Origin of the sequence: uncultured Sneathiella sp., assembly GCF_963976355.1 — a bacterium.
Classification (GTDB): Bacteria; Pseudomonadota; Alphaproteobacteria; order Sneathiellales; family Sneathiellaceae; genus Sneathiella.
Map to the genome: position 1 here is coordinate 1 of NZ_CAXBKA010000004.1, position 56,979 is coordinate 56,979.

At 52.0% G+C, this 56,979-nt stretch carries 56 protein-coding genes and 3 tRNA genes (1 of these 59 only partly in view); 31 read left to right on the plus strand and 28 right to left on the minus strand.

Annotated features, from left to right (window positions below; translation table 11 throughout):
• Positions 1–157 precede the first annotated feature (157 nt).
• Together AAC599_RS10240 and AAC599_RS10245 are read right to left on the minus strand one after the other, a co-directional pair.
• A tRNA-Gly gene (locus AAC599_RS10240) sits at positions 158–231 on the minus strand.
• 58 nt (positions 232–289) lie between these two features.
• Positions 290–374, minus strand: a tRNA-Tyr gene (locus AAC599_RS10245).
• 168 nt (positions 375–542) lie between these two features.
• On the opposite strand from AAC599_RS10245, the gene rlmB reads away from it, so the two are divergent.
• The 4 genes from rlmB (at position 543) to AAC599_RS10265 (ending at position 5,401) form a co-directional block, all read left to right on the plus strand.
• Positions 543–1,391, plus strand: a complete 849-nt coding sequence (gene rlmB / locus AAC599_RS10250; protein WP_340150301.1) for a 23S rRNA (guanosine(2251)-2'-O)-methyltransferase RlmB — start codon at positions 543–545, stop codon at positions 1,389–1,391.
• Between the two features lie 98 nt (positions 1,392–1,489).
• A tRNA-Thr gene (locus AAC599_RS10255) sits at positions 1,490–1,565 on the plus strand.
• A 292-nt stretch (positions 1,566–1,857) separates the two neighbouring features.
• On the plus strand, positions 1,858–2,358 hold the full coding sequence (locus AAC599_RS10260) for a hypothetical protein (protein WP_340150302.1): 501 nt from the start codon (positions 1,858–1,860) through the stop codon (positions 2,356–2,358).
• Positions 2,342–5,401 (plus strand): hypothetical protein, encoded by a 3,060-nt coding sequence (locus AAC599_RS10265; RefSeq protein WP_340150303.1) that lies wholly within the window; start codon positions 2,342–2,344, stop codon positions 5,399–5,401. The genes AAC599_RS10260 and AAC599_RS10265 overlap by 17 nt, the downstream gene beginning before the upstream one ends.
• Positions 5,402–5,480: 79 nt before the next feature.
• On the opposite strand, the gene AAC599_RS10270 is transcribed toward AAC599_RS10265, so the two are convergent.
• Complete coding sequence (locus AAC599_RS10270) at positions 5,481–5,762, minus strand: hypothetical protein (protein ID WP_340150304.1); 282 nt, start codon at positions 5,760–5,762, stop codon at positions 5,481–5,483.
• A gap of 574 nt (positions 5,763–6,336) precedes the next feature.
• Here AAC599_RS10270 and AAC599_RS10275 point away from each other — a divergent pair.
• Genes AAC599_RS10275 through AAC599_RS10295 form a run of 5 tightly spaced genes read left to right on the plus strand, consistent with a single transcriptional unit; the run spans position 6,337 to position 9,147 of the window.
• Positions 6,337–6,774 carry a hypothetical protein gene (locus AAC599_RS10275; RefSeq protein ID WP_340150305.1) on the plus strand — a complete coding sequence of 146 codons (438 nt, stop codon included), beginning with the start codon at positions 6,337–6,339 and terminating at the stop codon, positions 6,772–6,774.
• Positions 6,775–6,804: 30 nt separating this feature from the next.
• Positions 6,805–7,479, plus strand: a complete 675-nt coding sequence (locus tag AAC599_RS10280) for a MotA/TolQ/ExbB proton channel family protein (protein WP_340150306.1) — start codon at positions 6,805–6,807, stop codon at positions 7,477–7,479.
• A gap of 10 nt (positions 7,480–7,489) precedes the next feature.
• Positions 7,490–7,876: a biopolymer transporter ExbD gene (locus AAC599_RS10285; RefSeq protein ID WP_340150307.1), complete on the plus strand. Its 387-nt coding sequence runs from the start codon at positions 7,490–7,492 to the stop codon at positions 7,874–7,876.
• 3 nt (positions 7,877–7,879) lie between these two features.
• The gene (locus tag AAC599_RS10290; protein WP_340150308.1) at positions 7,880–8,281 is read left to right on the plus strand and encodes a biopolymer transporter ExbD; all 402 of its coding nucleotides are present in this window, start codon (positions 7,880–7,882) and stop codon (positions 8,279–8,281) included.
• Positions 8,278–9,147 (plus strand): TonB family protein, encoded by an 870-nt coding sequence (locus tag AAC599_RS10295; protein WP_340150309.1) that lies wholly within the window; start codon positions 8,278–8,280, stop codon positions 9,145–9,147. Before AAC599_RS10290 ends, AAC599_RS10295 begins: the two co-directional genes overlap by 4 nt.
• Before the next feature lie 21 nt (positions 9,148–9,168).
• On the opposite strand, the gene AAC599_RS10300 is transcribed toward AAC599_RS10295, so the two are convergent.
• Entirely contained in the window at positions 9,169–10,065 is an 897-nt protein-coding gene (locus AAC599_RS10300; protein WP_340150310.1) for a DMT family transporter, read from the minus strand.
• Entirely contained in the window at positions 10,058–11,506 is a 1,449-nt protein-coding gene (locus AAC599_RS10305) for an NAD(P)/FAD-dependent oxidoreductase (protein WP_340150311.1), read from the minus strand. Before AAC599_RS10305 ends, AAC599_RS10300 begins: the two co-directional genes overlap by 8 nt.
• Before the next feature lie 176 nt (positions 11,507–11,682).
• On the opposite strand from AAC599_RS10305, the gene rfbF reads away from it, so the two are divergent.
• Genes rfbF through AAC599_RS10330 form a run of 5 tightly spaced genes read left to right on the plus strand, consistent with a single transcriptional unit; the run spans position 11,683 to position 16,204 of the window.
• Positions 11,683–12,456: a glucose-1-phosphate cytidylyltransferase gene (rfbF, locus tag AAC599_RS10310; protein WP_340150312.1), complete on the plus strand. Its 774-nt coding sequence runs from the start codon at positions 11,683–11,685 to the stop codon at positions 12,454–12,456.
• Positions 12,425–13,546, plus strand: a complete 1,122-nt coding sequence (rfbG, locus tag AAC599_RS10315) for a CDP-glucose 4,6-dehydratase (protein ID WP_340150313.1) — start codon at positions 12,425–12,427, stop codon at positions 13,544–13,546. The genes rfbF and rfbG overlap by 32 nt, the downstream gene beginning before the upstream one ends.
• Positions 13,543–14,781, plus strand: coding sequence for a class I SAM-dependent methyltransferase (locus AAC599_RS10320; RefSeq protein WP_340150314.1), 1,239 nt, complete (start codon positions 13,543–13,545; stop codon positions 14,779–14,781). Before rfbG ends, AAC599_RS10320 begins: the two co-directional genes overlap by 4 nt.
• Positions 14,778–15,317: a dTDP-4-dehydrorhamnose 3,5-epimerase gene (gene rfbC / locus AAC599_RS10325; RefSeq protein ID WP_340150315.1), complete on the plus strand. Its 540-nt coding sequence runs from the start codon at positions 14,778–14,780 to the stop codon at positions 15,315–15,317. The genes AAC599_RS10320 and rfbC overlap by 4 nt, the downstream gene beginning before the upstream one ends.
• The gene (locus tag AAC599_RS10330) at positions 15,314–16,204 is read left to right on the plus strand and encodes an NAD(P)-dependent oxidoreductase (protein ID WP_340150316.1); all 891 of its coding nucleotides are present in this window, start codon (positions 15,314–15,316) and stop codon (positions 16,202–16,204) included. Before rfbC ends, AAC599_RS10330 begins: the two co-directional genes overlap by 4 nt.
• A gap of 6 nt (positions 16,205–16,210) precedes the next feature.
• Here AAC599_RS10330 and AAC599_RS10335 read toward each other — a convergent pair whose 3' ends face one another.
• The 5 genes from AAC599_RS10335 to AAC599_RS10355 form a co-directional block, all read right to left on the minus strand.
• Positions 16,211–17,011, minus strand: coding sequence for a hypothetical protein (locus AAC599_RS10335; RefSeq protein ID WP_340150317.1), 801 nt, complete (start codon positions 17,009–17,011; stop codon positions 16,211–16,213).
• A gap of 22 nt (positions 17,012–17,033) precedes the next feature.
• Positions 17,034–18,281: a glycosyltransferase gene (locus AAC599_RS10340; RefSeq protein ID WP_340150318.1), complete on the minus strand. Its 1,248-nt coding sequence runs from the start codon at positions 18,279–18,281 to the stop codon at positions 17,034–17,036.
• Positions 18,282–18,312: 31 nt separating this feature from the next.
• Entirely contained in the window at positions 18,313–19,140 is an 828-nt protein-coding gene (locus AAC599_RS10345; RefSeq protein ID WP_340150319.1) for a cephalosporin hydroxylase family protein, read from the minus strand.
• A 126-nt stretch (positions 19,141–19,266) separates the two neighbouring features.
• A complete protein-coding gene (locus tag AAC599_RS10350; RefSeq protein WP_340150320.1) occupies positions 19,267–20,232 on the minus strand; it encodes a GlxA family transcriptional regulator in 966 nt (321 codons plus the stop codon).
• Positions 20,233–20,379: 147 nt separating this feature from the next.
• The gene (locus tag AAC599_RS10355; RefSeq protein WP_340150321.1) at positions 20,380–21,075 is read right to left on the minus strand and encodes a 2OG-Fe(II) oxygenase; all 696 of its coding nucleotides are present in this window, start codon (positions 21,073–21,075) and stop codon (positions 20,380–20,382) included.
• A 141-nt stretch (positions 21,076–21,216) separates the two neighbouring features.
• Between AAC599_RS10355 and AAC599_RS10360 the strand changes: the two genes are divergently transcribed.
• Together AAC599_RS10360 and AAC599_RS10365 are read left to right on the plus strand one after the other, a co-directional pair.
• A complete protein-coding gene (locus AAC599_RS10360; protein WP_340150322.1) occupies positions 21,217–22,239 on the plus strand; it encodes an aldehyde reductase in 1,023 nt (340 codons plus the stop codon).
• 21 nt (positions 22,240–22,260) lie between these two features.
• Positions 22,261–23,142, plus strand: a complete 882-nt coding sequence (locus tag AAC599_RS10365; protein ID WP_340150323.1) for a DMT family transporter — start codon at positions 22,261–22,263, stop codon at positions 23,140–23,142.
• On the opposite strand, the gene AAC599_RS10370 is transcribed toward AAC599_RS10365, so the two are convergent.
• Positions 23,139–23,858 carry a cell wall hydrolase gene (locus AAC599_RS10370; RefSeq protein WP_340150324.1) on the minus strand — a complete coding sequence of 240 codons (720 nt, stop codon included), beginning with the start codon at positions 23,856–23,858 and terminating at the stop codon, positions 23,139–23,141. The genes AAC599_RS10365 and AAC599_RS10370 overlap by 4 nt on opposite strands.
• A 654-nt stretch (positions 23,859–24,512) precedes the next feature.
• Here AAC599_RS10370 and AAC599_RS10375 point away from each other — a divergent pair.
• Positions 24,513–24,833 (plus strand): metalloregulator ArsR/SmtB family transcription factor, encoded by a 321-nt coding sequence (locus AAC599_RS10375; protein ID WP_340150325.1) that lies wholly within the window; start codon positions 24,513–24,515, stop codon positions 24,831–24,833.
• Between the two features lie 72 nt (positions 24,834–24,905).
• Here the strand turns inward: AAC599_RS10375 and AAC599_RS10380 are convergent, their stop codons facing one another.
• Positions 24,906–25,901, minus strand: coding sequence for an NADPH:quinone oxidoreductase family protein (locus AAC599_RS10380; protein ID WP_340150326.1), 996 nt, complete (start codon positions 25,899–25,901; stop codon positions 24,906–24,908).
• A gap of 120 nt (positions 25,902–26,021) precedes the next feature.
• On the opposite strand from AAC599_RS10380, the gene AAC599_RS10385 reads away from it, so the two are divergent.
• Positions 26,022–26,771, plus strand: coding sequence for a cytochrome c biogenesis protein CcdA (locus AAC599_RS10385; protein ID WP_340150327.1), 750 nt, complete (start codon positions 26,022–26,024; stop codon positions 26,769–26,771).
• A gap of 301 nt (positions 26,772–27,072) precedes the next feature.
• Entirely contained in the window at positions 27,073–27,765 is a 693-nt protein-coding gene (locus AAC599_RS10390) for an SOS response-associated peptidase (protein ID WP_340150328.1), read from the plus strand.
• On the opposite strand, the gene AAC599_RS10395 is transcribed toward AAC599_RS10390, so the two are convergent.
• Both AAC599_RS10395 and AAC599_RS10400 read right to left on the minus strand, forming a co-directional pair.
• On the minus strand, positions 27,762–28,667 hold the full coding sequence (locus tag AAC599_RS10395) for an RNA polymerase factor sigma-32 (protein WP_340150329.1): 906 nt from the start codon (positions 28,665–28,667) through the stop codon (positions 27,762–27,764). The genes AAC599_RS10390 and AAC599_RS10395 overlap by 4 nt on opposite strands.
• A 193-nt stretch (positions 28,668–28,860) precedes the next feature.
• A complete protein-coding gene (locus AAC599_RS10400) occupies positions 28,861–30,105 on the minus strand; it encodes an MFS transporter (protein ID WP_340150330.1) in 1,245 nt (414 codons plus the stop codon).
• 195 nt (positions 30,106–30,300) lie between these two features.
• Here AAC599_RS10400 and can point away from each other — a divergent pair, with 195 nt between their 5' ends.
• The 3 genes from can (at position 30,301) to AAC599_RS10415 (ending at position 33,106) form a co-directional block, all read left to right on the plus strand.
• The gene (gene can, locus AAC599_RS10405) at positions 30,301–30,939 is read left to right on the plus strand and encodes a carbonate dehydratase (protein ID WP_340150331.1); all 639 of its coding nucleotides are present in this window, start codon (positions 30,301–30,303) and stop codon (positions 30,937–30,939) included.
• A 130-nt stretch (positions 30,940–31,069) separates the two neighbouring features.
• The gene (locus AAC599_RS10410; RefSeq protein ID WP_340150332.1) at positions 31,070–31,915 is read left to right on the plus strand and encodes a MoxR family ATPase; all 846 of its coding nucleotides are present in this window, start codon (positions 31,070–31,072) and stop codon (positions 31,913–31,915) included.
• A 12-nt stretch (positions 31,916–31,927) separates the two neighbouring features.
• Entirely contained in the window at positions 31,928–33,106 is a 1,179-nt protein-coding gene (locus tag AAC599_RS10415) for a VWA domain-containing protein (protein WP_340150333.1), read from the plus strand.
• A gap of 8 nt (positions 33,107–33,114) precedes the next feature.
• Here the strand turns inward: AAC599_RS10415 and AAC599_RS10420 are convergent, their stop codons facing one another.
• The 5 genes from AAC599_RS10420 to AAC599_RS10440 form a co-directional block, all read right to left on the minus strand.
• Positions 33,115–33,921, minus strand: coding sequence for a class I SAM-dependent methyltransferase (locus AAC599_RS10420; protein ID WP_340150334.1), 807 nt, complete (start codon positions 33,919–33,921; stop codon positions 33,115–33,117).
• A 98-nt stretch (positions 33,922–34,019) separates the two neighbouring features.
• On the minus strand, positions 34,020–34,580 hold the full coding sequence (locus tag AAC599_RS10425; RefSeq protein ID WP_340150335.1) for a paraquat-inducible protein A: 561 nt from the start codon (positions 34,578–34,580) through the stop codon (positions 34,020–34,022).
• Positions 34,581–34,683: 103 nt separating this feature from the next.
• Positions 34,684–35,121: an EamA family transporter gene (locus AAC599_RS10430; RefSeq protein ID WP_340150336.1), complete on the minus strand. Its 438-nt coding sequence runs from the start codon at positions 35,119–35,121 to the stop codon at positions 34,684–34,686.
• A gap of 55 nt (positions 35,122–35,176) precedes the next feature.
• Positions 35,177–35,659, minus strand: coding sequence for a MarR family transcriptional regulator (locus tag AAC599_RS10435; RefSeq protein WP_340150337.1), 483 nt, complete (start codon positions 35,657–35,659; stop codon positions 35,177–35,179).
• A 45-nt stretch (positions 35,660–35,704) separates the two neighbouring features.
• Complete coding sequence (locus AAC599_RS10440) at positions 35,705–36,295, minus strand: histidine phosphatase family protein (protein WP_340150338.1); 591 nt, start codon at positions 36,293–36,295, stop codon at positions 35,705–35,707.
• Positions 36,296–36,527: 232 nt separating this feature from the next.
• Here AAC599_RS10440 and AAC599_RS10445 point away from each other — a divergent pair, with 232 nt between their 5' ends.
• Entirely contained in the window at positions 36,528–37,400 is an 873-nt protein-coding gene (locus AAC599_RS10445) for a LysR substrate-binding domain-containing protein (RefSeq protein ID WP_340150339.1), read from the plus strand.
• A 6-nt stretch (positions 37,401–37,406) separates the two neighbouring features.
• Here the strand turns inward: AAC599_RS10445 and AAC599_RS10450 are convergent, their stop codons facing one another.
• Complete coding sequence (locus tag AAC599_RS10450) at positions 37,407–38,267, minus strand: MBL fold metallo-hydrolase (RefSeq protein ID WP_340150340.1); 861 nt, start codon at positions 38,265–38,267, stop codon at positions 37,407–37,409.
• 150 nt (positions 38,268–38,417) lie between these two features.
• Positions 38,418–39,593, minus strand: a complete 1,176-nt coding sequence (locus AAC599_RS10455; protein WP_340150341.1) for a M20 aminoacylase family protein — start codon at positions 39,591–39,593, stop codon at positions 38,418–38,420.
• A 200-nt stretch (positions 39,594–39,793) separates the two neighbouring features.
• Here AAC599_RS10455 and AAC599_RS10460 point away from each other — a divergent pair, with 200 nt between their 5' ends.
• Positions 39,794–41,284 (plus strand): inorganic phosphate transporter, encoded by a 1,491-nt coding sequence (locus AAC599_RS10460; protein WP_340150342.1) that lies wholly within the window; start codon positions 39,794–39,796, stop codon positions 41,282–41,284.
• A gap of 6 nt (positions 41,285–41,290) precedes the next feature.
• On the opposite strand, the gene AAC599_RS10465 is transcribed toward AAC599_RS10460, so the two are convergent.
• A complete protein-coding gene (locus AAC599_RS10465; protein WP_340150343.1) occupies positions 41,291–42,184 on the minus strand; it encodes a LysR family transcriptional regulator in 894 nt (297 codons plus the stop codon).
• A gap of 105 nt (positions 42,185–42,289) precedes the next feature.
• Here AAC599_RS10465 and AAC599_RS10470 point away from each other — a divergent pair, with 105 nt between their 5' ends.
• Complete coding sequence (locus tag AAC599_RS10470) at positions 42,290–42,751, plus strand: PaaI family thioesterase (protein ID WP_340150344.1); 462 nt, start codon at positions 42,290–42,292, stop codon at positions 42,749–42,751.
• A 17-nt stretch (positions 42,752–42,768) separates the two neighbouring features.
• Here the strand turns inward: AAC599_RS10470 and AAC599_RS10475 are convergent, their stop codons facing one another.
• Together AAC599_RS10475 and AAC599_RS10480 are read right to left on the minus strand one after the other, a co-directional pair.
• Positions 42,769–43,461: an NnrU family protein gene (locus tag AAC599_RS10475; protein ID WP_340150345.1), complete on the minus strand. Its 693-nt coding sequence runs from the start codon at positions 43,459–43,461 to the stop codon at positions 42,769–42,771.
• A 123-nt stretch (positions 43,462–43,584) separates the two neighbouring features.
• On the minus strand, positions 43,585–43,809 hold the full coding sequence (locus AAC599_RS10480) for a hypothetical protein (protein ID WP_340150346.1): 225 nt from the start codon (positions 43,807–43,809) through the stop codon (positions 43,585–43,587).
• A gap of 142 nt (positions 43,810–43,951) precedes the next feature.
• Here AAC599_RS10480 and gpt point away from each other — a divergent pair, with 142 nt between their 5' ends.
• The 5 genes from gpt (at position 43,952) to AAC599_RS10505 (ending at position 50,322) form a co-directional block, all read left to right on the plus strand.
• Positions 43,952–44,452 (plus strand): xanthine phosphoribosyltransferase, encoded by a 501-nt coding sequence (gpt, locus tag AAC599_RS10485; protein WP_293959350.1) that lies wholly within the window; start codon positions 43,952–43,954, stop codon positions 44,450–44,452.
• Positions 44,453–44,456: 4 nt separating this feature from the next.
• Positions 44,457–45,242, plus strand: a complete 786-nt coding sequence (otnI, locus tag AAC599_RS10490) for a 2-oxo-tetronate isomerase (protein WP_340150347.1) — start codon at positions 44,457–44,459, stop codon at positions 45,240–45,242.
• A 110-nt stretch (positions 45,243–45,352) separates the two neighbouring features.
• Positions 45,353–47,146 (plus strand): chloride channel protein, encoded by a 1,794-nt coding sequence (locus AAC599_RS10495; RefSeq protein ID WP_340150348.1) that lies wholly within the window; start codon positions 45,353–45,355, stop codon positions 47,144–47,146.
• A gap of 52 nt (positions 47,147–47,198) precedes the next feature.
• On the plus strand, positions 47,199–49,478 hold the full coding sequence (locus AAC599_RS10500; RefSeq protein ID WP_340150349.1) for a UvrD-helicase domain-containing protein: 2,280 nt from the start codon (positions 47,199–47,201) through the stop codon (positions 49,476–49,478).
• Positions 49,462–50,322, plus strand: a complete 861-nt coding sequence (locus AAC599_RS10505; RefSeq protein WP_340150350.1) for a 50S ribosomal protein L11 methyltransferase — start codon at positions 49,462–49,464, stop codon at positions 50,320–50,322. The genes AAC599_RS10500 and AAC599_RS10505 overlap by 17 nt, the downstream gene beginning before the upstream one ends.
• A 77-nt stretch (positions 50,323–50,399) precedes the next feature.
• Here the strand turns inward: AAC599_RS10505 and AAC599_RS10510 are convergent, their stop codons facing one another.
• Together AAC599_RS10510 and AAC599_RS10515 are read right to left on the minus strand one after the other, a co-directional pair.
• Complete coding sequence (locus tag AAC599_RS10510; RefSeq protein ID WP_340150351.1) at positions 50,400–50,924, minus strand: DUF1127 domain-containing protein; 525 nt, start codon at positions 50,922–50,924, stop codon at positions 50,400–50,402.
• 44 nt (positions 50,925–50,968) lie between these two features.
• Entirely contained in the window at positions 50,969–51,250 is a 282-nt protein-coding gene (locus tag AAC599_RS10515; RefSeq protein ID WP_340150352.1) for a hypothetical protein, read from the minus strand.
• A 209-nt stretch (positions 51,251–51,459) separates the two neighbouring features.
• On the opposite strand from AAC599_RS10515, the gene AAC599_RS10520 reads away from it, so the two are divergent.
• Positions 51,460–53,463, plus strand: coding sequence for an aminopeptidase P family protein (locus tag AAC599_RS10520; RefSeq protein WP_340150353.1), 2,004 nt, complete (start codon positions 51,460–51,462; stop codon positions 53,461–53,463).
• Positions 53,464–53,475: 12 nt separating this feature from the next.
• On the opposite strand, the gene ligA is transcribed toward AAC599_RS10520, so the two are convergent.
• Entirely contained in the window at positions 53,476–55,584 is a 2,109-nt protein-coding gene (ligA, locus tag AAC599_RS10525) for an NAD-dependent DNA ligase LigA (protein ID WP_340150354.1), read from the minus strand.
• Positions 55,585–55,587: 3 nt separating this feature from the next.
• Positions 55,588–56,979 carry the 3' portion of a DNA repair protein RecN gene (gene recN, locus AAC599_RS10530; RefSeq protein WP_340150355.1) on the minus strand. It continues 270 nt past the right edge of the window, so the window shows 1,392 of its 1,662 coding nt (coding positions 271–1,662); the start codon falls outside the window, past its right edge; it ends in the stop codon at positions 55,588–55,590.

Here is a 56,979-nt window from a genome sequence, read left to right on the forward strand (position 1 = left end):
TCGTCCCAATATTAACATGCGGCTTACTACGATCAAATTTCTCTTTGGCCATTTTCCGTCGTCCCGAAGCAATAAATTACACAGCCCGAAAACACCGAAAAACTACTTTCCGGCATTCACAATTTCCTGGCCTATTTATAACGCGCTGACCAGCGCATGGAGCGGGTGAAGGGAATCGAACCCTCGTATTCAGCTTGGAAGGCTGCTGCTCTACCATTGAGCTACACCCGCCTTGTCACGCATCAGTCGATGTCAGCTCCGTGACATCTTATATATTTCAGCATGCAGATGGTGGAGGGAGTTGGATTTGAACCAACGTAGGCATAGCCAACGGATTTACAGTCCGTCCCTTTTAACCACTCAGGCACCCCTCCGCACATGCATCAAGCCCCCGGCGCGTGCCGAAGGTGACCGGCACTATCGAAAATTCCCAAATAAAGTCAACCGAAAAAGAGCAAATCTGACCGATTTGTCCAATTTTTTTCGGCTGCATTGGAAATGGTGACTTGTTGCAAGATACGAAGGGCAATATAAGCAACGCCATGTCAAGAAGCAAGCCAGCAAACAGGCGGAACAGCAAACCGCAGAAGGATCCGGCAACATCCGGCCGCAAGAACCCGCGTTCAAACCGCCAGGGGAAAGCCGCAAGTTCACAGGACAACTGGCTTTATGGCGATCATGCCGTCATGGCGGCGCTTGCCAATCCCGCCCGCAAGCTTCGCCGACTTGTCATCACAAAGGCCAAGCTCGAGGCGCTGGATATCGACACGCGGGGAGGAATTGAAGAGAGGATCGCTCCAGAAGTCATTGACAAGGACGTGATCAGCGATTTGCTCCCCGAAAACGCCATTCATCAGGGAATTGCCCTCCTGCCCGCTCCTTTGCCCGAGCTATCGCTTGCGGACTTGCCGGATGCCGCTTCTTCCGAGTCGATTGTCGTTGCCGTTCTCGATCAGGTGACAGACCCACAGAATGTCGGCGCCATTCTGCGGTCTGCCGCTGCCTTTAATATCAGCGCCCTGATCGTGCCTAACCGTCACTCTCCGCCGGTCACAGGCGTTTTGGCAAAGGCAGCCTCCGGCGCCCTCGAAATGGTACCGATCATCCGTGTCGGAAATTTATCCCGCGCGCTCGATCAGCTGGCGGAGGACGGGTTTTGGCGAATCGGCCTGGACGGTCATGCAACACAGAAACTTGAGGATGCCGCAAAGAGCTTTCAAAAGATTGCCATCGTCCTCGGCGCGGAAGGAAAGGGCCTGCGCCCGCTGACCGCCCAGAAATGCGATCTTCTTGCAAAATTGCCGATCAGCTCCCGCATCGAGAGCCTCAACGTGTCGAATGCCGCCGCGATCACTTTTTACGAGCTGGCACGCCGAACGCCAGGCGCCTGATCATCCACCGGAATCCACCCAGGATCCCCCGCCGGAAAAAAACTTATTTTTTTACTTGTCGAAGCCCGGCAAGCTGACTATTTTGCGCGGCACCGTAGGCCGCTATAGCTCAGCTGGTAGAGCAGTTGATTTGTAATCATCAGGTCCCGGGTTCGACTCCTGGTGGCGGCACCACATAAGCCCTTGGAAACATATCGTTTCCGAGGGCTTATCTAGTATGCAATGTATGGCATGCCTTTTCCAGCACCCACCGGCCCTCTAAAAGCCGTTTGCACCCCCTCTCCAATATAAATCCGCCCGAATTAGTTTCTGAAAGTCTGCGCGAGATATTTTGCGCCGGACATCGAAAGTATCACTCGTAGTTAGAAATAAAAATAAATAAATACAAATATTAAAAAAATATTTAAAATTAAAAAAATACAATTAAATATTATATTACATAAAATTATATATTATGGAGATAATAATGAAAATAACTATTATTTTATTTGTATCGTTTTTTTTATTTACCTTGAATGCATTCGCAAAAACAGGTCAGCTGGATTATAACGCAGCAATAAGCGACATACAGGACATTCAAGATTATCAGAATGAAATCGGCCAACTTCAAAATAAAATAATGGCCGAGTATTCCGGGCTTGATGACATCAGAAATCAGGTTGTGAGCTCCGATCTATCCGAATCCTACCGCCAAGAATTATCGGAACAAATCACCCAAACCGAGATTGAGCTGACCAGCCAATGGATTCGGGGAAAGGCAACTATAGATCGCGCCTATAAGAATCGAATTCTGGCATTGGACGCAGCCATACAGAAAAGCCTGAATGACATCATGACTGAGGAGAACCTGGATTCTATTGAAGAAGGTTCTGAGAATATATCCGCGGACGAGGATGTCATTGATATTACCGATTTGCTGCGGCAGAAAATTAAAAAATGGGAGGCGGAAAATGAAACTTCTAAGTAAAATCACCGCCTCGGCCATAGTGATATGTCTTTCTTTTTTTCTCGCAGGGACAAGTCTGGCAAAAATCGAATTTTCCAGAATAAAATCCCTCGATATGAATCTTGATGGGAAAACATTCACCAATATGGCAAATGAAACAGTTAACCTCAGCGTCCTAAATGCCATACTTGGCATCCCATTTTCCGATCGTCTCAAAACATATATGGAATTCAGCATTGAAGGAGATCAGGGGTCTTCGCTTCAAAGCGGTCTGAAAGCCCTATTTCGAAGATATGATCCCCTCAATCCTGAGCCCGTGCAGATCAGCACCTTGCCCAACAAGCTTTCGGCCTATCTCTCCCCACAAATGCTCGGCACCCTGCTCGCCGAATATCTGATTGCGGATAAAAAAAACAGCCTGCGCAAAGAAGATCGCGGAAACATATCTCTGGACAACAAGAAAAAGGCTCTCGCAATCAAATTTGTTCTGCGGGATGAGGAGTTTAGAAGAAAACTAGGTGAACATCAGCGGCGATACATCCTGGCAAAAGAAGCCCTGGAGAAAAACAAAGATCTTGGTATCGCAGAGGTCAGAGAAAATGCGGATATCGTGAATTATGCATTCAATCCAAAGAAAGCGGATGACGTTGCCAAAATTCAGGACTGGGCGACTGTTGATCCTGAAATGCTTTGGGCGTTGCTGGGAAATGACCTCAGAAGAAGTATCAACAGCACGCTGAATATTTTCGAAGGACCACCCAATCTCATCAGAATTCGGGTATTGCTTGCATATCTGTGGCTGTCATCAACAAACGAGGAGGATTTCTGGAATTTCTATGCTGCCGTAGAGACCCGTCTGCAAAAGTATGATCCGAAGATCGAAATGCTTCCTCAGAACAAACTGGGCTGGTTGGATGACAGTTGGAATCGTCAGGATCTAGTTGCCGCAAAATTCAGCCTGGACAACAACCGATATTCCGAAATGGTTGCAAAAAGCCTTATGGCAACTCCCGCCTCTCAAGCGCCAATATCTTATGGGACAACTTCCTCGAACTGGCCAGATTGCTGCGGCGCGTCCTTAAGAACCTTCATCGCCTTCAACTTTGTTGACGTTGAAAAAAGCAAGTTTGTTGTCCATTACGATACCGAGGCCTTAAGAAAACTGGGGGCTAGCAATCCGGTCGTCGCGTTTTTTACAAAATACAACACCCGGCCCAGCCAGGACTCACAGGAAGCGCGAGATGAATGGGGAAGTCTTCAGGCGCGATTATGGGGCGTCCGTTACAAATGGCCCGGGTATGGCGAAATGCGGACGGGGGCACCAAATATGTTCAAGGCTGTCCAGCGGCTATTATTCCAAAAGGCACTCAAAAAACCCAAATCCTGGGATGACGTTGCCAAAGCAATTGATCCGCTTGCTTCCGCTAAAGAAGAGTTGGGGCCCAGCGGCAAATACGGCCGTGTCACCTTTGATATGCCCACGATCACTCTCGAATGGGGATTTCATGACGGCCATTTTTTTGTGAACACAGTCGCTCAGCCTCATCTCGCCCGGGATTTGTTTATCGATATGGGGAAAGATCCGAAAATACTTAATTCTGCCTATTACGAAGAAAAACTATCGGAAAGCGATAACTTGCGATGGGTGGAGCTTCTCTATTCCGTTAACATCAGAGATGTATCCGATCACGTCCTGCGGATGATGAAAAAGAATTCTTCTCAAAACTTACCGTCGAACTCACTCTATTACATAAATCTCGATCAATCATATGCATTGCAAACAGCAGTGCAAAATATTGGACCTCAAAATCCCGATCTTTTTGCAGGACTGATAAAAGTTATCGCTGATAAACATCCCCTCATCCTTGATCAGGTTGTCTTCAATGTAGGACGAACCAACAATGAGGCCTATCTGAAGATTTCAATTAAGTATATGAACAAGTTTTCCTGGGGTGATTGGCTGACATGGAATAGAAATCAGTATTCTCCAAATTCTGAAAAATTGTCAAATGCGTTTCTGGCGGAACTTACAAAGCAGATTGCAACGCATAAAAATATGAAAATCTTTGATCTCAGAAATATTAACACATCGGATATTGGCGGGCAGTCGGAAGAAATTTCAAAGGCCTTTCTGGAGCTTCTGAAAAACACTCAGAAGAACAAATCTATAACGGATCTAACAATAGACTTCGACGCAATCAAGAACTCAACGTCACAGGAAGCTATTGCTGATAACATGACGGCCCTTACATCCATTTCCACTTTAAAGGATTTAAAAGTCCACAATAAAATTCCAGACAATAAATTGTTTGATACAATCGCCAAACTCCCCTTGAGGAAACTGTCCTTCAATGGCGCGCAACTGAGCGATGAACAGGTAGAGCTGCTTGCCAAGGCCCTCGGAAATAAGTATCCGGCTCTGTATTTATCTTTGGCTGGGAATAATTTTTCCCTGGATGCGCTAAAGCAGTTGGACAAATTCTTTCTGGAAGGAAACGACAACCTGAAAATATTAAATATTTCCGACAATAAAGTACTTGGCACCGCTGGCTATCCATTGATGCAAAAAAGATTTAATCTCAACAAATCGCTGGAAAGAATATACATTCCTATTCCGCAAAATGTTGCAGGCACCTTTTGGTACAGCATGTTGCCAAATATGCCGCAAGTTACCCAGCTAAACGAACTAGTTTTTTCAGAAGCCCTCACACGGAGAACGATCTTCTCTCCATTTCAAAGAGGGTTCAGATATCTATATACCTATATTCCCACAAGGCAATACAGCACTGTGCCGTTTGACGGGACAGTACAATATACGCAACCCAACTACCGGGCAAATTCGGAAGAACCCAACGTCATCTATAACAGTCCGCTTTTCGTGTATTCGAAAGACGGTCAGAAACTGACGATAATGCCCGGTACCGCGCCCAGAATGCAGTTAAATCAACCATATGCCTTTTCCAGCGGAGGACTTATTCCCTGGAACAGCAATTCTTTTGCGAGAACCTGGGATCTGCATAATTGGCGCAAATTTACAACGACACTGCGTCGTATTCCGATTTAGGACAAATTCCTTGGCTTAGGCGCTCGGCATACGAACAGATTTCAATGTTTTATTCTGGCTGATATGGAGTGTTTCCATATCAGCCTTTTTGTACTTCTGGCTTCCGTTTTTGAAAACAGGGAATATCCACGATGTCATTTACGGCCTTCAGCAGCAGATCCCATAACCCACATACTAGTCCATTGTCGGAATTGCCTGTAAGCATATGACTAAACACCAAATAATCAGGTGAATCCTTCCACCGTAATCCTACGCAGGCAATCCGGAAACCGCTATTGGGAACACGTCGGCAATCCCGTTGCGGACGACCATGTTTTGACCCGGCTTTCAATGATAAAAGACGTAAAATCTGCTCATTCACCCCCCGTAACTCCTTATTTTAATAGTCAGAAATTTAGCTATCGGTACAGACGTATTGAAAGTGCATGGGATGGATCGGATCAAACACGAATTCCCGGATGATATCGTGTTTAACAAGCGTGATTCAGTCTTTTTTGCAAGTTGGTCCTCCCGACCTCTTGCTTTGGCAACTAGCCAGATTTTCTCATTTCTGTATGGTTGATTGCCGCATTTGAGCGGAAGGGGATATAAAGCCTCTTCCATTTTTCTCTTTTGACAGTTTCCGCCTACCACACTTCAATCACGTCATACCGTTCAAGATTTTTGATCCAGGCAAGCTTCCACCGCGGAACCCTTTCAAGGCATCCCACTATCAAGATCATTGATTAGCGACAGAATTCCAGTTCAAACATATCGAGTGCTTTCATGGTGAGTGTGCAAGCCGAAGCCTTGACAGCAGCGTTATCCCTCGTGTTTATGGAGTTGAAGCCCGAGTTAGGAATTGTTCGAGTTGGGGATCCGGTAGGCTCGCTGAATACGGCGAGGGCCAAAGTATCCCCCATTTACGGACATCTATAAATTGCTCTGGAGAAATAATGTTAAACTTAACGAGAAAATTACGCCACTTGTTCCCTGTTTTAGGGCTTGTCGCATTCTGCCAAAGTGCCGAGGCACAAGAGGCAAAACAGGAACTGATGCTGGAGTTGAACAATGCGCAGCAGGTGGAAAGCGGATGTCGCGTAAGCTTCCTGTTTCACAACACCCTTGCCGGAACCATATCGGACGTCGCCATGGAAGTGGCAATTATGGATAAAGCCCAGATGACGCAGGATTTCCTGCTTATCAGCACGGGGCGTCTGACACAGGGGAAACGGCGGATATTGCAGTATGATCTTCCCGACATTACCTGCGCAGATATCGGCACCATTCTGATCAATGACGTGTCCGACTGCCAGATAAATGATATGACGGCGGCGCAATGTCTCGATGCCATTCGTCCGTCCAGTCGCATTGACATTAAACTTGGCCTATAATCGACTGTCATAACGAAGATGGACCATCCCATGTTTGACCAGATTCTCTCATTACTTGAAAAAGGTGGACCGGTTGTCGCCATCCTGCTGCTGCTGTCAGTCATTTCCCTTGCGACGGCCTTTTTCAAGGGATGGTCTTTTCTCAGTCTTGGTATCGGGCGGCACGACGTCGCCCAACAGGCTCTTAAACTCTGGCAAGGCAAGCAGGAAGTGGAAGCCATCGGCCTGATATCGACGCAGCGTGGCCCGCTCGCCAGGGCGCTCACTCATGCCATGCGCGGAATGCTCTATCATCCGGACAAGGACGACTTGATCCGGGAGGATATCGATCGCGTTGCGTCCCGCGAAGTCGCGCGGGCGCGCTTCGGCATTCGCATCATGGAAACCGTGGGACAGGTGGCGCCCCTCCTTGGCCTTTTCGGGACCGTTCTCGGGATGATCGACGCCTTTCAGGCGTTACAAAGCGCGGGCGCAACGGTGGACCCGGCCATTCTTGCGGGCGGCATCTGGGTCGCGCTTTTGACAACCGCCGTGGGTCTCGCAATTGCCATCCCCTCCTCCCTGCTGGCGACCTGGTTCGATTCCATAGTTGATCGGGAAGTATTGGCGATTGAGGATATGGCAACCTCTGTCCTCACAGGGGAAATTACCTCCGGCGCGGAAAAGCCCGCTCTGTGGACCGCGAAAGCGACAACAACGGGATGACAGGACAGCAATGCGACTTCATGTGACGCCCCGCAGGAAAAGCATTATCGGACTTACGTCGCTTATCGACGTGATTTTCCTGCTGTTGCTCTTTTTCATGCTAACGTCGACCTTCCTTCGTTATTCGGGATTTGACTTGTCCGTCGCCGCGGCAGGCGTCGATGCCCCGGCATCTGAGACCATCCTGCTTGTCCATTTGAATGCGGACGGTACCATATCACTGAACGGAGAGCCGGTAGCGGCGGCGGATCTGACCGTCACGATCACGGAATTTCAAGCCCGGGGTATAGAGCACGCCCTCTTGCGACCAAGGGGAGAGGTTCCTGTGCAGCTTCTGGTCGATACGCTTGAAATGCTTCAATCAACGGAGCTTACGTCCGTCTCTCTTGCGCAATAGATTATGAAACTCACGCCCCGCAAAAGGATTTTCAGCAATACGGAGAATACCATTCCACTAATCAACATCGTCTTTCTGATGCTGATCTTTTTCCTGATCGCAGGAACCATCGCGACACCTATTTCGAGTGAACTGCTGCCGGCGGAAACGAGCGATATGCCCGCCGCACCTTCAAAATCAGATGTGATACAGATCTTAAAGACGGGTGAGATCAATTACCTCGGTAAGCAGATGTCCTTGGAAGAGGTCCTGGAAATGCTCCCGGCGACGGAGAATTCTGAACCCGTCAAGGTCATTGCGGATAAATCCCTGAATGCTGCACAGCTTATAGGGTTTCTTGAAAATCTCCGTGCGGCCGGGCATCAGAATATCCGGCTAATTACCGTCAGGGGATCCTCCTCATGAAAGTCGGGGCACAAGTTGTGCTATTTCTCCTGCTGTCGCTCGTCGTCCATATCGCACTGGCGGCGGTCTGGGCGCCAAAAGTGCCGGATCTGCAGTTGGAACGATCAGCCGGCGGTGTGGCGCTGCATATAGGCAGTCTGATTGACGCCAGTCCGGCAGCTGTCTCTCCCGTTGAACCTCGCTCTTATGAAGCTGTCGAGACGGACAAAAGATTGACGCCAGTACCGTTGGGCCAGCAACCTCTAACACCTGAAATCGCACCGAAGGTGACTGCTAAAAATGCCATTGTCCCCAAGCAGATTGAAAAGCGCCCACCCGTGCCACCTATGGAAAAGAAAGAAGTCAAAAAAACGATAGAAGGAAAGCCGATTGAACCTGTAAAAGCAACCCCTCAACCCGTTGAGAAGGTGCCTCAGCCAGTACAGGAACCTATAAAGGAAGCCACCGAAGCTGAGCAAATTTCACCCACGGCCAGCGAGGCGGAGCTAAGTCGCGGTGGCACCTTGGCCTCAACTCAAGGGCAAGAAAATATGATTACCGGCAGCGGCGGTCAGAAGATCACCGAAGGCGGAGATGCCGATACCAGCAACTACCGTGGCAAGGTTCGTGACCGATTGCTGCAAAATAAATTCTATCCCAAGCTGGCGAAACGCTTCCGAATGGAAGGGGTTGTCACCTTCTCATTCACCATTCAACGCGACGGGCAGATTAACGGCCTTCGTATTGTGAGCTCCTCCGGCCATCCCGTGCTGGACAAGGCCGCCCTTCGCATGGTGGAACGTTCCGTGCCATTTGACTCATTCCCGGCGGATATTACCTCCGACTCACTGGAGTTCAATTTCCCGGCGTCCTATACGATAGAATGACGCCAACACGTTGACGTTACGCTATTTTATTATCTGCTCCCGGCCACGAACAATTTCCCGCCAGCCCAGCAACAGGGCGCCGGAGAGGATGACAACCGCCCCCAGAACGCTGACCCATCCCGGGATCGCCCCAAATATCCAGAAATCGTAAATTGTCGCAAATATCAGGGTGGAATAGGAAAAAGGCAGAGCAAAGCTAGCATCACCGCTTCGCATAGACTGGATAAACAGGGACTGCGCCGAAATCATCACAAGGCCGATCGAGACCAGCGCCGCCCATTGCAGGGCTGTCGGGGCCGCCCAGACAAAACTCGCAGCCGTACAGGCGATAGCGGCACCGATGCCGTTATTGATCAACAGAATCTGAAGCGGTGGTTCGCGGCCCGTCAGCTTTTTAATCAGGATAACTTCCACGCCCATGCAAAAGGCTGCCATCAGCGCAATAAAGGCCGCGGGATCAAAAGCCGTCGTGCCCGGTCGTAGCAAGATCAGCGCCCCGATAAAAGCGATGAAAACAGCGCTCCACCGGATTGGCCCGACCTTCTCGCCAAGCAGGGGAATGGCCAGCAACATGCCGAAAACGGGGTTCAGGAAGCTGATGGCCGTCGCGTCGGATAACGGGATCTGTACGACAGCCGCAAACATCAGGCTGACTCCTGCCCATCCGAAAAATGACCGGCCAAAATGAAGGCTGATCGCCGGCGCCTCAATCTTCGGTCGCAGGAACGCCGATGCGCATAGGAGTCCGCTAAAGCCGAAAATGAACCGCCCGGCACTGACCTGGAGCGGATGCAACGGCTCCCCCAAAAGGCCGGTTCCGAGAGCCTTTGCGAGGATCGTTGTTGCCGCAATCAAGGAACAGGCTCCAAGCATCATTAGCGCCGAGCGTAATGGATTGAGGGGATCCACGCTAAACATGGCGGGTGGCGGATTCCTCCTCCCGCCATTCATCTCCGAGCAGCTCCGGATCGTCATAGGCATATAGATCTTCCAGATGCGCATCGGCGCCTTCCCTGAAGAACTGGATGGACAGCGCATTCAAGAGACGATCCGCACCGACATTGACGCCCGGTATATCACTGCTGACGGCTGCATGGCTGAGTGTCGTTGCCGCATTGAATAGATGTATCTGACCAAGATGCGGCGCCGTTCCTGCTTCTTTTTCAAGAAACTCGAAGCCCGGCCCTAGATAGGGAAAACGGCCCAGCTCTTCGCTGGGACAGTCTGCCGGCGGTGTAAAGCAATCCTGCCAGAGCAATATCTGATCCGCAAAATCAGCGAGTTCCGGCTGCTGCTTTATATCGATCGCATACCCAGTCCCGAGAATGACGAAATCTCCTGTAAACGCCTCACTATCTGTCTCAAGCGTGACGCTCCGCCCCTCGACTTTGACATTCCTGATACCGGAACCTGTATGGATATGAAAATTCAGATACTGCTTTAAGCGCAGCATAGATCGTCTCGGGGCGGCAACGCGCGCACCCAGCCCATGATGAAGGAACCGCCAGCGCATCTCGTCTTCCAGAAAATAATACCCACGCAAAAACCCGGCATAAGCGATGCTCTTGAATTTATTCAGCCGCGGGATGGTTTCGGACCGCATCAGAAGATGCACCTCGCGCGCACCGTTCTCGAGAGCGACCGCCGCATTATCTACGGCTGATGCCGCCCCTCCCACCACCAGAACATTCTTCCCTTTCAAGGCGGCGAAATCGATCACTTCCTCTGTATGGGCGAACAATTCCTTCGGCACTTCCTTGAAAACATCCGGCACCCGAACGCCACCAAACGCTGCCCGCCCCGTCGCCAGAACAAGCTGCCGGGCAAGAACGTCGAACTCCCCTTCCGGGCCCGAAAACCGCAGTCGCAACTGTCCGCTCTCAGGTATTATTTTTTTTAAAGTGCTGTTGTTCTCAATGGGAATATCCAGCACATGGCGATACCACCGAAGATACTCCATCCATGTCTCGCGGGGGATATGGCCCAGCGCTTCCCAGGTGTCATCGTCCACCTGCGTGCGATACCATGACTGAAATGTGAGCGATGGGAGACCCATATGCGGGCCGGGCAGGCGTTTTGGGGATCGCAATGTCCTCATCCGCGCTGTTGTCACCCATGGCCCCTCACACCCTTCGTCACCGGCATCGAAAATGCGGAAATTCGAAATTCCCTCCCGCGTGAGACCGAACGCGACGGCCATACCGCACATACCGCCGCCAATAACAGCCACATCGAGAACTTTTTCTCCCTTTGGTCCGGTGACAGGTTTGACCCAGTTTTCCGTCGGATAGTTTAGATATTTCAACTCTCGTCGGATCTGTCTTTCCAACGCAGCAAGACCGCTCTTTTCCTGTTTCATCACAACTGCTTTATTATTTTTATACGAAGGCCCAGCATAAGGCCGTTTTCCGTAAAATCATCTTAAAACATGCAAAGGGCGCAACTTGACACCGGCACGCGATATTGAAATAAGACTTACCAACAGAACGCCGCTTGCTTAAGATGACGTCAACGCGGAAATACAAGGGGATATCGTTGAAAGCAGTAATCTTGGCCGGAGGACTCGGCACCCGCATTTCGGAAGAATCCCACCTCAAGCCGAAGCCAATGATCGAAATCGGCGAACACCCGATCCTGTGGCATATCATGAAGATTTATTCCCACCATGGTATCCGTGATTTTATCATCTGTCTTGGGTATCGTAGCTATGTGATCAAGGAGTATTTCGCCAATTACTTCCTGCACCGATCCGACGTTACCTTCGATCTGGAGAGTAACGAGATAACCTATCACAGGGCAAAAGCGGAGCCCTGGCGCGTTACCCTGGTCGAAACCGGAGAAGCCACAATGACCGGTGGGCGGTTGAAACGGGTTGCGGGCTACCTTGATCCCGATGAGAGCTTTTGCATGACCTACGGGGATGGCGTCGCCGATGTGGATATTACAAAGCTTATTGCCTACCACAAGTCCAAAGGACGCGAAGCCACTCTGACGGCTGTCGCACCGCCCGGCCGGTTTGGGGCAACTATCATCAAAGACGGCGCGGTAAAAGAATTTGTCGAAAAGCCGGCGGGCGACAACGGCCTGATCAACGGCGGCTTTTTTGTACTTGAACCTTCTGTCCTCTCCCGCATTTCAGGCGATGATATTCCGTGGGAGCGTGAACCCCTTACCGGGCTGGCCGCGGATGGACAGCTTTCTGCCTACCGTCATAGCGGTTTCTGGCAACCGATGGATACGTTGCGGGAAAAGAACCAGCTGGAACAGCTCTGGGCGAGTGGCAAGGCGCCCTGGCGGGTATGGGATTGAAATCAGGGACCGGATGATGACCCACGCCGCTGTTCAGCCGGAATTCTGGAAAGACCGACGGGTCTTGCTGACGGGCCACACAGGCTTCAAAGGCGCGTGGGCCGCCTTATGGCTCAGCAAAATGGGAGCCAAGGTGACGGGCCTGTCTCTGCCGCCGGACGACGAGTTCTCTCTCTATCGCAGCCTTGCGGACAGGCTGCAGATCGACTCCTGTTTCGTGGATATACGGAATGCAGAGGCTATGGAAACGGAGGTCCGCCAAAGCAATCCAGAAATTATCCTGCATATGGCTGCGCAGGCACTCGTTCGTCGCTCCTACAGGGAGCCGAGGCTGACGTTCGAGACGAATGTAACGGGCACGATCAACCTGCTTGAAGCCATGCGCGAATTGCCGGATCTCAAGGCGGCCCTGATCATAACGAGTGATAAGGTTTATCGGAATATTGAAGACGGACGCGCCTTTCAGGAGACCGATCCGCTCGGCGGCGATGATCCCTACTCCGCCTCAAAGGCGGCCTGCGAGATAGCCACGGCATCCTACGCGAAGAGTCTTTTCCCGGGCGATACACCGCGCATTGCCACGGCCCGCGCGGGAAATGTGATCGGCGGCGGAGACTTCTCCGAAGATCGTCTTATCCCGGATATCTGGCGCGCCGCAAGGAACGGCAAAAGCGTAACACTTCGCTTCCCCGGCGCCACGCGCCCGTGGCAGCATGTCCTGGAATCCGTTTCAGGCTATCTCGTCTATTTGCAGGCGCTGGCGGGCGACGGCGGTACGGAGCTGCCGAAAGCTCTCAACTTCGGACCACAGGACGGCGAGACCATTACAGTGGGCGAGATTGCCCGTAACGTCCAGAAGGCATTCGGTATTGAGGGAGACTGGTCACTCACCGACGAAGCGCCGCCACCTGAAAAAATGCAGCTTGCTCTTGATGCGTCCCTCGCCCGGGAGATACTGGGGTGGCAAGCAAAATGGCGCCCCTCAGAGACATTGTCAAAAACCGTGGACTGGTACAAAGCCTATCGCTCTGATACCGATATCTATGCCTTTACCCTGTCGCAGATCGAAGAATATGAGGCCCATAAATGACGAGTTCTCTCACCTGCCGCTTCTGTCGTCATGACCTGACCCAGACATTTGTTGATTTGGGCATGACGCCGCTTGCGAACAGCTATCTTCATGAGGAGCGGGATATTCCCGCCGAGAAATCATATCCGCTTCATGCCCGGGTTTGCACCCATTGCTTCCTTGTCCAGGTTGAAGATGTGGTGCCCGCGGAAGATATTTTCTCGGACTATGCCTATTTTTCCTCCTACTCAAGCAGTTGGGTTGCGCATGCCCATGCCTATGCCCAAAAGTTGATCGACCAGTTGAGTCTTGATGGGCGCTCTCTTGTTGTCGAGATTGCCAGCAATGACGGCTATCTGCTGAAACATTTTGTGGACAGGAAAGTGCCCGTTCTCGGGATCGAGCCTGCTGCCAATGTCGCTAAGGCGGCAGAGGAAGTTGGCGCGCGAACGGAAGTTGCCTTCTTCAGCGTTGAAACTGCGAAACGGCTAGCGCATGACGGACATCAGGCGGATCTGATGGTGGCCAACAATGTCATGGCCCATGTTCCGGATATCAACGATTTTATTGGTGGCGTACCAATCCTGCTCGCCCGCGACGGTGTTTTTACGATTGAATTTCCGCATCTTCTGAACCTGATCGAGAAGGTGCAGTTTGATACCATTTACCATGAGCATTATTCTTACCTCTCGCTGTTGACGGTTGAGAAAATCCTCGCCGCGCATGGATTGAAGGTTTTCGATGTGGAGGAACTGTCGACCCATGGCGGATCCTTGCGGGTTTATGCCTGCCATCAAGATGCCAGTGACTTTGAGGAAACTTCCCGGTTGAAAGCGCTTCGAGAAAAAGAAGAAACGGCCGGCCTGAACAGTCTGGCCGCCTATCAGAATTTCACACCCCGAGTTGAGAAAATCCGCGATGACCTGGTTACCTTTCTGACCAAGGCGAAGGCAGAGGATAAGAAAGTTGCCGCCTATGGTGCCGCGGCGAAGGGGAATACGCTTCTTAATTATTGTACTATCAACACTGAGCTGATTGATTTTGTTGTTGATCGCAACCCTGAGAAACAAGGAACCCTGCTGCCGGGCAGTCATATCCCGGTTTTCGCACCGGATAAAATATGGGACGCAAAACCGGATTATGTCCTGATCCTGCCCTGGAATCTCGCCGATGAAATAACTTCCGATATGGCGGCAATCAAAGATTGGGGCGGGCAGTTTGTCATTCCCATTCCTGAGCTCAAGGTATTCTCATGATTTTCACGGAAACGGAAATTCAGGGGGCCTATCTGATCGAACCCGCTTTTATTGAGGATGAACGCGGATATTTCGCCCGCAGTTACTGCCAGCAGGAATTTGCGGACCATGGGATTGATTTTCTTCCCGTACAAAGCAATGTTTCCTACAACAAAACCAAACATACATTGCGTGGAATGCATTTTCACGCGGCGCCGTTTGAAGAGACGAAACTGGTGCGGTGCAGCGCCGGAGCCATCTATGATGTTGCTGTGGATATCAGGCCAGATTCCCCCACCTTCAAAAAATGGATTGGCGTCAATCTCAGCCGCCAAAATGGATGTGAGCTTTTCATTCCCGCAGGCTGCGCCCATGGATTCCTCACCCTTGAGGCGGACAGTGAAGTATCCTACCAGATGTATCCGGCCTATACGCCGGGCCATGACAGGGGTTTTCAATGGAATGATCCGGACATTGCCATTGATTGGCCCGCAAAACCGCAGGTGATTTCCGCCCGCGATGATGCGCTGGAACCACTCTCCGAGGCGCTGGCATGAGACTTTGCCTCCTCACTGGTGCAAAGGGCTTCATCGGACAACATGTCACCCGAACCCTGCTTGACGAAGGCTGGCGCGTCATCACCGTATCGCGCAATACCCATAACGACTTCTCACCTCATGAAAATCATGAGCATATCGCGCTTGACCTGCATGATCCTGAGGCCGTCGAAACCTTACTGAAATCGAGGCAACCCAGCCACCTTATTCATCTGGCATGGGAGGCAACGCCGGGCAAATTCTGGTATTCCCGCGAAAATTTCCGTTGGGTTTCCTCCAGCGCAATGTTGCTCGATGCCTTTGTAAGGCATGGGGGAGAAAAGGCCGTCCTTGCGGGTAGCTGCGCCGAGTATAAGTGGGAGAACAGCCTGCTGGACGAAGAAACGTCCCCGCTCAACGCAACAACCTTTTATTCCGCGTCCAAACTCGCCTTCAAGGGTCTTGCCGAGGTAATCGCGAGGGATATCCCGCTTGTCTGGGCACGGATTTTCTTTCCCTATGGACCGGATGAGGATGACAGCAAGCTCATCTCTTATATCTTCCGCGAGATTTCGAAAGGTCGAATACCGCAGATACAGACACCAAACCGCGCTGTCGATATGATCCATGTCTCTGATGTGGCAAGAGCATTTGAACGGCTCGCCGCCTCGGAGGCGGCAGGTACCATCAATATCTGCTCCGGCACCGCCTCTCTGCCGCATGAGATCGCACTGGAATGTGCAAAGCTGCGTGAAAAGCCATCGCTGGCCGTCGCTATTCAGGAAATACTCGATGGTTGCAAAATCGAGAGCAGTCTAAAGGGAAACAATGAGCGGATGGCCTCCTTATGGACCTCGAAGGCACCTTTGACTCTATCCGAAGGTCTTGAAACCTATCTCAAAAAGTAGGCGCTGTCAGCTGTCTGCAGATGCTGCGATGGTCTGTCTGGTTTTGACGAAAAGGGGATCGTCCTGATATTTCGGGTAATGATCCAAAAGCCGCGACAATGAGTCTTTGGCAGCATCCGAAAGTAATTTCCCGCGTCCCGTTTCCCCGACATTAAACCTTGTTTTGGTTTTCTGCACCTGATCAAGCGCCGCAACGGCTTCACTCTCCGAAATCTTGACGGAGGCCCGCGCGAGAATTTCACGCATTACACGCACCGGATCGCCAGTGTAGTCATCAAAATCATAAATGGGAACGTCGCCCGCCGCCTTCCATCCTGCATAAAAATTAAGGTACCAAGGAATTGCCAGACTTACGATTGCTTCTTCAAAGTCGCTGTTTGACATGGCGAGATGAGACTCATCAAAAAACGCCGTCGGCCCCTCGCCCGGTTCTTTCTGGAAGTGATCCCGGATGCTGATAGCGCAGTCCGCAAGATTGCGCACGAGCACAACCGACGTCAGATTATATTGCTGGATCAGGCCCTGCGTCCAACCGCTGTTGCGCAAATGATGCTGTGAAACATAGGCATTGTGGTTATAGCGAGACAACCGGATTGCACATAGTTCCTGTTCTCGCGCACCCCAGTCCGGCGTCAGGCGGCACCGGCGAAAGCCCGGCAATTCGGAAATAGCGCTCGCCAAAAATGTCGACGCGGATTTCGGCATACAGGCAATAAGGATATGGGGCTTACGTCGTGGCAGCATATTGCCAACAATTCCGTCAACGGCGAGATAGGCAGCATTCAAAAGACGGTTGTTCTTTTTCATGAGATCGTCCCCTCACTTCCAGTCATTTTCCGGGCCCACTCAGCGCTTTTACATTGGATCGCATTTCAACGGATTTGATCAGTTGAACTATGAACGCCAGAAATCTGTTCGTGGGTGGAAAGTAGGGCTTTCCGGTAACGGATTGAATCCAGCGGACAACGCTCGCAACATTCTCCCTGTCTTTTGCGCTAATAAGTGATTGCCGCTTTTTCTTGGACGTCGTGGGATTGGCGATCGTGTCCACGTCATCCTGTAGTTCGGGAGGGTCAGAAAGTTCCAGCCGTACATAATCGGGATCAGATTGCGCGAAGAAATCCTCCAGAACTGGCCAGCATCTATTCTTTTTGATGAACTTGCGCATATCACGCACAATCACATCCCGCCAGGCGGTATGATCAATATCATACCGGCCGTCCAGATGATCACGGTTGATACGCATCAGATTGGCGTAGACATACGCCGGAATTGAACGAATTCTGAGGTCAATTTCAGGCGTTACTTTATCTGTCTGAGCCAGTTCTGCGAAGCTGTCCGCAATTTTCTCCTGACTTTTGGTGACCTTGATCGGCGCATTCATGGCCGTTCCGTTACTTTTCTGTCCGGCACCGGCAATTGTCACGGGGTTGCGGACCCAGAGCAGGCTCGACGCGGCTGTCAGGTTTGACAATGCCGTGTTCACATCCGGAATCTGCCCTTGAAAATATTCGCCGCCCCTCGCCTTGATTTTGTCTATCACGGCACGCGAAACGCAGCCGTGATATATGTTCGCGCCGTCACGATAACTCGTTATCCGGGCGCGATAAAAATCCGCGAGGATTTGTTTCGGATCCAGCTCATAGACGGGTCCACAAAAATCACGATATCGAAACTTGAGCAGACCCTCCGTGGGTTCGGGTTCACTATGAGGCCAGATATAGGTGATGTGCCGCCATGTAATAATGTCTGGAGAAAATTTGCCGATAAGATAACGCAAGGTCGCTATCCCGTTCGGCACCACACCATCGTCATCGCCAATGAAGATCACATAGTCCCCTGTTGCATGGGACAATGCAAATTCAAAGTTCTGCCGCATGCTGAGGTCAACACCCGGATTGATATATATCAGTCTTTGGTCTTTAGACTCGGCAACGACAGTGCGGGTGTCATCAACGCTGTTATTATCGCTGACAACAACTTCAATGTCCGGATCATCTGACGCAAGGCAGGTCTCCAGACAATATTTCAGAAATTCCGCGCGATTTCTTGTCGGAACAACAATACTGATTTTCATGGGACTTCCCCAGCTATCCGAAATATGCGCCTTAGACCCTTTTCAGAAAACCGTCCGGCGTCACTGAGAACATCAACTTGTCCTGCAGCATTTGGTCGTTCTCAAAATGCAACGGGTCACCATCAACGGCGAAAACCTCGCCTCCCTCCAGCTTTTTGAGATATTCGAAGACTGCACTTTTCGGGCTGTTTCCGGGATGCCAGGGGCGATCGGGATAGAAATCCTCCGCCATGTCTTCAACGATCGTATCGAATACCAGACAATAGCTTCCCTTGCTGGTCAGCGGGGCATATGCCTCCAGCTCCGCGAGGACATGGTCATGCGTGTGATTGCTGTCCAGGCTGACCAGAATGCGCGAGCTGGACGCCGCGGCTGCTTTCACCTGATCGACGATTTTCGGATCGATGGAGGATCCCTGGATCATGTCAATCCGGCTCGACATCGGATGCGCCTCGATTGCCGCGCGATTATGGGCGCGGATATCGATATCAACCCCCAGAACCCGCCGCTTCGGCGACTTCGGGTCCAGCACCGTCCCCGCCTCGACCGCATCGCAGTAGTCCAGCATTGCCAGCATTGCCGCGCTCTGAATGAGGGAGCCGCCATGGGCAATGCCGGTTTCGATGATCAGGTCCGGCTTCACATCCCAGACGATCTCCTGAAAGGCCACCATGTCTGTCGGCAGCTGGATAATCGGGCGTCCCAGAGATGAAAAATTATAGACGTAACGCTTGGCCAGCGCTTCGGTCAGCCATTCGTGGGACAGATTCTTCCATGCGGTTTCCTGACCATAGGATTTGACTGTCTGCGCTACTTCCTCCTGGAATTGAGCGATGGCGTCGGCGGATTTTGATTGCATATCAACCTCAAAAATTCACAGCGTCCGGAACAGGGCGTGAAGCGGCCAACGCCGCACTTCCTGCTTTCTAACCGTCTTGAATGGGGAAAACAACCGATTTAGCCCCCAAGACCCGCAAAGAAGCGTTTACACCGCCAGCGGGAAGACAGGCTTGCGCTCGCGGCTGGGACTGAGACCATAATATTCACGATAGCTTTTGGCGAAGTGCGAATGGGTGGAAAAGCCGGACGCCACATAAATTTCGGTGATCGACATGCTGGTCTGAAGCAGAAGCAACCGGGCATGCTCTAGCCGCATCTCCATATAATAGCGGGCCGGGGATCGTCCGGTATGCTGACGGAACAGCCGCTCCACCTGCCGGATGGATATCCCTACCATTGACGCAAGTTGCTCGGGGGAGAGCGGTTCCTCGATATTCTGCTCCATGATTTCAACGATGGTCAGAAGTTTCTGGGATTTCGCTGCAAGCTGAAGTTTCCGCACAACCTGCTGTTTGTCGCTATGGCTGCGGATGCGGTCATGCATGAATTGCAGAGAGATGTCATAGGCCAGCTTGTCGCCATGCGCTTCCGATATTATATGCAGCAGCAGATCGATCGCTGACGTACCCCCGGCACAGGTGTAACGATTCCGGTCTATTTCAAAGATGCTGCCCGTGAGAATGACCTTGGGATAGCTCTCCTTTAGACTTATTGCTCCTTCCCAGTGAATGGTACAACGATATCCGTCCAGTAATCCGGCCGCCGCCAGGACGAACGCGCCCGTGCTGAGGGCGCCGATCTCGGTGCCATGTTGCACAATCCGGCGAAGCTCTGCAAATAAATGCTCATCCTTGATCTTGTCCGTCCCGATCCCACCGCATACAAACAGGATATCCAGACAGGCGGCATCCGCGAGCGCCATGTCCGGCAGAATGCTGATACCGTTGCTGGTTTGAACGCTTAATCCATCCATGGTGAGGATGTTCCAGTCATAAAGATGACGGCCACTCATCCGGTTGGCGGAGCGCAAGGGCTCAATGGCGCTGCTGAAACAAATCATGCTGGATTGATCAGTGAGAAGGAATCCAAAGCGCCTTGCTTTTTCGGTCATATGTTGCTCTGGCGCCTCCCCAAACGGCCATACTCATGACCGGCACACCGATGAGAAAATGTGCCGTTTCCAGAACAGTATCCAATTCCAATCGGTTGTCAAAACAAAATAAAGGCTGCAATCGACCGATCTTTTTCGTTCCCTGTGCTATTTCGCGTCATGGAAAATGATGCCGAGGGTGAAGCGTTGACCTTTGCGCACATCGCTTACCCCGTGCCGCATCGTAACGCGGGAAAATCGATTCTTGCCCGGTACCGGCCGTTGATTGACGGCGAAAATGACCGCATCGCCTTTTGAGAGCGGAACAATGCGCGCCCTGGATTGTTGCCGCGGACGCTGCTCTGTGAGAACAAACTCCCCACCCTCAAAATCCGAAGTCGGGTCACTAAGCAGGATGGCCATCTGCAACGGAAAGAGCAGCTCACCATATAGATCCTGATGCAGCCGGTTATAATCTCCCTCCCCGTATTTCAGGATTAACGGCGTCGGCCTTTTCTGTCCCGCCGCATGACATTGCGCTGTGTATTCGCCGAGTGTTTCGGGGAAGCGCTGATCAGTCCCCAGTTTGTCTTCCCAGCGGTTCGCAATCTTTGCGAGCGGAGGATAATATTCCTCCCGCAGTTCCGCCACCAGCGTTGGTAAGGGATAGTCAAAATATTTATACTCGCCCTGACCATAGCCATGGTGCTGCATAACAATATGACGCCGATAACGCGCATCTTCTTCGAAATCTTTGATCAAGGTGCGGCATTGTTCGGCCTGTAACAGTCCGGGAAGCATGACATAACCGTCACGATCCAGACTTTCGTCCGCCTTTTGCCAGTCGATACTCCCGCTTTTCATATCTCACTCCTTTGCCGCAGACATGAAAACAGTCTGCGTCGTTATCAGGGATAAGTCTTCCCAAAAAACGTGATGGATTTTTTTAAAGTAGACTGCGGAAAACTTCCCTATTGTAGGGATGTACTGATCAAGGAGAGAAGAATGAGGGAATCCACTCTGGTGACGGTAACCGGCGCATCAGGCTTTATCGCACTTCATACCATCTGCCTTTTGCTGCAGCAGGGGTATACCGTCCGCGGAACCCTGCGCGATCTCAGCCGGATGGAGAGTCTGGTCAAATCCCTCTCGCATCATTGCGATGTAACGAATCTGAGTTTCGTGAAAGCGGACCTGAATGACGACGCCGGCTGGGCTGGCGCCATGGTGGATGCGGACTATCTTCTACATATGGCCTCCCCCCTGCCGGCCGAGGCGCCCAAGGACGAGAACGACCTGATTGTTCCGGCCCGTGACGGAGCTCTCAGAGCAATAAAGGCCGCAGTCGATGCCGGGGTCAGGCGTATCGTCATGACGTCATCAATTGCTGCGGTCTCCGGCGGGCATGACAAGTCGGAAGCCCTCAATGAATCCCATTGGAGCGATACGGAAAAAGACATCGGCGCCTACCAGAAAAGCAAGACGATTGCGGAACGCGCATCCTGGGAATTTATCAACTCTCTCGCCGACGACAAGAAGCCGGAATTCTCCGTCATCAATCCGGGCTTTGTCCTGGGCCCCGTTATTGATTCGGATACCAGCGCGTCCCATGAAATCATCCGCCGAATCCTGGCGCGGGATGTTCCCGGCATTCCCAATATCGGCTTTAGTCTGGTTGATGTCCGTGATGTCGCTTCGGCGCATGTTACAGCGCTGACGCATAGGGCTGCGCCGGGAAAACGGTATATCTGCGTGGCCGAAGCCATGTCCTTTCGCGACATCGCCGCCTGCCTTAAAAAACATATGACGCCAAAAGGATATAAGGTTATACAGCGCCCTGTGCCGGATTGGCTTGTTCATTTCCTTGCGCTGTTCAGCCCGACATTCAAACTGGTAGTTTCCCGGCTTGGCCCGGCCACGAAATTCGATACCTCCCGCATTCGCGGGGATTTTGGCTGGAACCCTATGCAAATGACGCGATCCATCGAAGAAACCGCCGACAGCCTAATTGCGCATAAAATTGTCTGAGAACAACGAGAAAACAATAAAATGGCGAAAATTTCCCCACATCTCTACGGCATTCTGGTTACAGCGGCGGGCGTCCTCATTCTTTCGCCGGACGGTCTTCTGGTCCGCCTCATTGAAACGGATAGCGCAACGCTTCTGTTCTGGCGCGGTTTATTGTTCTCCCTCGGAATTTTCGGATTTTACTTTCTCAGGCACGGCTTCGGCATACGCGATACTGTTCGGGCCATGGGTCGGCGCGGATTGCTGGCGGCGGTCCTTTTCTGCCTGAGTACTATCTTCTTTGTCCTGGCGGTCACCCATACAAGTGTCGCCAATGCCCTCGTGATTATCTCAACGGCACCGCTTTTCGCCGCGCTGTTCTCCTGGCTGATACTGAAAGAATCAATCCTGCCATCAACCTGGATTGCCATCGCCATATGCACCGGCGGGATCAGTCTGATTTTCATGGGCAGCATCGGCGGTGGCAGCCGATATGGCGATCTTTCCGCTATTGTCTGTGCCTTTATGATCGCTGGCCAGATAACGACGGTGCGCCATGCCCGGAGTATTGATATGGTCCCCTCTCTCGGGTTCGCAGGGCTCCTTACCGCAATTCTCGCACTGCCCTTCGCGTCCCCGCTCGCAATCACCAGTTCTGATGTTACATATCTAATTCTGCTCGGCCTTGTTGTCTTACCCCTTGCTTTCGGGCTGATCACCGTCGGGCCGCGCTATATATCCGCACCGGAAGTCAGCCTGCTGATGCTGTTAGAGAGTATTTTCGGCTCTCTCTGGGTTTGGCTTGTGCTGGATGAAATGCCCCGCCCGGAGACTCTGGGGGGCGGGGCTGTGGTTATCACCACATTGATCATCCATACAGCGATAGCCTATCACCGGAGGCAGCGTAGCGTTGCCGCAGGCTAGATAGCTTCTTCCCGATAGAAAATATGGCTGCCGACCTGACCGAGCTTGCTTAAATGCGCGCTCCATCTCGGGGAAACATAAGCTGCATGATAATGGGTTGCGCGTTTTGCAACGCCGCTACGCTCGCCTTTCATCACCAGCGCAACTACCTTAAGAGATTTTTCCCAGGCACCAGCATTTTTCGGGCGATCGGACAATCCATCACAGGCGAAGGAGAACTGGCATTTATTCCGCAGATGCTGGTTTTGGAACACGACGTCACAGGCCGTATCCGGGTACCGTGGATCCACAATGCGGTTCAGGATAACCTCAGCAATGGCTACCTGACCGACAAGAGGCTCGCTCCGGGCCTCAAAATAGACCGCCTGAGCGAGACACATTTCTTCGCGGGTGAATACGCGGCCGAACAGATCGACCGATTTCAAGTTCTTATCCAGATTATCGCCGAGGGGCATATCAAGGTTGGGAAGAGTAATGGCCGAACCTGAAACCGTCTTTAATTCGGCGAACTTCTTGTCCAGCCGCATCAGGTTTGCATGCTTTATCGCACCGGAATAGGCGACATTATCCATCGGTTTGGCAGAAGCGCCGATTTGAAACAGAAGGCCAAAGCCAACGATTACTGCAGCCATGATGCTGAGCGCGCCCAAGGCGAGGCCAAGTTCATGAGACCGGGTATTTTCCATCGAAATCTCGTCGTTCCGTGGGTTTTGCATCGTCACTTTTCCATCACTATGTAAATTGCAAAGCTGCATTATCAGGACTGATTCCTGCTGTCTGGCGAATCTATCAAACTGACTAATCCGCCCTCATCCCCCTTTTACGGGACGCGCCCTAATTTATTTTACCTTCTGTTAACTATAGATCGTGATTGCTGGTTAATAAATTCTTGTCACTCGGTAACATTATAATTCCGATAAGGCCGAAAAAGATCAGCCAAATCATTTAGTTAAGATATTAACACTTGCCTTGAAATCAATGGGTCCGGTTGCCAACAGTTTTATCCCCCAAATGAGGTATATGATCCAACTCAGCAAATTCGCTTGAATCTCATAATGCCAGTTTAACCGGACGGGAGGTTTCATATCAGAGATTAACGTAATATTCAAGATTTTGCCGCAAGGAGCCCTTCTGCGGGGGAAATCAAACGCAAGATTCGTCAGGTCGACGTGAGTCCGGAAGAGAGATAAAGCAAGAAAAACTAACAAAAACTGTGCATTAGCTGCCTAAAATTTATGCTCGCTGCTTATAAATTAGAGTTTCACATATTTTTGTTGTTATTTTAAACTGTTTTGCTTGCATCAATTAGACTAATTGATATATCAGCTAATGAGAATTTTAAATTTGAACAAAAGTGTATGGTTTTATTGATGAATATGATGCCGCTACAGAATAAGGCGAATGACGCCAGCCGTTTTTTAAAGGCCATTTCAAATAAGCACCGTCTTCTCATTTTGTGTAATCTTGTCGATGCAGAACGCTCTGTCGGCGAGCTTGAAGAGATAGTTGGCTTGAGCCAGTCCGCATTATCTCAGCATCTTGCCAGACTCCGCAAGGAAGATGTTGTAAAGACACGACGAGAGGCGCAGACAATCTATTATTCATTGCAGGATGAAAATGTTGTCGATGTTCTGCGGTTGCTGGAGAATATCTTTATCGGTGATTCGACGAATCTCGCTGAAGTCGCCTGAAGAATCATAGCTAGACAGTCGTATCCTTATCCTGACCGGTTTATACAGTCTGTCAGGGCATGCTGCGCGTCTTCAAGTATCGATCAGGACCACCTGTTTTCCTGCTATCCCCCGGCTTTCCATGGACGCAAGCGCCTCAGAAATCTGATTGAGGGGCCAGCTTTTGCCTATGATCGGCTTCAAATCCTTCTCCTCGGCAATACGCCGGAGGGCGATTGCTGCTCGTTGACCGGCTGCGGGATCGCGGCGACCGAATTCACCGGCACGTACCCCGATAACGGAGCACCCCCGCGCGACCGCCAGATCCGCCTTCAACACGCCAAATTCTCCGCTGGCGAACCCGGCAACCAGAAGACGGCCGGCCCAGGCGATACAATCAAGACTTTGCTCAAAGAACTTTCCGCCGACCGGATCGAGGATCACATCGGCTCCGTGACCTTTCGTAATTTCCTGAACTCGCTTCGGAAAATTCTCCTCGCTGTAATTGATGAGATAATCCGCACCGCTGGCTTTCGCGATATCCAGCTTTTCCTGCGAACTCGCGGCGGCAATAACGGTTGCGCCGAGAGCCTTGCCAAGAGTGACTGTCGCTTGCCCGACGCCGCCCCCTGCGCCCAACACCAGAAGCGTCTCCTCCGCCTTTAAAGTGCCCCGCTCCGCCAGCGAGACATAGGCCGTGAGGAAGGTTACCGAGAAGGCGGCTGCCTGCTCAAAAGTAAGATTGGTTGGCATCGGCTCCAACTGATGAGCGGATGCAATTGCATGGCTCGCAAAGGCGCCCGTCTTGCTTTTATAAAGCACGGCATCCCCTGCCTTAAAAGGGGCTTCGGGATCCCTGGATTCTTCGACAATTCCCACCCCCTCCATACCGAGGATAAACGGCAACTCCGGTTTGAACTGATACTTTCCATAGGTCATCAGAAGGTCTGGGAAATTCAGCGCCGCCGCTTTCAGGCGGATACGGAGTTGCCCGGGCTCAAGCAACGGCAACGGAATCTGTTCAAGTTTTACTGCGCCCGGGCCGTCGAGCACACGGCAAAGAGCATGGGTCGCAAATCTCTCGGTCATATTGTCGCAGTCCCTGTCATTAGTCCGCTTTACAGAGCAATATACAATCTTGTGACTGGATTGCACCGAACAAAAGAGGTAACTCTGGCGGGGCTCCTGACAAAGCGAGGTCAATTGGGAATGGCGGGTTTGGAAGTATCGTATTTTGCGGCGGCCGGTGGCGGGCTGATCAGTTTCCTGAGCCCTTGCGTCCTGCCTCTGGTCCCGGCCTACCTGTGCCTGATTGCTGGCACCAGTCTGGAAGAACTGACTGACGCTGAAAATGCCGGCAATGCTAAGGGTATAAACTGGCGGGTTGTTGCCCTATCCCTGATATTCGTCGCCGGTTTTTCAACGGTTTTCGTCCTTCTCGGGGCGTCCGCCTCCTACATAAATCGCCTGATTATTGAACATCTTGATATTTTATCGAAGATCGCGGGCGCCATCATAATCATTTTCGGCATCCACATGACGGGATTACTGCGTATTCCGCTGCTTTATCGGGAAGCACGCTTTAATGATATCGAAAAGCCGCAAAACTGGTTCGGGGCCTATGTCATCGGGCTTGCCTTCGGATTTGGATGGACCCCTTGCATCGGGCCAATTCTCGGGACGATTCTAGCGATTGCCGCCAGCGAAAGTTCGCTTGGGTACGGGGTCAGCCTGCTTGGCGTCTATTCGCTCGGCCTTGGTATTCCGTTCATTCTAGCCGCCTTCGCCATCAACCGCTTCCTTGTTTTCATGCGGGGATTTCGCCGTTATTTCAAAATGATCGAAATCGGAACCGGGGTGATACTGATCGCAACAGGTCTACTCATCTTCACCGGACAGTTCCAGATACTCGCCTACTGGTTTCTGGAACTTTTCCCAAGTCTCGCTAACCTCGGCTAGCATCCCTACAGAATGAAAGGGATCAACCCCAGAAAGCAGACCAACATTGCCGCGAGGAACCACGCCGCCTTAACCTCATCACCCATCTTCTTCATCCTTCAAGTATGAACCGCTTATCAAGCGTTTTCCTTGGCAGATCCATCAACTTTCAATAGTCTGCTGTCTTGATGGGGAAATATATATCCTGTGAATCCGATCAAGGGATTTGTCCCTGAAAAAGCCGGTTCAAGCCTTAAAATGGGATAAACTGTAGCCTCGGTCACAGTGAGACGAAAATATAAACCGCAAAAAGGATAAGGTGATGTGCGGCCGTTTCAGTCTAACAAGTTCGACAGAAGCCATGCAGAGCCTTTTCGGCTTTTCGGAACGTCCCAACCTCGCGCCACGATATAACATTGCGCCAACAACAAATATTTCCGCTATCCGGCTTGAAGAAGGAGAAGAAGGGCACAAGCCCCATCACTTCTTCGCTCACTGGGGACTTATTCCTTCCTGGGCCAAGTCACCGGAGTTCAGCGCGCGCATGATAAATGCCAGAAGCGAGACGGTTGCCGAGAAGCCGGCATTTCGCGCAGCTTATAAAAGCCGCCGCTGCCTTATCCCGGCCAACAGCTTTTTTGAGTGGCAGAAAACAGGCAAGAGCACGAAGCAGCCCTGGCTAATCGGAATTGCCGACATGCCGCTTTTCGCTTTCGCAGGGCTATGGGAAAGCTGGATCTCACCGGATGGAGAAAAGATCAAGAGCTGTACAATACTGACAACGACAGCGGCAAAAAGCATCGAATTTATCCATCCCCGTATGCCCGTCATCCTCGACACATCAGACCATGACGCCTGGCTAAATGGTAAAGGGGGAGAAGATCTGCTCAAGCCATTCGCGGCGGACAGGATGCAGTTCTATGAAGTCTCCAGCCGTGTCGGCAATGTCCGAAACGATGATGAAAATCTGATTGAGCCCACAGACAAAACCGGGACACAGGGACGGTTATTTTAAGATATTTGTTTCCTGTCTGATTCAAGCGCCGGATTTCGGTTCGCTTCCCGGCTGATACGGACAACCGAATGGCGCAACTTCTCGAAAGCCTTATGTTCGATCTGTCGGACGCGCTCCTTTGTAATTCCAAGACGGTTTCCCAGTACTTCGAGGGTCGTCTTGTCGTCCTGAAGCCGTCTTTCGCGGATGATGACCTGCTCCCGGTCCGTCAGTTCCTGGAGAGCCGTTTCCAGCCAACTTGATCGGGCTGCACCATCGATGTTGCGCATCGTATTCTCTTCCGGTGACGGATTGGTATCAGGGAGAAAATCCTCGATACTGTCATCCCCCTCCTGCCCCACGGGCGCATTCAGGGACTGATCCCGGCTAGAAAGACGGTTCGCCATGTTTTCAACATCGGAAATGCCGATTTTCAGCTTTTTAGAGATGGAAATCAGTGTTTCGGTAGAGAAGGCAGAATCATCCATATTCTGGATTTTTGCCCGCAGCCAACGCAGATTGAAAAACAGCGATTTCTGGGAGGCGCTGGTCCCGGACCGCACGATTGACCAATTCCGCAGGACATAATCCTGCATCGCCGACTTGATCCACCAACTGGCATAGGTTGAAAAGCGAATTTCACGTTCCGGCTCAAACTTGAAGGCCGCCTGCATCAGGCCGATGTTGCCCTCCTGAACGAGATCGCTCATGGAAAGGCCGTAATTCCGGAACTTTGACGCCATCGAAACAACAAGGCGCATGTAGGCGGAAACCAGCTCATGCAGAGCCTTCTCGTCCCCTTCCTTTCGCCAGAGATATGCAAGTTCGAATTCCCTCTCCCGCGATAGCATCGGAATGGACATTGCGGTCGAGACAAAGGCGCGGTTGCGCTTCTGAGAATTTACTGTCTCCTGCTTGTTCATGTGATCTTCCTCCCACTTGATTGGGCCGCATGCGGACGGCGTGGAACTGGGCGCACATTGTAATCGTTCTAATTTAAGACTTTTTTAAATAATTTTCAATCCCCCTAGCTGATCACTGACGAAAATGTGATCAGCCCTGTATGTCTGTCTTTTGTATCCGAAAACTGTGTTGGAATGATGACAGGCTGAAATTTCAGCGATCTATCCGGGCGAAAAGTGACTTTTCGGAAGAGCCGGAATAGATCACAAGGGCGACAACCAGCAAGCCCGCGACCATCAGGAAGGATGTCTCATATCCTGTCTCCCCGTTCACCGAGAGAACCCAACCGAATAGCGACTGCATGAACCCGACACCCATGATGCTGATCAGGTTCAGGGTCGAGTTGGCCCGGCCGACAAGATAATCCGGGAATGAGTTTCGGCAGTGGGCGCCCAGGACAACATAATATTGCTGGATAAAGGCGATATAGACAAAAAGGCAGGCGATGGACCAGAGCGGAAGATCATCAACGAGGCCAAGAATGCTAAAGGCGACAAGCTCGGTCAGCACAGCGGTTATGATGATTTTCTTGCGGCTTCTGAAAATACGGTCGAGTGGGCCGAAAAACAGTGCCCCAATCGGGACAACAACCGTCATCAGGAACAGGATCTGCCCCCGCTCCACTCCATCGAGGCCATAATTCTTCTCAAGGTACGGTCCGCCCCACATGCCAAGTATCGCAACTGCCGGACCGTAGGAGACAAAGCCCATGGCAAGAAGATTAAAGAATTTCGGATGCAGCAGAACCTCGCCATATCCGCGAATACTTTGCCCGATGGTGACGGGCGTTGCCTCGTCACGCTTATACTTGGGCGGGACATCCTGGATGATGTAGACACCAATTACCAACACCAGGAAGGTAAGGCTGCCAATCACAATAAAGGGGCTGCGCCAGCCATAGTGCTCAATAATATAGGCGAGCGGGCCCGATGCCATTATGCCGCCGAAGCTGGACGCCGCCAGCAGCCAGGATGCCAATGTCGCAAATTTCGTAGGCGGGAACCATTTTGCGAACAAGACATAGGACGACATCATAATGGCGGAATACCCTACCCCGATAAGGATACGCGCCGCCACGACTTCATGGAGACTTGTCGCAATAGCGAGCATGAGTGACCCGACAACGCCCAAGCTTGTGATCATGGGAAGAATGATGCGCGGGCCGAACCGATCGAGCGCCATGCCGGTCGGCACCTGAACCAGCGCCGACGCAAAAAACAGGACAGCCGCTGCTATGCCGAGGTTTTCAACGGCAATACCGAGATCATTGGCGACGGGAAGCATGACAACCCCGCCAGAATAGCGGTGGAACTGCCCCAGGCCGAACAACACAGCACAAACGAGGAATATGTATATTGCACGTCGTTTGACAGCAGGAGGTCTGGATTCCGGGGGCATACAGATTTCTGACTATTATTATTGTTGCCATAACGCTCCGTCCAAACGGTTCATTTGTCAATTCATTTAGCCAAAATTCCGAGACTACTCTCTCTCAATAAAGAGTTTCCCTAGCCGGATTTTATGTTAAATAGTCGCCCGTGTGCGGGGTACGGGGCCCGAATCGATACATGGAACGTTACAAGGAACCGGTTGATGGAAGATTTTAAGAAAGTATTCGAGAAAAACAAGGCTTGGGCGGCCAACACCACGGCATCGGATCCCGAATTTTTCTCCCGCCTCGCCCATCAGCAAACACCTGAGCATCTCTGGATCGGCTGTTCTGACAGCCGCGTTCCCGCCAACCAGATCATGGACCTCCCACCGGGCGAGGTGTTCGTGCACCGTAATATTGCCAATATCGTTGTCCCTTCAGACCTCAACTGTCTTTCCGTCCTGCAATATGCCATCGAGGTATTGAAAGTCCGGCATGTTATTGTCTGCGGCCACTATGGCTGTGGAGGTATCGCAGCAGCCATGTCGTCCCAGAAAAACGGCATGATCGATAATTGGCTCAGGCATATCCGGACAACCGCCCGCATATACAACGACCTGATAGAAAAAGCGGCAACACAGCAAGAAAAGACCGATCTTCTCTGCGAACTCAACGTCATCGAACAGGTGCAGAACGTCTGCGCCACGACGATCGTCCAGGATGCCTGGGACAGGGGACAGAAATTTGCCGTCCACGGCATCATCTACTCAGTGAAGAACGGACTGCTGAAAGATCTTCTGCACTGTGAAGCGGGCAACAAGGTAACCCACGGCGCAGACTTCCCTGCTGTTTTGAAATAACCGGGCAATTTGCGCCTCGCTAAATTGACTTTTTGTCAAATAGCTTGATCAAACCGCCTGCGGGGCTTATTTTCCAATAAATAGCGCCTCCGCAATCCATAGAAAAAGAAAAAGAAAACGAGAGTACGGCATGAAATTTACAGGTACCGATACTTATGTGGCAACGGAAGATCTGATGATCGCCGTCAATGCCGCCATGACACTGCAGCGTCCCCTTCTCATCAAGGGAGAGCCCGGCACCGGCAAGACCGTGCTGGCCCAGGAAGTGGCGAAAGCCCTTAGCAAGCAGTTTATTGAATGGAACATCAAATCCACCACCAAGGCCCAGCAGGGCCTCTATGAATATGATGCCGTGTCCCGCCTGCGCGATTCACAGCTCGGCGACGACAAGGTGCATGATATTTCCAATTACATCCGCCCCGGCAAGATGTGGGAAGCCTTCACCGCCAAAGAAAGCCCGATTCTTCTGATCGACGAGATCGACAAGGCGGATATCGAGTTTCCGAACGACCTGTTGCAGGAACTCGACCGGATGGAATTCTTTGTCTATGAGACGCAGGAGACGATCAAGGCCAAGCACCGGCCACTGGTGATCATCACCTCGAACAATGAAAAGGAACTGCCGGACGCTTTCCTGCGTCGCTGCTTCTTCCACTACATCAGCTTCCCTGATACGGAAACGATGGAGAAAATCGTCGAAGTCCATCACCCCGATGCCAAGCAGGAGCTTGTCCGTGATGCGCTGAAAGTTTTCTTTGATGTCCGCGAAACGCCGGGTCTCAAGAAGAAGCCGTCCACCAGCGAACTGCTCGATTGGCTGAAACTGCTGATGAGTGAAGACCTGCCCGAAGATGTGCTTCGCTCCAAAGATCCGTCCAAGCTTATTCCGCCGCTTCATGGCGCCTTACTCAAGAACGAGCAGGACGTGCATCTGTTTGAACGGCTCGCTTTCCTGTCCCGCCGCGAGCAACGCTAGGATAACGCGGCCATGTTTACGCAATTCTTCTTCACGCTAAAGGAGGCCTCAGTTCCCGTTACCCTACGGGAGTATCTGACCCTGATCGAGGCGCTCAAGGCGGGGTGCGCGGAATATTCGGTAAATGATTTTTACTATCTCGCTCGTGCAACGCTGGTGAAGGACGAAAAGAACCTCGACAAGTTCGACCAGGTGTTCGGACATTGCTTTAACGGTATCGAGTTTATTGCCGAAGATCAAACCGTTGAAATCCCGGATGAATGGCTCAAAAAACTGGCCGAGCTCTCCCTCACCGATGAGGAGAAGGCACAGGTCGAGGCCATGGGCGGCTGGGAAAAGCTGATGGAAACGCTGCAGGAACGCCTGAAAGAACAGGAAAAGCGTCACCAGGGCGGCAATAAATGGATCGGTACCGCGGGCAAATCCCCTTTTGGCGCCTATGGCTACAATCCTGAGGGCGTGCGCATTGGCCAAAAAGAGAGCCGCAACCGCAAGGCCGTCAAGGTCTGGGACAAACGTGAGTATAAAAACCTCGATGACAGTGTCGAGCTCGGCACCCGGAATATCAAGGTCGCCATGAAACGGCTGCGGCAGTTCGCCCGCGAAGGCGCGGCGGAGGAGCTGGACCTCGACGACACCATCCGGTCAACAGCACGGAACGCGGGTTTTCTCGATCTTAAAATGCGGCCCGAGCGGCACAACACGGTCAAGGTCCTGATCCTGTTCGACATCGGCGGGTCGATGGACGATCATATCAAGGCCTGCGAGGAGCTGTTCTCAGCCGCGCGCAGCGAGTTCAAGCATCTGGAGTTCTATTACTTCCATAATTGCGTTTATGAAAAGCTCTGGAAGGAAAACAGCCGTCGCCACACGTCCTTTATGCCGACTTGGGATGTGCTACATACCTACCCTGCCGATTACAAGCTGATTATCGTTGGGGACGCAACCATGAGCCCCTATGAGATTGCCTATGCCGGCGGGAGTGTCGAGCATTGGAACGAAGAAGCCGGGCAAGCCTGGATGGAACGGCTGCTCGGCATTTACAGCAAAGCGGTCTGGCTTAATCCGGTACCAGAGAAATATTGGGACTATACCCCGTCTGTCCAGATGATGAAGCAACTGATGACCGACAGGATGTTCCCGCTCACAATAGGCGGGCTCGAAGCCGCCATGAAAGAGCTAAGCCGATAAAATATAATTTAACCGGTTTTTCTCAGAATATCAGAATTGCTGAGCCGAATGAAGACAAGCCATTTTCCGCCAAAAGACTTCGACATCCGGTGAAATTCCTGGCTTTTTTCAAGCACATTATGATGCATGGGATTATTGTAGAGGAAGTATACTGGTTCCTCGATATCACGAAGATCCTCTGAAATTCGGTCCAGCACCTTTTGCAGAACCTCCGGGCCGAAAGAATTATAGACATAAATAACATGGGGCGCGTTCGGCAGGGAGTAGCTCGCCGCATCGCCATGCACGGAGGTAAGCGCGCCAGCGCGGATCATATGTCGTTGCTTCATCTCGGCAATATTTCTCATCGCCGTCTGATGTAAGGCGCCGCTTATCTCAACGCCTGTTACCGACTTGAAGGGATAACGGGCGGCGGCGGCCAGAATAGCGCCCTTTCCCGATCCATAATCGACAAAATGATAGGCCGGATAATCTACATGGAGGCGTTCCAGGACATGCCGGAATTCATAATCCGATGCCGCCTCGTACCGGCAGGCGGAAGCACGGACCTCATCCGGAATATCCATCACGGCTGTCTCGACGATACCATCCGTATCCAATCCACTCTCCCTCAGGTTCTGCTTGTTGAAGCGGTATTCCTGCAGGAGGGGAATTTTGGCTCTGGCGCAGAAATTGGCGGCAAGACCCAGAAAGGTCATGATTGGCCCGCGATATTTCAAATTGACAAGCAAGGTTCGAAGATTGCGCAGGATCTGATAATGCTCAACCTCAAGGCCGGGATAGCGGGCTGTCTTAGTGAACACAAATTTTAACACCGGATACACCTATTGCATTAACAAAACTACTATCAAAATTTAAAACTGATATAACTTACCGAACTCTTAAAGTATCCGGAAAAAGTGTTAACTTTCTTTTAGTCCACATCCTCCTCGATCTCAACGAATTGCACCGCATTAATCAGAGGTTGAAGTCTTGCAGCCACGAGTTTTTGAAGTGCCAGCGAGACAACAAGATAGTAAACCGCAAGATGCAGAGTCGTACCTTCTCCTGACTGCACGGCAAAATATATGAAGATCAACACGAGGCCGAGGAGCATCAGCCAAAGACGGCCAAGCTGACGCAGCAATCGCGATTTACGAAGAAACTTGGCGTCCGCCAATTCATGCCTATACCAAAGATCGAATGCCGTCGAGAGCAGAAGAATTGGCAGGATAATCGTAAGGACAGCGATCAGCACGGCCAGACCACCCTGCCCGCTCTTCAGCAATTCCGGCAATGCCGTCAGCAGCGAATAGCGGCCCTCCAGCCCCAAAAATCCCACCGTCGTTATCATTGGTTGCGTTATCGCAAGACCAAGCAGCGCTGCAGAGACAATGAGCAAAACGCCAAGATATCTGTCGCTTCCCTTTGCATATTTAGAAATCGTCTGGCGGTCCGGTCGCCCGATCAATATCCGTTCAACAACCCAATGCATCAGGCTATTCCCTCTCACTCCCTGTGTTTGGTTTGCTTATACACATTTGAATGATGAGCGAGAAACCGAAAAACCAGCTTGGCCGCATATTATTGTGCCATTTCTAGCTGACAGAGATGAGAATGGCTCCGCCCGCAATCATCCCGACGCCAATCCAGGCTGGGCCCGAGAGGCTTTCTCCTAGAAATATGGACGCTATTATCGCGACAAAAATAACACTCAACTTGTCGACGGGTGCCACTTGGGACGCTTTGCCAATTTGCAGAGCCCGAAAGTAACAAAGCCAGGATAAGCCGGTTGCCAGACCCGACAGGACGAGAAATATAAAAGACTTGCCAGATACTTTATCAATGGGCTGAAACTCGCCCGTATAGAGGAGAAATAATGCCAGCGCAAAAACGATCACGATCGTTCGCAGGAAAGTCGCAAAATTTGAGTTGATGTCGCTCACTCCGACTTTCGCCAGGATGGCTGTCAATGCGGCAAAGATGGCGGCAAGCAATGCCCAGAACTGCCAGTATCCGGAATAATTCATACTCATTCTCACACCTCCGGCGTTTTATCAGAGACGTCTATGAACAATAGCCCGAATAGAGTCAGCTGATCTTTTTCAACAACCTTAGAAAGACTTCCTGCTCTTCAGCGGATAGCGGCTCAAGCGTGTCATCAGTGATATCAAAACCATAGGGGATAATATCCTCCGTCAGCTTCCGCCCCTCATCTGTCAAGCGCAGGAGCATCCGGCGGCGGTCTGTCTCGTCAGGCCGTATCTGTACCAACCCGCGATCGATCAACCGACGTGTTACTCCCTGTATCGTCGCGGGGTCCATCGCCGTCAGACGCCCCAGATGATTTTGCGAAAGTTCCCCCTCGTCCCTCAGCTTTACAAGAGCTGCGAACTGGGTCGGTGTGATCTGCTCATGCCCCATGTAGGACTGGAAGATAGCGCTGGCGCGTTGATGCGCCCGGCGCAGCAGATGCCCAATGTGCATCTCAACGTGATAATCATCGATTGAACGCCCCGTCTCCTCCTCGGGTTTCGAAGAATTCGCATACACCATATCTGCTATTGTTTCCATATCATGGATCCGGATGATAACCTGCCAAAGGAGAGCCGAACGCGGTTATTTTACGACTGTAACAGCTTCCCGCCCTTTTTCAACGACACTCATTCCGTCCGTCGAAACCCGTATTTTCGTGACGGAGCAATGATCGGGTCGAAAAACAATCACGTTCTCGCTCTTGTCAATCGCCCCGATGATCGCATTGATAACGACAAAATGAGTTACAAAAACAGCATCTTGCTCCTGACCCGATGTAAAATCGAGAATGGCCGATCGCCAGTTGTTCAGTTTTTCGGATTGTTCTTGCCATGTTCCCGCCATTACGCGGGTCAGCCAGCGACGTCGATCCCCAAAATCAACGCCCTCGGACGGCACTTCAGATAATTCCGGCGTGATAATCGCTTCCTTTTGCCAAAGCCCGGCAAGTGGCTCCACCGTTTCCCTGGTGCGGCAAAGTGGGCTGCAAAATAGATTGGAAACCGGAAGTTCATTGAATAAACGGTCTGCCATTTGCGTTGCCTGAACAGCCCCGCGCTCACTCAGTCCCGGGTCAAGGGCATTATCCCAAGAACCGGCAGCCTCACCATGGCGAACCAAATAAATTGTTGCAGTCACACGCGCTCCTTCCACGTCGAAACAGGCCTTTTCCACAGATTATCGCGGAAGCGCACTAAAAACCACATCATAAACGGGAAATTTATAACACTCCAACGGCAGTCGCCAAAAACAGCCGAAACAAATACTCTATTATGGTGTATTATAAACAATTATTTCAATTGACAGGGGTTAAAACATAACTTAATCGTCAGGTATATATAGTTATTGTTACTTGAGGGGCGTAAATGTGGACTACCACAGCATGACCTAAATCCGGAATGCGACAATGAACCATGTACAGTTAAAAGCGTTTCATGCGGTGGCAGAATCCGGAGGTTTTTCCACCGCAGCAAAAATTTTGGGGCTCACCCAGCCAGCGGTCACGTTGCAAGTCAAGGCGCTAGAACAAAGCTACAACACGAAACTGTTCAAACGGCGTGGCCGAAAAACCGAAATCACGGCGTCGGGAAGATTGCTTCTCAATCTTTCAAAGCGGATTTTTAGTCTGGAGGAGGAAGCCCATACGCTCCTCTCCTCCCTCGGTTCATTGGAAATCGGCTTTTTGAAAATCGTTGCAACCTCGTCCCTGCCATCCCTCTCTTTTTTATCGGCATTTCAAGCGCAGTACCCGGGCATTCACTTTTCCTTTACCACAATATCTACTGAAATAGTCGATGAAGAAGTTCTGGATTTTCGGGCGGATGTTGCCATTCATCATGCTCCGACGAAAGACAAAAGACTGTTTTGTCTCAAAGTCGAGGAAGCACCCCTAAAGCTGGCCGTCTCGAAAAAGCATCCTTGGTCAAAGAAGAAAGTGATGGCCTTGGATGACATAAAAGATCAGGTGATCATACTTCCTTTTGATCTCGATGCCGTCCGGGAAATAAGGGGGCATTGGTCTAAATTCATCCACAATGAGGATGAGCAGGTTCTGAACATGAAAAATAAGGAAATCGGGCGCGAGGCGGTCGCAAATAACCTGGGCATTGCCTTCTTTACGGAAACGGATATTCGCTGGGACAAGCGTATTCATACAATCGAGATAAAGGACGAGCGCCTGAAAGAAGATACCTATATCACATGTCTCGCTGAGGAGCGGAATTCTCGCTTGATATCGTCTTTTCTAGCGGCAGCAACTAATCAGCGTAAGTCATACTGAAACCCGCTACATCGCGAGAGATATTTTATTCGGATATTTTTCCGTTTCGATTTCAACAGTCATGCCTTCTCGGGCGACAAATGCTTGTGGCCAGGCCCGAGTGGCGTCTTTTGCAATCTGATCCATGAAGGCATCATCATGGGAAGGATCATGATGGAAAATCGCCAGTTGGCCAACGTTGGCAGCCTTGCATAAACGTACTCCCTCCTGCCAAGTGGAATGTCCCCACCCCTTGAATTTCGGGTATTCTTCGTCAGTGTAGGTCGAGTCGTAAATAACGAGGTTCGCGTCTTCGATCAGATTCAGGATATCTTGATCCGGGCGACCAATGACATGCTCCGTATCTGTAATATAACAAATGGATTTACCGCCATATTCTATCCGATAGCCCGTCCCTCCGTCAGGATGCTTCATGGGTGCGGTGCGGACATGAATGCCACCCCCCAAGGAGAAACTATCTCCTGACTTGAAATCCTCAAATGTGAGGTTGGCTGCCAGCTCGGCGAACGGGACAGGAAATGTCGGCTGACACATTTGCGAGGAAAGAACCTTTTTGATTCCCCCCAACTCGCTCAGATGTCCGGCCATAACCTTGATGTTTACATCATCGCGGTAAATCGGGCTGAAAAACGGGAATCCGTTAATATGGTCCCAATGGGTGTGCGACTGCAGGAAGAGGTAATCTTTCAAGCCGCGTTTCATGAGGCACTCGCCAAGTAACCTCACCCCCGTTCCGGCATCAAGAATGATAATTCGGTTATTGATGACGACTTCAACGCAGGAGGTATTCCCGCCGTATTTCATATGATCAGCGGAAGGTGTCGCGATCGACCCTCGAACCCCCCAGAACTTCACATGCATACTCATTAAGTCAACATCACTCCTTATGCTTATAAAGGTATAATGTACCTAAAGTGATGTCACCAAACGATGAAAACCAGCATGTTTATGGCTATTTTGTAATCTAGATCACGAAAATTTGGCCCAAATTGGCCAAAAAGTGACATAAGAATGCCTCTAATTTGCTTCCCGCGTCAGAATCTGCTCAGTCAATTGCACCCAGTAATTGGCGCCAAGAGGCAGGATTTCGTCATTAAAGTCATAGTTGGGATTATGAATATGGCAGCTGCCCTCACCGGAGCCATTGGCAATCATAATATAGCAGCCCGGACGCTCCCGCAGCATCCATGAGAAATCCTCCGCTCCCATGACCGGAGTAACATCCTTGTTCACATTTGTATCGCCTACCAGCTCTGTCGCCGCCGCGACGGCCAGATCCGTCTCATCCTCCGTGTTGATCGTGGGAGCGTAGCGCCGGTCATATTTAAACTCGCATTTCGCGCCATGTGCCTCCGCGATCCCGACAGCAAGCTGCCGCATCCTGTTCTCGATCATATCCTGAACCGCCGGATCGAATGCGCGCGTTGTTCCATTCATCACGACTTCCTCAGGGATGACGTTGCCGGTATGCCCGCCATGTATCTGGGCCACTGTCACAACAGCCGACTGAAGAGGGTCGACGTTACGGCTAACGATATTTTGCCAGGCCTGAATAATTTCGGCCGAGATCACAACCGGATCCGTTGTCTGGTGCGGGAAAGCACCATGTCCGCCGACACCAATCACCCGCGCCTCAAAAAAATCCGCCGATGCCATGATGGGTCCTTTGCGCACGGCAAATGTTCCCACTTCATGTCCGGGCATATTATGCATTCCATAGACACTATCCACGGGAAATTTTTCAAACAGGCCATCACTGATCATAACCCGTCCGCCAGCCACATTTTCCTCTGCGGGCTGGAAGATAAACCGCACCGTTCCGTCAAAATTCTTTGTTTCCGCCAGATGCTTGGCCGCGCCCAGCAGCATCACCGTATGGCCATCATGTCCACATCCATGCATTTTTCCATCGACCTGAGACCGGTGTTCGAATTCATTGAGTTCCTGGAGATCAAGGGCATCCATATCCGCCCGAAGTCCGATTGCCCGGTTTCCGCTGCCGTTCTTCAGGGTCCCGACAACGCCTGTCTTCGCCAAGCCACGATGCACTTCAATTCCGAAGCTTTCCAGTTTCTCGGCCACGAAATCCGATGTTTCATACTCCTCGAACGCGGTTTCAGGATGCTTGTGGATGCGATGACGCCATTCGGTCATTTCACTATGCAACTCTTTCAGTTCAGGAAGTATTCTCATTATTCTCATCCTTTGAAGGAAAAATCCGGCGTATTTTCATAAGACACTATCACAGGCCGGTGGACAAATAAAAGCCGGGATTAGCGCGGTATATATAGCCACGACGCAAACATCCTTTGATTCTTTGACGGTGAGGACTAGAAATCATGACAATTTTATGACAATTAGGCCCCTACTCTGAAAACAGGCTTGGTGAAAACATGGTAAAGCAAACACTCGATAAAGATCTTGGTCGTATCGAGAAAATTGGTACCGAGGCGATGCACAGCAGCGCCCGATACAAGGCGCTCGCGCTGGCGGTTCTGTTTTTGCTGATAGTCTGGGCCTTTTCCGCAAGCGTTACCACTGCGGGTGAGCATTCTACCCTGATTATCATTGCAGCGATTATCGGCGGATATATGGCGCTCAATATCGGCGCCAATGACGTTGCCAACAATGTCGGGCCCGCCGTCGGCTCACGTGCACTGACCATGTTCGGTGCCCTTGTAATCGCGGCCATATTCGAGGCGGCAGGTGCGATTCTTGCGGGTGGCGATGTCGTCAACACCATTCAGAAAGGCATCATAAACCCGTCTTCTATGCAGAATAGCGAGATATTCATCTGGGCCATGATGTCGGCGCTGTTTGCCGCGGCGCTCTGGGTAAATATTGCAACCTGGGTGGGTGCGCCGGTTTCGACCACCCATGCTGTTGTCGGTGGTGTGATGGGTGCTGGCATTGCGGCGGCGGGCTTCAGTATTGTCAATTGGGAAACTATGAGCGCCATCGCCGCGAGCTGGGTTATTTCCCCGGTTATGGGTGGGGCCATCGCCGCCCTTTTTCTTGCGTTCATAAAATACAATGTCATCTACAAGGAAGACAAGGTATCCGCCTCCCGGCGCTGGGTGCCGCTGCTCGTGGCGATCATGGCGGGCGTTTTCTCGGCGTATCTTGTGACCAAGGGGCTCAAGCGGATCTGGAGGCCGGATCTCGTAACCGTTATTGCGATTTCCCTGGCGTTTTTTGCTGGCACCTACGCCATCGTCAAACCTATCATTCATCGCACCTCCAAAGGTATGGAAAACCGGAATAAATCCGTTCGTGCCCTGTTTACAATTCCGCTTATCTGTTCCGCCGCGCTTCTATCCTTTGCCCATGGGGCCAATGACGTAGCCAATGCAGTCGGTCCGCTTGCGGCAATCGTGGAAACCTCCACTTCCGGCGCCATCGATGCCAAGGTGGGCATCCCGCTCTGGGTCATGCTGATCGGTGCCGCGGGCCTGAGCGCCGGGCTCTTCCTGTTTGGACCCAAGCTGATCCGAACGGTTGGAGAGCAGATCACCAAAATGAATCCGATGCGGGCATATTGCGTTGCTCTGTCGGCTGGCATCACCGTGTTGGTTGCCTCTGCCCTCGGGTTGCCCGTGAGTTCAACTCACATTGCCGTCGGGGCTGTGTTTGGTGTCGGGTTCTTTCGTGAATGGGATACGGAGCGACGAGCAAGGAAACTGCGAGCCAGCATGCGTGACGAGAAAATCCATCCTGACAGTAACCTGCCGGCGACTGATCTGGATCAATCCGAGAATCGGCCCAAAAAGCTGGTACGACGCTCGCAATTGATGACGATCATTGCGGCCTGGGTGATTACGGTGCCTTCCGCGGCATTGCTCAGCGCCGGTATATTCCTGACCATTTCCTTTTTCGCCGAATAGGATACATCAGTCCTCCCCCAGAAACATTTTTCTATCGCGTTGGAATTGATCATATAAAAAATCGAGAAGCGCGCGCATACGCTGCGCCCTGACAAGGTCGCGATGGGTCAACAGCCACATATCGATTTTCTGGTCAATCTCCCGCGGGAACAGCCTTACAAAGCGGCCATCTTTCGGGACAAGATAATGGGGAACGAGAAATAATCCGATCCCGTGGGAAACAGCCGCGATCTGCGCCGCAACTGTGTCGCAGCGAAACTTTATCTGGGCCGGGGACGCCAATTCACCAAGTGCGGCGCTTAGCACGAAATCATTCGGTCCTGATTGCCACCCAACGAAGTCATGATGGATAAGATCAGCGATTGCCTTTGGCGTCCCCTTCTTCTCAAAATAGGCTTTGGCACCGTAGAGGCCAAAACCCGCCTGCCCGACCTTACGGCCCACAAGGTCTGAAACCCGAGGGTTTGCGAGACGAAGGGCGATATCCGCCTCGCGTTTTCGCAAATTAACGACAGATATATTGAGCATGAGTTCAAACTGGATATTCGGATGGCGCTCCTGAAATTCGCTCAGCTTCGGGGTCAGCCAGTAGCTGCCAAATCCTTCGGTCGCGGAGACACGGATCAAACCGGAAAGCGATTTATCCATGCCGCGTATCTGCTGCTCTGCGCCGATGAGATCGGCCGACACTCTCTCGATCCGCGCGCGAATCCGCTGTCCGGCCGGGGTCAAAAGATATCCATGGGAAGCTCGCTCGAAAAGGCGCGTCTCTAATCGCTTCTCAAGCTCGGCAATCTGCCGGCCAACAGTTGGCTGCGATACTGACAGCTGCCGGGCCGCGGCGGAAAGGCTCCCGGTTTCGGCAACTGACAGAAAATATCGATATAGATCCCAAGACATATTTATTCATTTTTGAATAGAGTATATTCAAAATTAGCATATTTTCGTTTTAATAAAAATTCTTATCTTCCAGATATAATTCTCGCAAGACAAGGAACCCGCGCGATGATTGCATTGAACAAGAAAAAAGAGCTGGAGGAATCCCGCAAGGAAATGACGGGACTTCAGCAAATGCTCTCCATTATCGAAGGCGGCACACCGCCGCCCATATCACAAACACTTGGCTTTGATCTGTCCGAAGTTTCCCATGGCAAAGCCGTTTTCACGGGTGTGCCCGGCGAAAAACATCTGAACCCGCTTGGCACCGTGCATGGCGGCTATGCAGCGACGCTACTCGATTCCGCGCTTGGATGCGCCATCCATACGGTGCTGGAGCCGGGAGAGAGATACACAACCGTCGATCTCAACATAAAATATCTTCGGGCGATGCTGCCTGGCATGGGCAAAGTCACCGTAACAGCCGAGGTCGTGCATAAGGGCCGGAAGATCGCAACTTCGGAAGGCCGTCTGGTGGGTGAAGACGGCAAGGTGTATGCCACCGGCAATACGACCTGTGTCATCTATTGAGATAACTAAATGCTCCATCAATAGGGCGTAGGCGAAACACCGAAGACAAAACTGTGAAAATGGAAAAGCCCGGCATACAGGACGATGCCGAGCAATATCCGCCACCAAAGCGGTTTGATCGAGAGTTTCGCCTGACCCTGAAGAATGGCGGCAAAGGGAACGTTCGACGTTCGCGCCTTGAACTTGCCCCATCCGTCCTTTAGCTGCCGCGCCTTCTTTGCGTCAATGAGCACGGTTCCCGCCAGGGCGAGCACCCCGAAGGTTCCGAAGAAGATGACAGCGGCAACATCCCCATTGTTAATGACATGGGTCAGCGACCATAAGGCAAAGCTCCACATCATGGGATGACGGGTTATGGCATTGAAGCCTTCAGAAGCACTTTCGCGATCAATCAACTTTCCTGCGCCAATCGCGGTCGGATTAGGGCTTGTAATGCCGCCAACAAACAAGATTGAGGCAATCAACATCAGCAAAGCACCAAGATAGCGCCCGGCATTCCCAGCATCCCACAGCATGCCCCCCAACGGGGCCGCACGATAGGCAATGACCATCCATACCAGCAGTATGAGAGAGGCAAGGCTGAAGCCTGCCATATATCCATTCTCTCCCAGTACGGACACCAGCTTTCCACGCAGAAAACTGGACGGCACCACATGAATGAGAAGAAAGGCCAATGCTACGATAATAAGTTCGCCCATGGTCCCAGTCATGATCTTGCCTCACCTGTAGATTATCGAATTGGGAAAGTTTGCCATTATTGGATGGATTGCAAAAGTACCCTGCGTCGGAAATCACGATATTTGCGAGCGCGGTCACAAAACGCAGCTCTGCGATCAATGGCTATCTGTGTGTTTATCGATTATCCGCCGCCCCTCCTCCGTCAATTTGCAAACGAGCCAGTCCGGCTTGATCGGATTGTCGAACCAGGTCTGCACCCACCCCTTTTTCAGGCAGCTTTTGATTACCGCCTTGCTGATCTGTTGCCCATTCGGATCAAAAATAGGAAGCTTCCCGCCCGGCTGGAAACGTCCAAGCCGAAGATATCTGAGTTGGGCCATTGTCGGGGGTCTTGATGCCATGAAGAAGCCTACCGTAAATTCAGTGCCGATAAAAGCCGCCGCCGTCAACGTAGCAAAATCGAAGCTTTTATTCTTTTTATAGCCGGTTTAAAACAAATGGCACATAAAAATGGGGGATGAGATGTCTATCGGTGCGGGTTATGTAAAATATTTTCCGGTTTCCTGGGAAGAACTTCATCGCAACGGGCGGGCGCTGGCTTGGCGGCTAATGGAAAAATCTCCCTTCAAAGGCGTTATCGCCGTCACCCGTGGCGGCATGGTTCCCGCGGCCATTGTCGCCCGCGAACTCGATATCCGTCACATCGATACGGTTTGCATAGCGGCCTATCGTGACGACAAGTCCGTCGGCGAAGTGAATTTGATAAAGGGTCTGGAACTGCCGGATGACGGCGACGGTTGGGTCATCGTTGACGACCTTGTCGATAGCGGAATTACCGCACGACATGTCAGAAAAATGGTACCGAAAGCTCATTTTGCGACAATCTATGCCAAGCCAAAAGGGCTGGATCAGGTTGACACCTTCATTACGGAAGTGAGTCAGGACACCTGGATCCTTTTCCCCTGGGACCAGGCCCCTTCCTTCGCCAAACCCATTGTCGAAGAAACCCGGGCCGGAACCTAGTTTCATGCCCCTCAAATTCGCCGCCAATTTAAGCTTTCTATATCAGGACCTGCCATTTCTGGATCGTTTCGCCGCCGCCGCCGGTGATGGTTTTAAGGGCGTCGAGTATCTCTTCCCCTATGATTTCGACGCGGCCGAAATAAAATGTCACCTTGAGCGGAATAACCTTGAACAGGTCTTGTTCAATGTCCGGGCCGGCGATTTTACAAAGGGGGAACGCGGTCTTGCAAGCCTGACCGGACGGGAAGCGGAGTTTCAGGCGACGCTCCATCAGGCGATCGAGTATGCTGGAGCGCTCGGTTGCACGCGGCTACATGTAATGGCCGGTATTCGTGACAACACCGTTACCCATGATACGCAACTTGCGGTCTACCGGCATAATTTGCGTATTGCCGCTGCGGCCGCGGAGACTGCCGACATCACAATTCTGATCGAGGCTATCAATAACAAGGACATGCCCGGGTACTTCCTCGAAAGCGCAAGCATGGCGGCAACGCTCATTGAAGAGATTAACCATCCAAACCTTCGTCTGCAGTTTGATATCTATCATGTGCAGAAAACCGATGGCGATATCATCAGACAGTTTACGAAATTTGCCCCGCTCATCCGCCATATCCAGATTGCCAATCCGCCCGACCGATCCGAACCGGACAATGGTGAGATTAATTATCCCTATATTTTTGACTTTCTCGAGAGCGAAGGCTACGACGGCTGGATCGGTTGCGAATACACGCCTTCGTCAGGAACGACAGAGACTCTTGGCTGGGCGCGGGAATATTTAGGCAGATAGCGATAAAAAGCCTTGAAATTATTGAAACTTTAAAACATTCGCGATACATCTGGTATTCAGGCAAATAGTTTGCCCAATAAAAAATAAATGGACTGGATGAATGGCTGCCTATGGCCGTCTCTGAAAATTCCCGCACCGGGGAAAAAATTCTAAGCCCGATCCGCACCGCGACAAGTAGCACGCCGGTTAAACTGATAGTCTGCGCCATTGCCATTGGTCTGCTCGCCGGGTATGGCGCAGTCGGTTTTCGTATCGCCATCGCGGAAATACAGCATCTGTTTTACGGCTTTAACAGCCACGATGTCGTTTCACAGGTCGCGGACCTGCCATGGTGGCATATTATGGGCGCCCCGGTAGTTGCCGGATTGATCATTGGGTTATTCTGGAAATTTATCCTGCCGGGACATCGCGCTCAGGGCGTCGCCGATGTTATAGAAGCCGTGATTGTAAATCGCGGTAAGATGAAGCTCATTCCGGGATTAGGGGCCGTCTTTGTCAGCGCTCTTACCCTCGGCGGAGGCGGGTCAAGCGGACGTGAAGGGCCGGTCGTTCATTTCTGTGCCCTGATCGCCAGCCAGCTTGGACAGCTCATGCGGCTGCCCTCCAAATACTATCTGACCCTGATTGCCTGCGGTGTCTCTTCGGGCGTTGCGGCCTCCTTTAATGCACCTATCGCCGGGATGTTCTTCGCCCTTGAGGTGGTGGTCGGATCGCTTGCGACTCAGGCTTTTGCGCCCATCGTGATTGCCTCTGTGATCGGCACCGTTATCAGCCGGATTTATGTTGGTGATTTTCCGGCTTTTATTATTCCCCGCTACGAAATCGTGACACTTTGGGAGTTCCCCGCAATTGCGCTGTTGGGTGCCGTCGCGGCGCTGGTTTCCCTGATTTTTATCTGGAGCATCAAGTTCTCGGAACAGACCATAGACCGCTTTCATATACCGGAGGTGTTGCGCCCCGCCGCCGGTGGACTGGTTCTCGGCGGCATCGCCGTTTTCTACCCGCATATTATCGGTGTCGGGTACGAGGCGACGGACAATGCCCTTAAGGGAAATTACCCCCTTTTGCTATTGTTGATCCTGATTGTGGTCAAGACAATTGCCGTCGGCATCACCTTCGGCTCCCGTTTTGGTGGCGGCTTTTTCTCGCCGGCCCTGTTCATTGGCGCCATGACGGGCGGAGCGTTCGGGCTGATTGCGGCGACAGCATTTCCGCAAATGGCAGCCAGTCACGGTCTCTACGCCATCATCGGCATGTCTGCCGTCGCGGCATCAGTTCTCGGTGCACCGATTTCCACGATCCTGATCGTCTTCGAACTGACAGGTGACTACAAAATTTCCATCGCCGTCATGGTTGCCGTTTCCGTGGCAACGCTGATCACCAAGCATCTGGTCGGTCGCAGCATCTGGCAGACACAGCTTTTGAATCGCAATGTTGACGTTAACGAAAGCCGCGCATTACGGGCACTCAGCTTTCGCCAGGTACGCGGGATCATGGACCGGGAATTCATCGAGGTACCCAAGCAAACCACAATGCAGGAACTTCGCAAGATCATCAGTAACACAAATCATGACAAGTTCGTTGTGGTCGAGCCGGAAACCCATGAGTTTATCGGCCGCATCGATTACAGTGACATTAAGACTGGCCTGTTCGGGGATGAGCCAAGAGAGAATTTAACCGCGCTCGATCTTGTGCATGCAGACAACCCTGTCCTGTTCCCCGATACCAGCCTTAAATCGGCCGTTGAGATTATCGAAAAAGCCGGGATCGACCATATTCCTGTCATTAACAGGGCGGTTGAGCGGCGGCTGATTGGCATCCTCCACCATAAAGACCTGCTCCATGCCTATAACGCCGCGCTACTCTCTGCGCAGGACGATACCCGCGATAAAGTTTTCCGGTAATTTCGATGATAGGCGGTAGCCTCACGTCTAAGCTTGAGCTATATCTTGACCCATGGAAGACAGATTTGACATCGGCAGTTTTGAAGACACAGGGACGCGCCCTGAAAACGGCAATTTCAAATATCTTGACGGGTTGAACAGCGGCCAGAAAGCGGCTGTTGAGGCGCTCGACGGACCGGTTCTGGTGCTTGCCGGGGCTGGCACAGGTAAAACCCGGGTCCTCATTTCCCGCCTAGCCCATATCCTCAACTGCCGGGATGTCCGCCCATGGGAGATTCTTGCCGTTACCTTCACCAACAAGGCTGCCAACGAGATGCAGGAGCGGACGGCAAATATTGTCGGCCCCCAGGCAATAGAGATCAAGCTCGGTACTTTTCACGCTATCGGGGTCTGGCTTCTTCGCCGTCATGCAGAACTGGTTGGCCTTGAACGAAACTTCAATATTCTTGATCCCGATGACCAGCTTCGCCTGCTGAAGCAAATCATGACGGAACAAGGCATCGACCAGAAGAAATGGCCGCCGCGTGGTCTCGCCGCTGTCATAGACCGGTGGAAAGACAAAGGACTGCGGGCAGATCAGGTTCAGGGGCCGGAAAGCTCCGATTTCGCACATGGAAAAGCGGCCGCGCTCTATGCTCTCTATCAGGAGCGGCTGGCCGCCCAGAATGCCTGCGATTTCGGGGACCTGTTGCTTCATGTGCTGACACTGTTTCAGAAGAACCCCGATATTCTCAGCATTTACCAGAACCGGTTCAAATATATCCTGGTGGATGAATATCAGGATACGAACATCGCGCAGTATCTTCTGCTCCGGCTGCTTGCCCAACGGCACAGAAATATCTGCTGCGTAGGTGATGATGATCAGTCGATCTACGGCTGGCGCGGGGCCGAGGTTGGCAACATCCTGAAATTCGAAGATGATTTTCCGGGTGCGAAGGTGATCCGGCTTGAGAGGAATTATCGCTCCACATCCCATATTCTGGGCGCCGCATCGGGACTGATCGCCAATAATGAAGGGCGCCTCGGCAAGACCCTGTTTACAGAAGGCAATGATGGAGAGAAGGTTATCCTGAACGGTCTTTGGGACAGCCCGAACGAGGCGCGCTGGATCGCCGATGAAATAGAAAATCTGCAGCGCAAGGGCACAAGTCTACAGGAAATAGCCATTCTGGTTCGCGCCAGTTTTCAGACCCGCGACTTTGAAGAATGCTTTCTGAGCATGGGTATAAAATATCGTGTAATTGGAGGCCTGCGATTCTATGAACGTCGGGAAATCCGCGATGTGCTGGCCTATTTGCGTGTCATAAATCAGCCGGACGATGATCTCGCGTTCGAACGGATTTATAATCTTCCGAAGCGGGGCCTGGGTGACAAGGCGCTGGAAAAACTGCGGACACTCGCGCGTGCGGAAAATCTGTCGCTATCCCGTGCCGCAAGGGTCGCCATCGAGAAGAATATCTTCAAAGGGAAGCCGCAGGCGGCCCTGAAGGAACTGATGGATTGTTTCGATGACTGGCGCGCACAGAAAGATCTGATCCCGGCTGACGAACTGGTCGAGGCCGTCATGGAGGAAAGCGGTTATTTCGACATGTGGCGTCAGGACAAATCACCGGAAGCTGAGGGGAAACGCGAAAACCTGAAAGAGCTTATCCCGGCAATAGCGGAATATGAAAGTCTTGCGCAATTTCTGGAACATGTGTCCCTCGTGATGGAGAATAATGCAGACAACACAAGTGAAATGGTCAGCCTGATGACCCTGCATGCCGCCAAGGGACTTGAGTATGACATAGTGTTCCTTCCCGGCTGGGAGGAAGGCCTGTTTCCGCATCAGCGGGCTCTCGATGAAAACGGCCTCAAAGCACTGGAAGAAGAGCGGCGCCTTGCCTATGTCGGGATTACGCGCGCAAAGAAACGCTGTTATATCAGCCATGTCAGCAACCGCCGGATCCATGGCCAGTGGCAATCCTCAATTCCCAGCCGTTTTGTCGATGAGCTCCCGCGGGATCATATAAGTGATCGGGCCGATCAGGGAATTTACAACACCGCACGCATAAGCGAAGGATTCTCCCATTCAAGCTGGCGGAATCCGGATAGTTCCCATTTGGAAGAGATTCTTGAAAAGCGGGCGAGCGCCAACCAGCGGCTTGTCGATAACAGCACCAAACCGGTTGGTGGTTCCTCAAGTGACGGAGAGTTTTCCGTCGGCAGCCGTATTTTCCATCAGAAATTCGGCTATGGCAGAATTATACGGAAAGACGGCCCCAAACTGGAAATCGCCTTCGAAAAGGCCGGCGTCAAGAAAGTGATGGAAAACTTTGTCCAAACCACTTGATCCAGCGCTTTGGCAACTCACCGTTACCCTGCCGCTTGAACAAACCGACGCCATCTCCGAGATATTTGAAGATGTCGCGCTCACCGTCTCGATGGAGGAAGCGGTTAGCGATGGTTCCCTATGGCGGCTGGATATCCTCTTTTCCGGTGAACCGGAGGCCTATCTGCTGGACCAACTTCCCGCGGACCTCTCCTTCGAACTTGCGCCGCTAATACAAAAAGACTGGGTAAGCGAAAGCCAGAAGATGCTGCCGCCAGTCGACGCCGGCCGGTTCTATATCCATGGGTCTCACGACGCGCCGCATCCCGCCATTTCCCGCCACGATCTTGTGATTGATGCGGGTCGTGCCTTTGGCACGGGACTTCACGAAACGACCTACGGATGTTTGCTGGCACTGGATGATTTACGAAAAAGCAGGAACGTCAACAATCCGCTGGATCTTGGTTGCGGCTCGGGCGTTCTGGCGCTCGCCATTGCGAAGGCCTGGGGAAAACCGGTAATCGCCAGCGACATTGACCTCGCAGCAGTGACGGTAACACGCGACAACGCCAGTAAAAATCATCTCTCGCCGCTTATTACCGCAGTTCAAGCAGCCGGGCTACAGAGCCGAATATTGCAGAAATCCGCTCCATATGACCTGATCGTTGCCAATATATTGGCTTGGCCCTTGGTGAAAATGGCGCCGAACATCGGCAAGGCACTCTCCAGAAGAGGTGTATTGGTGCTTTCCGGGCTGTTACAATCTCAGGAAGTTATGGTAAGCCGCGCGTATTTACAACAGGGACTCAGATTGAAGCGCCGTTATAATATCAACAGTTGGAGTGTTTTAGTGCTCAGCCGATAGGAAACGGCTGAAATGAAATGTATGACGGCCGACCCGCCTCACATTGGGGGAGGCAAAGGCGGATCGGCCGGTGACGATCAACCTGCTTTGCGGTGATCGTTTGTGTTGCTCGGCCGTACCAGATTATCGTTGGCCCTGTCATTCCTGTTGCCATTAACCGCAGCCTCTACTTCGCTACGCGTTAAGCCAATGTCGGCCAGCTGCCGTGAGTCCATTGCCATCAAATGAACATATGCAGCGCGGGCCTGCTGGGCCTCAATAAACTTGTTCATCAACTTACGCCAGAAGCCGGTTTTCGTCGTCATTGCCATTTCTCTTCTTCCCTCAACAGCCAGTTCAATATCTGATCTGGTAATTCCGATATCTTTCAATTCACGATCCGTCATCGCGAATAAAGTTTCTTTTGCCGCCTCCAGTTGGCGGTATTCCTTATACTTACCAACCGTACGCCGATACATTTTTCGAAGAGCGTCGGTCAGGAATTCGCTTCTCAGTTCATGCGCGTTCCTTATGTACTTCTCCGTATCGATAACGAGATTGTTCGTATTAATCGGTTCTATAAAAGCCAATGCTTCAATTTCTTTCTTGCCATAGCTAATCATCTTACTGCTCCATTAAAATTCTTTATCGCCCTCATGGGCGGTCATCACCGGGTGTAACTCTCTGTTGCCGGCCCCGGACAATTCTCATTTGCGGCCCATCGCGTAAACCCAACACCATCATTCACCGCCACGCCGAGGGGAACTTTTGTCAGTTCAACAACAACTTCCGCTTTTTCCTTGGCAAGGCGCATATGTTTTCGCATAGACTGCAAGAGCGTCGAAATTTTGAAATGCTGAAAACGCGATGCAGTATTGAAAAGAGTCCCGGAGACGGGTCCAAATTGCAAATTCTGTGCGTTGCCAGCTTTCTCAATTCTTGCGTACATTTGACTTTCCTTACCTACGTTTTTGATGAGGAATATATTGCACTGCATTCATTAAATAACAATGACTTGCATCACATTTTTGCCCGCTAAGATCGTAACGGTGCATTGCATAAATTGCATAGCTCGCGTCGCACTTATGCGAAAAAGCGCCATATCTCAATGCAAAACCCCTTGTTTTCGGGGGATGCAGCAGACTTCAGGAAGTATCGATGGAATTCGCTGAGTTAAACCAGATTATCACCGGATTAACACCCGGCGCAGATAACAGTAAAACAATTCACCTGTTGCGTGCCGCCGCTGCCGCACCGCCGCGGGCGGATGAGGACATTCTTTTTCATCAGCTTTTTCCAAATCTTTCGGAGACGGAATTCCAGAAACTGCAATCTGCAAGGGATGCCATCCGCAAGGACCTGAGCACAGTCGTCCTCAATCCGGCGGCATCGAAAGACCGGCTGGAGAAATTACGGGCAGAAATGGCGCGGGAGAAAATCGACGGGTTTATTGTCCCCCTCAATGACGAGTTTCACGGTGAGGCCGCCCCACTTGCTGCCGAGCGGCTGAAATGGCTGACAGGTTTTACGGGGTCCGCGGGCGTTGCTGCCGTCCTGAAAGACCAAGCCGCTATCTTCGTTGATGGCCGCTATACTCTTCAGGTCCGTAATGAAGTGGATACAACTCTTTTCACGCCCCGTCATGTGAGCGAGGAACCGATGACGGCCTGGCTGTCCGAGAATATGAAAGCTGATGAGACACTTGCAATCGATCCGTGGCTGCATACTGAAAACAGTGTGAAAACCTTGAAAAAGTATACGTCGCATAACGGGATAACCCTCAAATCCGTTCCGGAAAATCCGATCGACAAGGTATGGGATGATCGTCCCCAAAAGCCCCTGGCCCTCGTGGTTCCCCACGAAAAGCAATTCGCTGGCGAAGAATCCGCAAGCAAGCGCAACCGCATTGCCACAGGCATGGCCGAAAGGAATGTGGATGCTGTTGTCCACACGCTGCCTGATATCGTCGCCTGGCTGCTGAATATTCGCGGGGCTGACTTGCCCTGTACGCCTTTTGCCCTCGGGTTTGCGATTACCTATCAGGATGCGACGGTCGATCTTTTTATCGACGAGATAAAATTCGCACCGACCATGCGGGAGCATTTAGGCAACATGGTCCGCGTGAAACCACCTTCGGAGTTTGAGCAGACGCTCGCGATGCTCGGCGGCAAGCAGGTACAAATAGATCCCATGGTCACCAGCCAGCAGATTGTCGATCAGCTGACTAACGCCAAGGCCAAAATTATCCGTGGCGAGGACCCTTGCCTGCTGCCAAAAGCGATCAAGAATGATACGGAAATTAACGGCACTCGCGAGGCTCATATCCGTGACGGCGCAGCGGTCGCGAAGTTCCTGCATTGGCTGTCCGAGACGGCCACCAGCGGTAATGTGGATGAATTGACAGCGGAAGCAAAGCTCCGGTCGTTCCGGGAAACCGGCCAGAACTTCCGTGATCTAAGTTTTAATACGATTTCAGGCGCTGGCTCCAACGGAGCCATCGTTCACTACCGCGCCAGCAAAGCAACCAACAAACCACTAAAGCCGGGTTCTCTCTATCTTGTCGATAGCGGTGCACAATATCTGGATGGTACGACTGATATCACCCGCACCATTGCAATCGGGGAACCCAGCCCGGAGATGCGCCATCGTTTCACACTGGTTCTGAAAGGGCATATTGCCATCGCGACGGCGCTTTTCCCGAAAGGAACTTCAGGGAGCCAGCTCGACACCCTTGCAAGGGCGCCTCTCTGGGCGGCGGGCCTCGATTATGACCACGGGACCGGGCATGGCGTGGGCAGCTATCTCTCCGTTCATGAGGGACCGCAGCGAATTTCCAAGGCGCCAAGCACGGTATCCCTCACCCCCGGTATGATTATCTCGAATGAACCGGGATACTATAAGACCGGTGCCTATGGTATCCGCATAGAAAATCTTGTTACCGTCACGAAGGTCACACCTCCGGACGGAGCGGAGCGAGAACTCTATGGATTCGAAACCCTGACCTTTGCGCCAATCGACAAGGCGCTGATTGATAAGGAACTGCTCAGCCCGTCCGAACTGAACTGGCTGAACAACTATCACCAGCAGGTACGCGAAAAGCTGGCATCCCTGGTGGAAGGTGACGCGCTCGCCTGGTTGCAGGAGGCAACGGCCCCCCTTTAGACGGGAGCAATATCAGTTTCCGATCAGGTCAAGCCACTCCTGTTCGTTCAGGACGGTCACATCTAGATCTTTGGCTTTCTTGAGCTTGGATCCCGCGTTGGCGCCTGCCACCAGATAATCCGTTTTGGCCGAGATCGAGCCGCTCACCTTCGCGCCAAGCCCTTCCGCCTTAGCCTTCATTTCCTGCCGAGTCATGAGTTCCAGCGTTCCGGTGAAAACAACCGTCTTTCCAGCAACGGCGCTGTCCTGCGCCGGCGGATCGAAATCCGTTACCGTTACCTCGGCAAGCAGATCATCGAGCATTTCCTGATTACGGTCCTCACGGAAAAATTCGGTGACCGCATCTGCCACCGCAGCGCCGATCCCGTCAATATCGAGAAGTTCCGCATAGGCGTCCCCTGCATTATCACTGGTATCACTCAGACTGGATCTGAGCTTGTCAAAACTGAGATAGTTCCGGGCCAGCAGCCTCGCATTCCCCTGTCCGATATGCCGGATGCCCAGCGCATAGACAAAACGGTCAAGCGGCACTTCGCGCTTGTCATCAATGGCATCAAACAGATTACGGGTTGCCTTTTCACCAAACCCTTCGCGGTTTTTGATCCGCTGCAAGTTGCCCGGTTCCGCATCCCGCTTCTCAAGAGTGAATATGTCCGCAGGAGTTTTGATCAATCCATCCTGATAAAAGGATTCGATCAGCTTTGCCCCAAGCCCCTCAATATCCAAGGCATTGCGGGAGATAAAATGCTTGAGTCTCTCAACAGCCTGCGCGCGGCAGATCAATCCACCTGTACAACGACGGACGGCATCCTCTTTACCCGTGGTCTCGTTGACCTCCTTAACCGCATGGCTGCCGCAAATGGGGCAGCGGGTCGGGAATTCATAGGGCGCGCTATCCTTGGGGCGCTTTTCAAGGTTCACTTCAACTACCTGCGGAATGACATCGCCCGCCCGCTGCACCACCACAGTATCGCCTATGCGGATATCCTTCCGTATGATTTCATCTTCGTTATGCAAGGTTGCGTTAGAGACGACGACGCCGCCAACTGTAACCGGATGAAGCCGGGCAACAGGGGTGAGAGCGCCAGTACGGCCCACCTGAATTTCGATATCCTCAATAATCGTCGTCGCCCGCTCGGCCGGAAATTTATGCGCGATCGCCCAGCGCGGGCTGCGGCTGACAAACCCGAGGCGTGATTGCCATTCAAGACGGTTAACCTTGAAGACAACACCGTCGATATCATAGTCGAGCTCCGCCCGGAGTTCCTCGATCTTGCGGTATGCGTCAATCGCCTCTTCCATATTGGCGCAAACCTCTGACAAGGGATTTACCGAAAAACCCCAGTTCTTGAAGGCCGCCAACACCTCCGCCTGCGTCTGTCCCGGCACACTGGATGCCTCTCCCCAGGCGTAAGCGAAGAAGCGCAATTTCCGCGATGCGGTGATTGAATGATCGAGTTGCCGCAGGCTGCCCGCAGCTGCATTTCTGGGATTTGCAAATATCTTGCCGCCGCTCTCCGCTTGCGCCTTGTTCAGCTCCAAAAAATCCGCCTTCGACATATAGACCTCACCGCGAATTTCAAACAAATCCGGGGGTGGTGCCTTTGCACCTGCAAATTCAAGAGGGAGGTCTGTGACACCGCGCAGGTTTGCTGTGATATCTTCGCCGACCTGCCCGTCACCGCGGGTGGCTCCCTGAATAAACCTGCCCTTCTTATATCTCAGGCTTGCGGAGAGACCATCGATCTTCGGCTCGGCAAAAAAGGCAACTTCCTCTGCCGGTCCCAGCCCGAGAAACCGCCGGATGCGGCCTTCAAACTCACGCAGCTCGTCGTTGCTAAAGGCGTTGTCGAGGGACAACATGGATACCTTGTGCTTGACCTTGCCAAATCCCTTGGCCGGAGCAACGCCAAGACTCTGCGACGGGCTATCGGGTGTGACCAATTCCGGAAACCGTGCTTCCAGTTCAAGCAGCTGTTTTCTCAGTTCGTCATATTCCGCGTCGGGAATGGCAGGATCATCTTCCCGGTAATAGGATTCGTCATGCTTCCTGATAGTATCTACGAGCGTAAGATGCACTTCCTTGGCTTCCTCGGAAGTCATGTTCTTCAAATCCGCCATGTATTACCCCTCGATCAGGCTGAGAGCGGCGGCACGGGCTTCCGCCGTTATGCTGGCGCCCGAGAGCATACGGGCAATCTCCTCCGTCCGGGCAGAGGGATCGAGGCGATCAACAGACGTTATCGTGACATTGTTCATTTCCGACTTCCGAATATTCCAGTGAGCCTGACCGGCAGCGGCAACCTGCGGAGAATGGGTGACAACCAGTACCTGTAACCCTTCGGCAAGGCGGCGCAGACGATCTCCTACCGCGTCCGCGGTCGCCCCACCGACACCCCGGTCGACCTCGTCAAATATCAGCGTGGGAGCAGAACCAACCTTTGCCAGCACAACTTTGAGGGCCAGCATAAAGCGGGACAGTTCACCGCCCGAAGCAATCTTGATAAGAGGCCCCGCAGTACTTCCGGGATTTGTCGCCACCAGAAAAGAAACCTTATCTATGCCAGAGGGTCCCCAGTTACTCTCCGGCAGATCGCGAACAAACGTTGTGAATTTTGCCGTACCGAGTTTAAGCGGCTCTAATTCTGCCATGACGGCAACATCCATCTTCTTCGCAGCATCGGCGCGCCTCTCTGATAATTGTGTGGCGGCGTCGATAAACTCTTTTCGGGCTTCAGAGGCTGCTTTCTTTAGGGCTTCAACCTCCCGATCCCCATCCTCGACCGACTGCAACCGCATAATAAAGCTTTGCAGGAGCCTGGGTAGGTCCGCAACCTCGCATTTATGCTTACGAGCTGCCGCTCTCAGCGCGAACAACCGCTCCTCCACCACTTCAAGCCCGGCGGGGTCCATATCCAGATCGCCGGCGACTGAATTGATAATAACCTGGGCTTCGGCCATTTCGATAGCCGCCCTTTCCAGGCCTTCCAGCACAGGATCTAACTTTCCTGCCGCTTTCTCAATCACGCGTTCGACGGCGCGTGTCGCGGTCCGGATGCGGTTTTCGACCCCCCCATGATCCGTAAGCGCCTTCTCTGCGTCCCGGAGAGCTTCCGCGATTTTTTCGGCATGCATAAGGTTGGAACGCTGTATCGCAAGCTTTTCCTCTTCCCCTTCCTCCGGCGCGAGTTCGGTTAACTCTTCGACGACATGACGTAAATACTCTTCATCAACGCGCGCCTGTTCGATTTCCTGAAGGGCATGTGCCAGCTTTTCTTCCGCCGCCTGTAAAGTCTCAAACTTGCCTGCCGTCACAGAAACATCACGGTCCAATCGCCCGTACTGATCCAGGAGCGCCCGGTGACTCCGCGCATCCAGCAAGCCTCGCTCCGCATTCTGTCCGTGAATTTCAACAAGAGCATCGCCGACAGTGCGGAGCAGCCCGGCGCTCACAACCTGGTCATTGATGCTGGCACGGCTGCGGCCATCCGCTCCCAGAGAGCGACGAAGGATAAG

Coding starts and splice junctions, on each gene's coding strand:
- rlmB (WP_340150301.1), top strand. CDS start 543: ATGTCAAGAAGCAAGCCAGCAAACAGGCGGAACAGCAAACCGCAGAAG.
- AAC599_RS10260 (WP_340150302.1), top strand. CDS start 1,858: ATGAAAATAACTATTATTTTATTTGTATCGTTTTTTTTATTTACCTTG.
- AAC599_RS10265 (WP_340150303.1), top strand. CDS start 2,342: ATGAAACTTCTAAGTAAAATCACCGCCTCGGCCATAGTGATATGTCTT.
- AAC599_RS10275 (WP_340150305.1), top strand. CDS start 6,337: ATGTTAAACTTAACGAGAAAATTACGCCACTTGTTCCCTGTTTTAGGG.
- AAC599_RS10280 (WP_340150306.1), top strand. CDS start 6,805: ATGTTTGACCAGATTCTCTCATTACTTGAAAAAGGTGGACCGGTTGTC.
- AAC599_RS10285 (WP_340150307.1), top strand. CDS start 7,490: ATGCGACTTCATGTGACGCCCCGCAGGAAAAGCATTATCGGACTTACG.
- AAC599_RS10290 (WP_340150308.1), top strand. CDS start 7,880: ATGAAACTCACGCCCCGCAAAAGGATTTTCAGCAATACGGAGAATACC.
- AAC599_RS10295 (WP_340150309.1), top strand. CDS start 8,278: ATGAAAGTCGGGGCACAAGTTGTGCTATTTCTCCTGCTGTCGCTCGTC.
- AAC599_RS10300 (WP_340150310.1), bottom strand. CDS start 10,065: ATGTTTAGCGTGGATCCCCTCAATCCATTACGCTCGGCGCTAATGATG.
- AAC599_RS10305 (WP_340150311.1), bottom strand. CDS start 11,506: ATGAAACAGGAAAAGAGCGGTCTTGCTGCGTTGGAAAGACAGATCCGA.
- AAC599_RS10320 (WP_340150314.1), top strand. CDS start 13,543: ATGACGAGTTCTCTCACCTGCCGCTTCTGTCGTCATGACCTGACCCAG.
- rfbC (WP_340150315.1), top strand. CDS start 14,778: ATGATTTTCACGGAAACGGAAATTCAGGGGGCCTATCTGATCGAACCC.
- AAC599_RS10330 (WP_340150316.1), top strand. CDS start 15,314: ATGAGACTTTGCCTCCTCACTGGTGCAAAGGGCTTCATCGGACAACAT.
- AAC599_RS10335 (WP_340150317.1), bottom strand. CDS start 17,011: ATGAAAAAGAACAACCGTCTTTTGAATGCTGCCTATCTCGCCGTTGAC.
- AAC599_RS10340 (WP_340150318.1), bottom strand. CDS start 18,281: ATGAAAATCAGTATTGTTGTTCCGACAAGAAATCGCGCGGAATTTCTG.
- AAC599_RS10345 (WP_340150319.1), bottom strand. CDS start 19,140: ATGCAATCAAAATCCGCCGACGCCATCGCTCAATTCCAGGAGGAAGTA.
- AAC599_RS10350 (WP_340150320.1), bottom strand. CDS start 20,232: ATGACCGAAAAAGCAAGGCGCTTTGGATTCCTTCTCACTGATCAATCC.
- AAC599_RS10355 (WP_340150321.1), bottom strand. CDS start 21,075: ATGAAAAGCGGGAGTATCGACTGGCAAAAGGCGGACGAAAGTCTGGAT.
- AAC599_RS10360 (WP_340150322.1), top strand. CDS start 21,217: ATGAGGGAATCCACTCTGGTGACGGTAACCGGCGCATCAGGCTTTATC.
- AAC599_RS10365 (WP_340150323.1), top strand. CDS start 22,261: ATGGCGAAAATTTCCCCACATCTCTACGGCATTCTGGTTACAGCGGCG.
- AAC599_RS10370 (WP_340150324.1), bottom strand. CDS start 23,858: ATGCAAAACCCACGGAACGACGAGATTTCGATGGAAAATACCCGGTCT.
- AAC599_RS10375 (WP_340150325.1), top strand. CDS start 24,513: ATGAATATGATGCCGCTACAGAATAAGGCGAATGACGCCAGCCGTTTT.
- AAC599_RS10380 (WP_340150326.1), bottom strand. CDS start 25,901: ATGACCGAGAGATTTGCGACCCATGCTCTTTGCCGTGTGCTCGACGGC.
- AAC599_RS10385 (WP_340150327.1), top strand. CDS start 26,022: ATGGCGGGTTTGGAAGTATCGTATTTTGCGGCGGCCGGTGGCGGGCTG.
- AAC599_RS10390 (WP_340150328.1), top strand. CDS start 27,073: ATGTGCGGCCGTTTCAGTCTAACAAGTTCGACAGAAGCCATGCAGAGC.
- AAC599_RS10395 (WP_340150329.1), bottom strand. CDS start 28,667: ATGAACAAGCAGGAGACAGTAAATTCTCAGAAGCGCAACCGCGCCTTT.
- AAC599_RS10400 (WP_340150330.1), bottom strand. CDS start 30,105: ATGCCCCCGGAATCCAGACCTCCTGCTGTCAAACGACGTGCAATATAC.
- can (WP_340150331.1), top strand. CDS start 30,301: ATGGAAGATTTTAAGAAAGTATTCGAGAAAAACAAGGCTTGGGCGGCC.
- AAC599_RS10410 (WP_340150332.1), top strand. CDS start 31,070: ATGAAATTTACAGGTACCGATACTTATGTGGCAACGGAAGATCTGATG.
- AAC599_RS10415 (WP_340150333.1), top strand. CDS start 31,928: ATGTTTACGCAATTCTTCTTCACGCTAAAGGAGGCCTCAGTTCCCGTT.
- AAC599_RS10425 (WP_340150335.1), bottom strand. CDS start 34,580: ATGCATTGGGTTGTTGAACGGATATTGATCGGGCGACCGGACCGCCAG.
- AAC599_RS10430 (WP_340150336.1), bottom strand. CDS start 35,121: ATGAGTATGAATTATTCCGGATACTGGCAGTTCTGGGCATTGCTTGCC.
- AAC599_RS10435 (WP_340150337.1), bottom strand. CDS start 35,659: ATGGAAACAATAGCAGATATGGTGTATGCGAATTCTTCGAAACCCGAG.
- AAC599_RS10445 (WP_340150339.1), top strand. CDS start 36,528: ATGAACCATGTACAGTTAAAAGCGTTTCATGCGGTGGCAGAATCCGGA.
- AAC599_RS10450 (WP_340150340.1), bottom strand. CDS start 38,267: ATGAGTATGCATGTGAAGTTCTGGGGGGTTCGAGGGTCGATCGCGACA.
- AAC599_RS10455 (WP_340150341.1), bottom strand. CDS start 39,593: ATGAGAATACTTCCTGAACTGAAAGAGTTGCATAGTGAAATGACCGAA.
- AAC599_RS10460 (WP_340150342.1), top strand. CDS start 39,794: ATGGTAAAGCAAACACTCGATAAAGATCTTGGTCGTATCGAGAAAATT.
- AAC599_RS10465 (WP_340150343.1), bottom strand. CDS start 42,184: ATGTCTTGGGATCTATATCGATATTTTCTGTCAGTTGCCGAAACCGGG.
- AAC599_RS10470 (WP_340150344.1), top strand. CDS start 42,290: ATGATTGCATTGAACAAGAAAAAAGAGCTGGAGGAATCCCGCAAGGAA.
- AAC599_RS10475 (WP_340150345.1), bottom strand. CDS start 43,461: ATGACTGGGACCATGGGCGAACTTATTATCGTAGCATTGGCCTTTCTT.
- AAC599_RS10480 (WP_340150346.1), bottom strand. CDS start 43,809: ATGGCCCAACTCAGATATCTTCGGCTTGGACGTTTCCAGCCGGGCGGG.
- gpt (WP_293959350.1), top strand. CDS start 43,952: ATGTCTATCGGTGCGGGTTATGTAAAATATTTTCCGGTTTCCTGGGAA.
- otnI (WP_340150347.1), top strand. CDS start 44,457: ATGCCCCTCAAATTCGCCGCCAATTTAAGCTTTCTATATCAGGACCTG.
- AAC599_RS10495 (WP_340150348.1), top strand. CDS start 45,353: ATGGCCGTCTCTGAAAATTCCCGCACCGGGGAAAAAATTCTAAGCCCG.
- AAC599_RS10500 (WP_340150349.1), top strand. CDS start 47,199: ATGGAAGACAGATTTGACATCGGCAGTTTTGAAGACACAGGGACGCGC.
- AAC599_RS10510 (WP_340150351.1), bottom strand. CDS start 50,924: ATGATTAGCTATGGCAAGAAAGAAATTGAAGCATTGGCTTTTATAGAA.
- AAC599_RS10515 (WP_340150352.1), bottom strand. CDS start 51,250: ATGTACGCAAGAATTGAGAAAGCTGGCAACGCACAGAATTTGCAATTT.
- AAC599_RS10520 (WP_340150353.1), top strand. CDS start 51,460: ATGGAATTCGCTGAGTTAAACCAGATTATCACCGGATTAACACCCGGC.
- ligA (WP_340150354.1), bottom strand. CDS start 55,584: ATGGCGGATTTGAAGAACATGACTTCCGAGGAAGCCAAGGAAGTGCAT.